We start from the raw sequence: 51,226 nt of genomic DNA, 5'->3' as shown, positions 1-51,226 counted from the left end.
GGCTCGGAGACAGCAGTCATAGCTCCAGGGTACGGGCCGCCCGGCACCCGCACCCCGCCCCCACCGGGCACCACCCACCCGATTCGTGTGCATCCCGTCACGTCGCCACGCCGCGCCGGTTGGGCTGAACCGCCAAGGTGCGGCACGCTGTACCCATGAAGCCACTCCCGCTTCCCCTCCGCGTCGCGGCGGGCCTGGCCGTGACCGCCGCCGAACGCGCCCGCGACCTGCCCAAAACCCTGCTCGGGCTGCCGGTCACGGTGATCTCCGGCGTGCTCCAGTTCTCCATGCGCATGCAGCAGCAGATCACCGAGCTGGCCATCCGCGGTGACGACGCCCTCGCCTCGCTGCGCCCCGTCGAGGACACCCCGAGCTGGGCCACCTTCGACGAGGACCTCCCCACCGACCAGCCGGCCGGCCAGTCCGCCGAGTCCGGCCAGCCGCGCACCGACCTCAACGGCCACCGCGCGGACGCGGTGCTCACCGACGTCGGCGACAGCCCCTGGGAACAGGAGGAACGCGCCCTGGGCGAAGAGCACGCCGAAGGCGAGTTCGACAGCCCGGCCGGCACCGCCGACGGCCCCCTCGGCCTGGCCAACTACGACGAGCTCACCCTGCCGCAGCTGCGCGCCCGCCTGCGCCGCTTCTCCCTCGCGGAGCTCGAGGAGCTGCTGGAGTACGAGCGCGCCCACGCCAACCGGGCGCAGTTCGTCGGCATGCTGGCCCGCCGCATCACCAACGTGCAGCGCGCCAACGCCGCCGGGGACGCCGAGGCGGAGTGAGCGCCGAACCCACCACCGCGGAGAACCCGTGGCCGGTGCGCACGGTCGCGCGCAAGATCGCCGAGTGGATCAACCGGCTCGGCTCGGTCTGGGTCGAGGGCCAGGTCACCCAGATCAACGCCCGCCCCGGCACGCAGACCGCGTTCCTCACCCTGCGCGACCCGGCCGCCGACGTCTCCATGACCGTCACCTGCCCGACCGGCCTGCTGCGTGGCATCGAACCGCCGCTGCGGGACGGCGCGAGCGTGGTCGTCCACGCCAAACCGACGTTCTACCTGGGCCGCGGCACCATCTCGCTGCGCGCCACCGAGATCCGCGCCGTCGGCATCGGTGAGCTGCTCGCCCGCATCGAACGGCTGCGCCGCCTGCTCGCCGCCGAGGGCCTGTTCGCCAAGGAACGCAAGCGCCGCCTGCCGTTCCTGCCCAAGGGCATCGGCCTGATCACCGGCCGCGCGTCCGCCGCCGAACGGGACGTGCTGGTCAACGCGCACAACCGATGGCCCGCCGCGCCGTTCCAGGTGGTCAACACCGCGGTGCAGGGCGTGCAGGCGGTGCCGCAGATCGTCAAGGCGCTGCAGATGCTCGACGCCGACCCGTCCGTCGAGGTCATCGTCATCGCGCGCGGCGGCGGCAGCGTCGAGGACCTGCTGCCGTTCTCCGACGAGACCCTGTGCCGCGCGGTCGCCGCCGCCCGGACGCCGGTGGTCAGCGCGATCGGGCACGAACCCGACACCCCGCTGCTGGACCACGTCGCCGACGTGCGCTGCTCGACCCCGACCGACGCCGGCAAGCGCGTCGTGCCGGACGTGAAGGAGGAGGCCGAGCGCGTCCGGCAGATGCGCGACCGGGCCCGCCGCGCGCTGCACGGCTGGGTGGACACCCAGTGCCGCCTGCTCGACCAGCTGCGCAGCCGCCCGGTGCTGGCCGACCCGCTGGGCCCGATCAACCGCCGCGCCGACGAGATCGAGCTGCACCGGGAACGCGGCCGGCGCGCGGTGCTCAACCTGGTCTCGCACGAGCAGGCCGCCATCGCGGGCGCGCGGGGCAAGCTGACCGCGCTCGGACCGGCGGCGACGCTCGAACGCGGGTACGCGGTCGTGCAATACCGCGACGACGCAGGCAACCTCCAGGTGCTCCGGCACATCTCTGAAGTAGCGGAGGGAACTCCGCTGCGCGTGCGCATCGTCGACGGAGCCGTGCACGCGGTCGCGCGATCCACCGAACCAGGAGAGTAGGAAGTGCTGCGTTCCGCTCGAGCGACGTTCCTCCCGCTCACCACCGACGCCGCGGCGCGGGCCGGCGCACAGGCCGTCCTCGACCGGGCCGGCGCCGCCGAGGCCGCGGCCGGCGCCTGCTGGGCGTCGCTGCTGGCCGGGTGCGCCGTGCCCGGCCGCTGGGACCTGGACACCCGCCTGCGGCAGCTGTCGGAAGCGACCTCGGCGTACGTCGGTGTGCGGTGGTGGTTCAACGAGGGCGCGCCGCACCGCAGGCGGGTCGCGCAGGCGCAGGGGTCCATCGAGCTGGCGATCACCGAGGGTGACGGCCAGGAGTTCGCCACCGCCTTCGCCGGTTACGACCACGCGATGGCGAGCGCGGTAGTGTGCGCTCGTCGACCCGCGAGGAGCACAACCCGGTGACCGAAGAACTCGGCTATGAACAGGCCCGCGACCAGCTCATCGAGGTCGTCCGCGAGCTGGAGGCGGGCGGCCTGTCCCTGGAACAGTCGCTCGCGCTGTGGGAGAAGGGCGAGCACCTCGCCAAGCTGTGCGAGCGTCACCTGGACGGGGCCCGCGAGCGCATCGAGGACGCGCTGAAGTCCGTCGAGGACGCAAACAGCGACGAAGGGTGACATTCGCCATCACGACGCTGCCCTGCGAGCCCGCGCGAGTCTGAGAGAATCGTTACCCGCGCCAGCACGACCCTGGAGGGCAGCAATGACCAGCGGCACCCCGTCCCCGAGCACGACGAGACGCAAGGAAGCGCCGGATCGCAACCTCGCGATGGAGCTGGTGCGCGTCACCGAGGCCGCCGCGATGGCGGCCGGCCGCTGGGTCGGCAAGGGCGACAAGAACGCCGGCGACGGTGCGGCCGTCGACGCGATGCGGCAGCTGATCTCGACCGTGTCGATGCGCGGTGTCGTCGTCATCGGCGAGGGCGAGAAGGACGAAGCCCCGATGCTCTACAACGGCGAAGAGGTGGGCAACGGGGACGGCCCGGCCTGCGACGTCGCGGTGGACCCGATCGACGGCACGACCCTGATGTCGAAGGGCATGCCGAACGCGCTGGCGGTCCTCGCGGTCGCCGAGCGCGGCGCGATGTTCGACCCGTCGGCGGTCTTCTACATGGAGAAGCTGGCCGTGGGCCCGGAGGCCGCGGGTGTGGTGGACCTGTCCGCACCGATCGCGGAGAACATCCGCCGGGTCGCGAAGGCCAAGCACACCGAGGTCTCGGACGTGACGGTCTGCATCCTGGACCGGCCGCGGCACGAGAAGCTGGTCAAGGAGGTCCGCGAGGCGGGCGCCCGGATCCGGTTCATCTCCGACGGTGACGTGGCGGGCGCGATCGCCGCGGCCCGCCCGACCACCGGTGTCGACATGCTGCTCGGCATCGGCGGCACGCCGGAGGGCATCATCACCGCCTGCGCGATGAAGTGCCTGGGCGGCGAGCTGCAGGGCCGGTTGTGGCCGAAGGACGACGCCGAGCGTGAGAAGGCCATCGGCGCCGGGCACGACCTCGACCGGGTGCTCACCACCGACGACCTGGTGCGCGGCGACAACGTGTTCTTCTGCGCGACCGGCGTGACCGACGGTGACCTGCTGCGTGGCGTGCACTACCGCTCCGGCGGCGCGACGACCCAGTCGATCGTGATGCGGTCCAAGTCCGGCACGGTGCGGCTGATCGACGGCTACCACCGCCTGACCAAGCTCCGCGCGTACTCCTCCGTCGACTTCGACGGCGTCCTGACCGAGGCCCCCGACGACGACGTGGTGCCACCGCTGCCGTGAAACGTCTCCTGCTGATGGCCGCCGCCTGCCTGCTCGCCCTCGGTGGGGTCGCGGGCTCGGCGGCGGCCCGGCCGGACCTGGTCGGCGGGGTGTCCGCCGACCAGCCCTACTCGTTCGTCGCGTCGCTGCAGACGACCGCGGGCCGGCACTTCTGCGGCGCGTCGCTGATCGCGCCGCAGTGGCTGCTGACCGCGGCGCACTGCGTCCAGGACCAGCCCGCGAACACCTTCACCGCCCGGATCGGCAGCAACGACCGGACGCAGGGCGGTGAGGTCGCGCAGCCGGACCGGGTGATCACGCACCCGAGCTTCAACCCGTACGGGCCGGGCGGCGACATCGCCCTGGTCCACCTGGCGAGCCCGGTGCAGGCCACGCCGGTCGGGCTCGGCACCTCGACGTCGGTCGGCACGTCGGTGCGGCTGCTGGGCTGGGGCCAGCTGTGCCCGACACCGGGTTGCGGCTCCGCGCCCGTCGACCTGCAGCAACTGGACACGACCCTGGTCGACGCGGCCCGCTGCGCCGCCATCGACCCGCTCACCGAGCTGTGCACCGACTCGCCCGGCGGCAAGGCGGGCGCCTGCTACGGCGACTCGGGCGGGCCGGAGCTGGTCCGCGCCGGTGACCGGTGGCTGCTGCTGGGCCTGACCAGCCGCTCCGGCAACAACGATCCGGCGTGCACGACGGCGCCGTCGATCTACACCTCGGCCGTGGCCCACGCGAAGTGGATCACCGAGCAGACCGCGCCACCACCGCCGCCCATCCCGGCACCGGCACCCACCCCGGCGCCGACCCCCACGCCGAGCCCGAGACCGACGCCCACGCCGGCACCCACACCGAGCCCGACGCCGACGCCACCGCCGCCCGCCTGACCTCACAGATTGCTGGAGTGCCCGGGGAACAGGTGCGCCTCGGGGTCCAGGGTGACGGCGATGTTGTTGATCGCGGTCGCGGCCTCGCCGAACCCGGTCGCGATGAGCTTCACCTTGCCCGGGTACGCGGCGACGTCCCCGGCCGCGAACACCCGCTCCACGCCGGTCGCCATCGTCGAGTCGACCCGGATGGCGCGCTGGTGGATGTCCAGTCCCCAGTTCTCGATCGGCCCGAGGTCGGCGGTGAACCCGAGCGCGGCCACCACCGCCTGGGCCGGCAGCCGGATCGGCTCCTCGTCCTTGACCCGCACCTCGACCTCGGCGAGCGCGCCGTCCGGCCCCTCCCGCAGGGCCGTGACCTCGGCGTCGGTGATGATCCGCACCCCCAGCTCACGGGCCTGCGTGACGATCGACTCGGCGGCGCGGAACTTGGCCCGCCGGTGCACCAGCGTCACGCTGGCGGCCAGCGGGTGCAGCGCCAGCACCCAGTCGAACGCCGAGTCCCCGCCGCCGACGACCACGACGTCCTGCCCCGCGTGCGCGTCCAGCGAGGGCACGAAGTGGACCATGCCGCGGCCGAGCCAGCCGTCCCCGGCGGGCAGCGGGCGCGGGGTGAACTCGCCGATCCCGGCGGTGATCAGCACCGCGCGGGCGTGCACGACCTCACCGCCGTCGAGCACCACGTCCAGCCCGTCGTTCCCGCGGCGCAGCTCCTCGGCCTTGCGCCCGAGCAGGTAGTGCGGCTGCCACGGCGCAGCCTGCTCGACCAGCCCCTTGACCAGGTCCCGGCCGCGCACCGCGGGGAACCCGCCGACGTCGTAGATCAGCTTCTCCGGGTACATCGCGGTGACCTGACCGCCGGCTTCGGGCAGCGAGTCGACGACCGCCATCGACAGCCCGCGGAACCCGGCGTAGTACGCGGCGAACAGACCGGTCGGGCCCGCCCCCACGATCAGCACGTCCACTGACAGATCCATGGATCGACCGCCCTTTCGCCGTGATCCACCTCACCTCCGATCTAACCATTCCGGGTGCGCAAACACACGGAGCGAGCGCCCGGCGGACGGGCCAGACTCGGGTTATGGCTGAACAGGAATACCGGATCGAACACGACACGATGGGCGAGGTGAAGGTGCCCGTCGACGCGCTGTACCGGGCCCAGACCCAGCGCGCCGTCGAGAACTTCCCGATCTCCGGCCGGGGCCTCGAGCGCGCCCAGATCCGTGCGCTCGGCCTGCTCAAGGCCGCCGCGGCGCGGGTCAACGCCCGGTTCGGCGTGCTGGAGGGCGACCTGGCGAACGCGATCGCCGCGGCCGCCGACGGGGTGGCCGAGGGCAGGCACGACGCGCACTTCCCCATCGACGTCTTCCAGACCGGGTCCGGCACGTCGTCGAACATGAACGCCAACGAGGTCATCGCGACACTGGCGAGCCGGGCCCTGGGCGGTGACGTGCACCCGAACGACCACGTCAACGCCTCGCAGTCGTCGAACGACACGTTCCCGACGACGATCCACATCGCCGCCACCGAGGCCGTGCTGACCGACGTGATCCCGGCGTTGCAGCACCTCGCCGAGACCATCGAGGGCCGCGCGCAGGAATGGCAGGACATCGTCAAGTCCGGCCGCACGCACCTGATGGACGCCGTGCCGATCACGCTGGGCCAGGAGGCCGGGGCGTGGGCGGCGCAGGTCCGCTTCGGCATCGAGCGGCTGGAGTCCGGGCTGGGACGACTGGGTGAGCTGCCGATCGGCGGCACCGCGGTCGGGTCCGGCCTGAACGCGCCGGAGGGCTTCGGCGCGGCGGTGGCCGAGGAGCTGGCGAAGGTCACCGGGCTGCCGCTGACCGAGGCCCGCAACCACTTCGAGGCGCAGGCCAGCCAGGACAGCGTGGTCGAGACCTCCGGCCACCTGCGCACGGTCGCGGTGTCGCTGGCCAAGATCGCCAACGACCTGCGGTGGCTGGGCTCGGGCCCGCGCACCGGGCTGGCCGAGCTCCAGCTGCCGGACCTGCAGCCGGGGTCGTCGATCATGCCGGGCAAGGTCAACCCGGTCATCCCGGAGGCGACGCTGCAGGTGGTCGCGCAGGTGATCGGCAACGACGCGGCGGTGGCCTACGCCGGTTCCCAGGGGAACTTCCAGCTCAACGTGAACCTGCCGGTCATCGCGCGCAACGTGCTGGAATCGGCGCGGCTGCTGGCCGCGGTGTCGCGCCTGCTGGCCGACAAGGTGATCGCCGGGATCACGGTCAACGAGGAGCGCACCAAGGCCTACGCCGAAGGCAGCCCGTCGATCGTGACGCCGCTCAACAAGTACATCGGTTACGAGGAGGCGGCCGCGGTCGCGAAGCAGGCGCTCAAGGAGCTGAAGACGATCCGCGAGGTCGTCATCGAGCGCGGCTACCTCGAGCAGGGCAAGCTCACCGAGGCCCAGCTCGACGAGGCCCTCGACGTGCTCCGGATGGCGCGCGGCGGCAAGTGAGCGGTGGCGGCCACCCGGGCGCCGGGTGGCCGCCACGGCCGGTCAGCGGCGGCGCAGGGACTTGTCCGCGAGCGCGGGCGGGGTGTAGTCGGGGTCGACCGCGTTGAGGTCGACGCCCGGCGGGACGATCTCGTCGATCCGGTCCAGCACGTCGTCGTCCAGCACCAGGTCCGCGCCGGCCAGCAGGTCGGCGAGCCGCTCCGGCGTGCGCGGGCCGATGATCGCCGAGGTGACCGCCGGGTGCGAGCGCACGAACGCGAGCGCCAGGTGCGTCAGCGGGCGGCCCAGGTCGGCGGCGACCTTCTTCAGCTCGTTGGTCGCCGCCAGCTTCGCCGCGTTGCCGGGCAGGGCCGGGTCGAACTTGTGGTTCTGCAACGCCACCCGGCCGGCCTGCAGGTCCACATCGGACGCGGTCGAGTACCGCCCGGACAGCCAGCCCGACGACAGCGGGCCCCAGGTCAGCACGCCCATGCCGTAGCGCTGCGCGGTCGGCAGGACGTGTGCCTCGATGCCCCGGTTGAGGATCGAGTACGGCGGCTGCTCGGTGCGGAACCGCACGTGCCCGCGCCGCTCGGCCACCCACTGCGCCTCGACGATCTGCTCGGCCGGGAAGACCGACGAGCCGATCGCGCGCACCTTGCCGGCCCGCACGAAGTCCGACAGGGCGGACAGGGTCTCGTCGATGTCGGTGGTGTGGTCGGGGCGGTGCACCTGGTAGAGGTCGACGTGGTCGACGCCCAGCCGCCGCAGGCTGGCGTCCAGCGCCTTGGTCAGCCAGCGCCGCGAGTTGCTGCCGGAGCCGCCGAGGCCGTAGAAGTGCCCCTTGGTCGCCAGCACGACGTCGTCGCGGCGCCCCTTGAGCGCCTTGCCGACGATCACCTCGCTCTCGCCGTCGGAGTAGATGTCGGCGGTGTCGACGAAGTTGATGCCCGCGTCGAGCGCGGTGTGGATCATCCGGACCGATTCGTCGTGGTCGCGGTTGCCCCACGCGCCGAACATCATCGCGCCCAGCGTGTACTCGCTGACCTCGATGCCGGTGCCGCCGAGAATCCGTCGTCGCATTTCGAGTTCCTCCCTCGTGGTGCCTGTGCCGACCACGTTCCCGCCGGTGGGAGGTCCGGACCAGGCAACGCTCGACCTGGGTCTGGCAGTACCAGGCAACGCGGTCGCCGCATCCGGATACTGGAGGCATGGACGGAGCTGAACTGGGGGCGTTCCTCAAGGCGCGCCGCGCGGCGCTGGACCCGCGCGACCTCGGCCTGCCGCAGGGTGTGACGCGGCGGCGCGTCGCCGGGCTGCGCCGGGAGGAACTGGCGCAGCTGGCCGGGATCAGCGTCGACTACCTGACCCGTCTGGAGCAGGGCCGCGCGCGGAACGTGTCGGAGGAGGTGCTCGATTCGCTCGCCCGGGCGTTGCGGCTCAACCCGGACGAGTGCACCTACCTGCACAACCTCGCGACGCAGCGGCGCAAGCGGAACGGACGATGCCCGGTGCAGCAGGTGCGCCCGGCCCTGCAGCAACTGCTGGACGCCATGTCGGTGCCCGCCTTCGTCTTCGGCCGCTACCTCGACGTGCTGGCCTGGAACCCGCTGGGCGGCGCGATCGCGTTCGACTTCGGGTCGTTGCCGCCGGAGGACCGCAACCTGCCGAAGCTGTTCTTCCTCAACGAGGCCGAAGCTCGCACCCTGCACCCCGAGTTCGACCAGGTCTGCGAGGAGGTGGTGGCGAACCTGCGGGCCGAGGCGGGCCGGTGCCCGGACGATCCCCGGCTGGCCCAGCTGATCGGTGAGCTGTCGCTGCGCAGCGACCCGTTCCGCCGCCTGTGGGCGAGCCACCACGTGCGGGACAAGGCCCACGGCCACAAGCGCATCCACAACCCGCTGGTCGGGGAACTGCACCTGCGGTACGAGACGCTGCGCCTGCCCGACGAACCGGACCAGGCGATCGTGACCTACACGGCGGAGCCCGGCTCGGAGTCGGAGCGGGCGCTGGGCCTGCTGGCCAGCTGGGTCGCCACGGACGACATCGATCAGGCGACGTTGCGCCGCGCCGCCGGCGGCTGATACTCGCGCGACCGGTCGGCGGGCTCGGCGAGTTCCCGGCCGGTTTCGTCGAGGCTGGTCCGGTCCACCGGCTCGGCGCCCGCCCGGTTGCCGGGCCACGGCCACCGGCCCTCGCGCCGCGCGACCAGCACCGCGCAGACCACGCCGAACAGCAGCGGCAGGTGGCTGGCCAGCCGTTCCCAGCCGACCCGGCCGCCGAGCACGTCGAACAGGGACAACCCGGCCAGCACGGCGGCGAAGCTGAGCAGGACCGGCAGCTGGCTGCGCGCCTGGCGCGGCTTGGCGGCCGCCCACAGCAGGGCGATCGCGATGGCGAAGTTGAACGCCGCGGCCTCGTGCTCGACGTGCGAACCGGGCTGGACGACCATCCCGTCGCCCATCCGCTGCGGCACGAACAGCAGCGACACCACAATGGACAGCTGGGCGACCGCGGTGATCACCAGCGCCCACCGCGGCCAGTCGTGCCGGGCCGGCCGGGCGGGCGCGTGGTCGAGCACGCGCCCGGCCACGTCCGGCGACGCCGCGGCCGGTTCCAGGCGCACCAGCCGCGTCACCGCCGCCGCCTCGTCCTGCCAGGCCAGGCAGGCCGCGCAGCGCGTCACGTGCTCGTCCAGCGCAGCCGGATCCACCCCCGGGTCCTCACCGTCGAGGGTGGCCGAGATCGCCTCGCGCGCGGTCGCACAGTCCATGTCTGCCAGGTCGTCCTGTCCCGCGGGATAGTTCCCGCACCCCTTCGACCGCGGGGACCGGTTGGCCATAAGGTCATCGGCCAGGGCCCGCACTGGGAGGAACGCGCAATGGACGACGACGAGATCACCCGGCACGCCTTCCTGGCGGCACGCGGGGATCGGGCGGCCGCCGAGCGTTTCGTGTCCGCGACCCAGCGCCAGCTGCACCGGCTGCTGACCTACCTGTCCGACCCCGGTGTGGCCGAGGACCTGGTGCAGGAGACCTATCTGCGGGCCTTCGCCGCGCTGCCGTCGTTCGCCGGCCGCTCGCCCGCCCGGATGTGGCTGCTGTCCATCGCCAAGCGCGTCGCGGCCGACCACCTGCGCACGACCCGCCGCCGCCCGCGGACCAGCCAGGTCGAGGACTGGGTGGCGACCGCCGAGCAGAGCGGGGCCCGGACGCCCGACCACGGCCGGCTCGTCGTGCTGCGCGAGCTGATCGCCGAGCTGGAGCCCGAGCGCCGGGAGGCGTTCGTGCTCACGCAGGTGATCGGGCTGTCCTACGCGGACGCGGCGGAGGTGTGCGACTGCGCGGTCGGCACCATCCGGTCCCGCGTGTTCCGCGCCCGCGAGGACCTGACCAGCGCACTCAACTCGAACGGGCGAGCGGCGTCACTCGGCTGAGCTCCAGCGGTGCTCGACGCGGGCGAGCCGCCAGTAGGCGATGGCGGCCACCCACACGACGACGAACAACCCGACGACGATGTAGCCGACGTTGTCCAGCTCGATGTCGGCGATCCAGTCGATCAGCGCGCCGGACCAGCCCAGGTCGTCCCTGGCCACGCCGACCAGTTCGATCGTGCCGATGACCAGCGCCACCGCGACGGACAGGCCGGTGATCGTGAGGTTGTAGTAGATCTTGCGGACCGGGTTGGCGAAGGCCCAGTCGTAGGCGAAGTTCATGAACGTGCCGTCGAGCGTGTCGAACAGGCTCATCCCGGCCGCGAACAGCAGCGGCAGGCACAGGATCGCGTACCAGGGCAGGCCGGCCGCGGCGCCGGACCCGGCGAGCGCCAGCAGGAGCACCTCGGTGGCGGTGTCGAACCCGACGCCGAACAGCAGCCCGACCAGGTACATCTGGCCGGGGCGGCGGATCGAGCGGGTGAGGCGGCCGAGGAAGCGGTTGACGAACCCGCGCGAGTCGAGCCGGGCCTCCAGCTCGGCCTCGTCGAAGCGGCCGCGACGCAGCTCGCGCCACACCTTCCAGATCCCGATCAGCGCGACCAGGTTGAGGATGCCGATCAGGTACAGGAACCCGCCGGACGCGCCGGTGGAGATGAGGCCGAGCACCCGGTGCGCGGACGAGCCGTCCTCGGTCCAGCTCAGGATGCCCTTCGCGCCGATCGCGACGAGCACCGCCAGCACGACGACCACGGTGGAATGCCCGAGGGCGAACCAGAACCCGACGGAGAGCGGGCGTTGGCCCTCGGCCATGAGCTTGCGGGTGGTGTTGTCGATCGCGGCGATGTGGTCGGCGTCGAACGCGTGCCGCATGCCGAGCGTGTAGGCCGTGAGCCCCAGCCCGAAGCCGAACACCTGCGTGCCGACGGCGTAGTGCCCGGGCACCACGAGCAACGCGAGGATCCCGAAGGCGACCGCGTGCAACACGACGATCGCCAGCAGCAACAGGCCCGTGCGATAGGTGTCCTGCCTGCGCCCGGACAGGGTGGGTGAAGTCCCCATGGAGACCGCCTTCCAGCACCTCGTGGATGGTCCAATCGGTGCCGTGGCCGGTCTCCTGGCTTCGGATCGACATCCGCGGCCCGCCTTCCCGGACTCGCGTCCAGTGGCTGTCCCGGGCCGGGACTTCCCGTTCACAGTGGCGAGGGCCGCGCCGGTTTCACACCGGACTTCCCGAGCACCACGGCTCGCCCACGGTACGGTTCGGCCGCGCGGCGGAGCAAGAGCCATCCCAGTGACCGGGGCCCTACCGCTGGGGACGGGGAATGTGCTGGGTGTCGGCGACCCTGCCCGGCTCTCCGGGCTGTCCGCTCAGCTCCCGGTCGCCTCCTCGATCAGCGACTTCGCGACCCGCTTCGCCGTCGCCACGGCCGTCGGCGTCACGTCGAGCGACGCGGCCACCGTCGCCCCCTCGACGAGGATCAGCAACGCCTCCGCCAGCCGCGCGGGGTTGCGCACCCCCGCCTCCGCCGCGATGTCCCGCAGGTAGCCCAGCAACCACCGTTTCGACGCCGCGATCACCTGGCGCCCCGGGTGGTCCGCCTCCGGCAGCTCGGCGTGCGCGTTGACGAACGCGCAGCCCCGCGTGTTCTCGGTCGCGAGCCAGTCCGCGAGCGCGTCGAACACCGCCAGCAGCCGGCGAGCAGGCGTCGACCGGCGGCCGGCGAACGAGTGGACCCGCTCGCGCCACCGCACGTCCCGGCGCCACAGGTAGAGCGCGACCAGCTCGGCCTTCGAACCGAACCGGTCGTACAGGGTCTTCTTGGTCACCCCGGCCTCGGCGGCGATCGTGTCCACGCCCACCGCGTGGATCCCGTTGTCGTAGAACAGCTTCCCGGCGACCGTGAGGATCCGTTCGGCGGCCGGGGTCAGCGGCTTGTCCGTCTCCACGACTTGACAGTACACCGACCGGTATAGCTACGGTAGCTATACCGACCTGTATACCGAAGGAGGCCGCATGCGGGGGAACGTCGTCGCCGGAACCGGTTTCGTCCTGTTCTGGAGCTCCGGTTTCGTGGGCGCGACGCTGGGCGCCCACTCCGGCGGCGCGGTGGCGCTCCTGGCCTGGCGGTTCCTCGCCGCGGGCCTGCTGCTGGGCGCGTGGTGGATCATCCGCCGCCGCTCGATGCGGCCCCGCGACGCCGCGATCCAGGCCGGTCTCGGCGTGCTCTCCCAGGGCGCCTACCTGTACGGCGTGTACGCGGCGGCGGATCTCGGCGTGGCTGCCGGGACGTCGGCGTTGATCGCCGCGCTGCAACCGATCGTCGCGGTGGTGCTCAGCCAGTTCGTGCTGGGCGAACGCGCCGGGGCGCTGCGGTGGGCCGGGTTGGTCGTCGGGCTGGCCGGGGTGCCGCTGGTGGTGAGCGACGACCTGTCCGGCCGCCCGGGCACCCCGCCGCTGGCCTACGCGCTGCCGTTCCTGTCGATGCTCGCCCTGGTCGCCGCCACCCTGATCGAACGCAAGACGGCGTCCGCCGTGCCGCTCTGGGACGGCCTCGTGGTGCAGTGCGTGACCAGTGCGGTCCTGTTCACCGGCATCGCGGCGCTCACCGGAGACCTGACTCCACCGGCGGATCCGGACTTCTGGGTCGCGGTCGGGTGGGTCGTCGTGTTCTCCACGTTCGGGGGATACGGCTGCTACTGGCTCGTCCTGCGTCGTAGCTCGGTGACGACGGTGTCGAGCCTGCTGTACCTCACACCACCTACGACGATGGTGCTCGCCTGGCTCATGTTCGGCGATTCGATCACCCTGCGTGGTCTGCTCGGGCTCGTCGTCTGCCTGGGCGCGGTCGCCGTGGTCCTGCGTCCCCGGAAATTGTCGGTGGGGCGAGAGATGATGTCCGCATGCTCCTCGCCGACGTCGTCACAGCCTCCGCCTCGCTAGCGGCCACCCGCTCGCGCAAGGCGAAGGTCGCGACGCTGGCAGACCTGCTCAACCGCGCGGACGAGCGGGAACTGCCCGCCGTCGTGGCCTTCCTGACCGGCCGGCCCACCCAGGGCCGGATCGGCACGGGCTGGCGCACGCTGGCCGAGCTGGGCGCGAGCCCGGCCGACGAACCGAATCTGACAGTGGCCGAGGTCGACGCCGCCCTCGGCGAAGTGGGTGCCGCTTCGGGCAGCGGGTCGGCCAGGCGCCGGTCCGGCCTGCTGACCGGGCTGTTCACCCGGGCCACCGAAGCCGAACAGCAGTTCCTCTTCCGCCTGCTCACCGGCGAGCTGCGGCAGGGAGCGCTGGAAGGCGTGATGCTCGACGCGATCGCGGCGGCGGCGAACGTGCCCGCCGAAGCGGTCCGGCGCGCGTTCATGCTGTCCGGGCGGCTGCCGGTCACCGCGCTGGCCGCGGTCACCGGCGGCGAGGCCGCGCTCGGCGGCTTCGGGCTCGAGCTGGGGCGTCCGCTTCGGCCGATGCTGGCGTCCCCGGCGGAATCGCTCGACGAGGCGGTGCGCGAGCACCCGTCCGCCATCGTCGAGTACAAAATGGACGGAGCGCGGATACAGGTGCACCGCGACGGCGACGAGGTGCACGTCTACACGCGAACGCTGCGCGAGATCACCCAGCACGTGGGCGAGCTGGTGTCTCTGGTGCGAGCACTGCCCTGCCGGTCGGTGGTGCTCGACGGCGAGACGCTCGCGCTGACCGACGACGGCAGGCCACGGCCGTTCCAGGAGACGATGAGCCGGTTCGGCAGCACGCGCGAGGAGCAGGTGCGCGCGTTGCTGCTGCGACCGTACTTCTTCGACTGCCTGCACCTGGACGGTACGGACCTGCTGGACAAGCCGTTGCGGGAGCGCAACGAGGCGCTGCGCCGGGTGGCCGGCGAGCACCTCATCCCGGGGCGGAGCGAACCGCCGGATCCGAGCGCGATCCTCGCGGCGGCCCTCGACGCCGGGCACGAGGGCGTCATGGTGAAAGCGCTCGACTCGCCGTACGCGGCGGGGCGGCGGGGGCGGGCGTGGCTGAAGGTGAAGCCGGTGCACACGCTCGACCTCGTCGTCCTCGCCGCGGAGTGGGGCCACGGCCGCCGCACGGGGTACCTGTCGAACCTGCACCTCGGCGCACGCGACCCGGACGGCGGCCCGCCGATCATGGTGGGCAAGACGTTCAAGGGGCTCACCGACGAGTTGCTCGCGTGGCAGACCAAGACGTTCCAGGAAATCGAGACGCACCGGGACAAGTGGACGGTCCACGTCCGGCCGGAACTGGTGGTCGAGATCGAACTGGACGGCGCCCAGGTCAGCACCCGCTACCCGGGCGGTGTGGCACTGCGTTTCGCGCGCGTGGTGCGCTACCGCCCGGACAAGGACCCAGCCGACGCGGACACCATCGACGCCGTCCGCGCCACCCTCCGGAGGTGACGCCAGGAATCACGCCGCGACCACGAGCAGCCCCGGCCCAGGGCGGCCTCGTCCTGACACGGAAGCTGCCCGTGCAACCCGGTCAGCGACTTCGACCGGCGAAGCCGTCACGGCGACCGGCGATCACACCCGGCCGAGGAAGATCGGGTTCGTCATCGCGGCCATGGCGCCGAAGTTGAGACCAGCCGACAGGGCGGGAGCACCCGCCGAACCATCAGCAAGGGGGTGACGCACCTCAGCACGCACATAAGCCGACACCGCGGGCGTGGTCAGCCACGTCACGCTGCCACTTCCCGAAGCGGGAAGACTCTGCTGGAACACCTGACCCTCGTCCGTGATCAGGCGCACGGTCCCGTTCGGCACGCCCGACACGTCCAGCCGCACGGCCACCTCGTCCCCGGCGGCCACGGCAAGACGGTCGCCGATGCCGGCGGCCTGCCCGCGCGGTCCGGTCGCGACGAGTGACAGGTCCACACCGGCCGACTCGGCGATCCAGCTCCGCCCGGCCTTGATCCCGTCGAGGATCGCGTCCCGGGTGAGCGCGTCGGCGAGGACGACGGTCTGCGGCAGGCCGATCGTCTGGCCGGGGTTGTGCGCGTCGCTGTTGCCCATCGCGGGCAGCCAGCTTCCCTTGCCGCGCACGGATTCCACCAGGGTGTTGTCCCATTCGGACACGGCGGCGTCGTCGTCCCACGTCCACGGGCCGTTCCACACCTCGACCGCGTCGAAGCCGGCGTAGCCGAACTTGAAGTTGCACCCGACCCACGGGCAGTACGGGTGCGCGGCGACGCAGAGGCCACCGGAACGGTGCACCTCACGCTGGTACTCGGGCAGCTCGCCGTCGCGGGACCGGTACCGCCAGTCGACGAACTGGCCGGGCCGCACGCCGAGCGCGAGCCAGTGTCCGTTGCGGGTGGTCACCTCCTCGCCGAGCATGATCAGCAGGTCGTCGCCGGCGAACTGGCCCCACGCGCCGTGCGACGACGACGTGTTGTGGTCGGTCGAGGTGATGAAGTCCAGCCCGGCCTCGCGCGCACCGGCGGCCACCTCGGACGGCAGGCGCCTGCCGTCGGAGTGGACCGTGTGCAGGTGGCAGTCGCCGCGGTACCACCGGCGGCCGCGCGTGCGGGTGCGCTCGGACGGGTAGTTCGGGCGGTACGGCGCGCCCGCGGGGCCGTAGACGAGGGTCACCTCGACGCGGTAGTTCAGGCCCTGCGGCGCGATCGTGTACGGGCCGAGCACGACGTGCCACGTGCCGGGCGTGATGTCGCCGGGCAGGTAGCCGGGGGTGGCTTCGGTGCGGCTGATCGAGAAGCGGTCGCGGAAGCCGCCGGACCAGCCGCGGAAGCCGTTGCCGCCGAGCGCGGCGCCGCGGTTGTCGAAGATGCCGATGTCGCACGAGTTGCCGGGCGTCCCGCTGGGCACGGCCGGTTTGTCGTAGCTGTAGACCACCGACAACTGGCTCACCCCGGCCGGGACCTCCACCGGCAGGTACACGAAGTCGGCCGTGCCCGGCTCGAACCGCCCGGTCAGCACCTTGGTCTCGGTCCGCCCCTCGGCCGCCTCCGCGAACGTCACCGGCGCGAGCGTCACCGCGCCGGCCACCGACGCCGCCTGCAGGAAACCGCGTCGGGAAACTCCGCAACCCATGCACATGCGGCCATGTCATCAGCGGCGGGTGACCGTCGCGAGCCGCGTGCCGGTACACCGCGTGTCCATAACCTGAACGAACGTCACACTTCCGAGCTTAGGTACGGCTAAGCTAAGTTGCAGAGCGTGAACGAGCTCATGTCACCAACAGTGACCAGGACGACGCCTCGCCGGCTGTTGCTCCTGGTGTTCCTGCTGGTGGCGCTGGTCGTCGCGGTCGCGTTGAGCCTGGTCCTGGGTAGCAACGACCTGGGGCTGGGCACCGCGGTCCGGGTGCTGCTGCACGACGACGGCAGCGAAGCGGCGACGATCGTCCGCGAGGTGCGTCTGCCCCGCACGGCACTCGGCGTGCTCGCCGGTCTGGCGCTGGGCGCCGCCGGGGTCCTCATGCAGGGGCACACGCGCAACCCGCTGGCCGATCCGGGCCTGCTCGGCATCAACGCGGGCGCCGCGCTCGCGGTGGCGCTGGCCGCGCAACTGTTCGGGGTCGTCGATCCCGGTGGCCAGGTGTGGTTCGGGTTCGCCGGGGCGCTCGGCGTGACCGCCGCGGTGTTCGCGATCGGCTCTAGCGGGCGGCAGCTGAGCCCGGTGCCGATGGCGCTGGCCGGTGCGGCCGTGATGGCGCTGCTGTCGACGTTCACGTCGCTGGTGATCCTCAGCGACAACCCGACGCTGGACGTCTACCGCCGGTGGGTGGTGGGTTCGATCAGCGGCCGCGACGCGAGCATCAGCCTGGGGATCCTGCCGTTCGTGGCGGCCGGGCTGGTGCTGGCGATGCTCAACACGCGGGCGCTGAACGCGGTGTCCCTCGGCGAGGACACGGCGCGCGGGCTGGGCCAGTCGGTCGCGGCGAGCCGGCTGGTGGGCCTGGCGGCGGTGACGCTGCTGGCCGGCGCCGCGACGGCCGCCGCCGGGCCGATCGCCGCGCTGGGGCTGATCGTCCCGCACGTGGTGCGCGCCGTGACCGGCCCCGACCACCGGTGGCTGGTCCCGTGCTCCGCCCTGGCGGGCGCGGTGCTGCTGCTGCTCGCCGACGTCGCGGGCCGCCTGATCGCGGGCCCGGCGGAGATCCCGGCGGGCATCATGCTGGCCATCCTCGGCGGCGGCGCGTTCGTGCTGATCGCCCGGCGCACCCGGCTGGTGAGGCTCTGATGGCAACCCTGGCTGCATCGCCTGGTGACACCACCCGCCGGGGCCGCACCGCTGCCTGGGCTCATGCAGCACCCGATTGCGCGGCCGCCGTCGTCCAGTTCTTGGTCGACCGGGCCCGCCCCGGGGTCGCCGGCGTCTCACGCGCGGTGAGGGCCTCGGGCTGTTCCCGCGAAGGCGGGCGCGCATGACCGCCACCCTCGGCGCGCGGTGGAACACCCGCGCGGCCACCGTCTGCCTCGTCGTGCTCGGTGCACTTCTGCTGGTCACCGCGGTGGGTGTGACGATCGGCGAGTACCCCATCGCGCTCGGGCAGCTTCCCGAGCTGCTCACCGGCGGCGGGCACCGGATCGACCGGCACATCCTGTTCGACCTGCGCGTGCCGCGGGCCGTCACCGGGTGCCTCGCCGGCGCGTGCCTCGCCATGGCCGGTGCCCTCACCCAGACCATCTCCCGCAATCCGCTCGCCACCCCGGACATCCTCGGCGTCACCGGCGGCGCCTCCGCCGCCGCGGTGGCGGTGATCGTCTTCGGGGGTGGCGTCTACAGCCTCGCCAGCGGCATCACCACGATCGGCGTGCCCGCGGCCGCGCTCGCCGGTGGTCTCGTCGCCGCCGCGGCGGTCTACGGGTTCTCCTGGCGCCACGGAGTCGACGGCTTCCGGCTCATCCTCGTCGGCATCGGGTGCGGCGCCGTCCTCACGGCACTGACCAGCTGGCTCCTCATCCTCGCCAGCATCAACAGCGCCGCCCAGGCCACGGTCTGGCTCGTCGGCTCGATCAGCGCCGTGAGCTGGGACCAGACCGTCCCGCTGATGATCCTCGCCGCGCTCCTCGTCCCCGCCGCGCTCACCCTGCCCCGCACGCTCGCCGTGACGCAGCTCGGCGACGACGCGGCCGCCGGGCTGGGCGTGCGGATCCAGGCGGTGCGCCTGGGCACCATCGGCGTGGCCGTCGGGCTGACCGCGGCCGCCGTCGCCGCCGCGGGGCCGGTCGGCTTCGTCGCCCTGGTGACCCCGCAGATCATGCTCCGGCTGACCGGCGGCTCGCGCCCGCCGCTAGTCGCGTCCGCGCTCGGCGGCGCCCTGCTCGTCCAGGCGTCCGACCTGCTCGGCCGCACCGCGTTCGGCTGGGAAGTCCCGGTCGGACTGGTCACGGCCGCGGTCGGCGCCCCCTACCTCATCTGGCTCCTCCTCCGACGACGTTGACCCCGAAGAAAGGTGACCCCATGACGACCACCCGCCGGACCTTCCTCACCGGCAGCCTGGCCGTGGCCGCGACCGGCCTCCTCGCCGCGTGCGGTTCGGGCGGCTCGGACCCGGCCGCGAGCGGCGGTGCCTGGTCGTTCACCGACGACCTGGGCACCAGGGTCGACCTCGACGCCCGGCCCACGCGCATCGCCGGCCTCAACGACGCCATCGCGTCCCTGTGGAACTACGGCATCACGCCCGTCGCGTCGTTCGGCTACACCGGCCTGGCCGACGACGTGAACTTCCGCGGCCGCGACCTCAGCCAGGTCAAGGAGGTCGGCCGCACCTACGGCGAGATCGACATCGAGGCGCTCGCCGCCGCCAAGCCGGACCTGATCCTCACCCACGCCTACCCGGTGGACAGCGCGGGCACGATCGACACCACCCAGCCGCTGTACGGGTTCAAGGACCTCACCCAGCAGAAGGCGGTCGCCGAGATCGCGCCGATCATCGCGCTGAAGATGGCCGGCTCGGCGACCAACGTGGTCGACCGGACGGTGGAACTGGTGAAGGCGCTGGGCACCGAGCCCGCCGCCGACGCCGAGCAGGCCTACGAGGCCGCGCGCACCCGGTTCCAGAACGCCACCGCCAAGGGCCTCACGGTGATGGCGATCGCCGCCTACCCGGGCGACGGCGTCTACATCTGCAAGGCCGCCGACGACCCGGCGCTGCGCAGCTACACCGAGCTGGGCCTGACCTACCCCGACCCGGGCGGCGCGAAGTACTACTGGGAGCAGGTGAGCTGGGAGAACATCGGCAAGCACCCGACGGACGTCGTGCTGTACTCGCTGCGCGCCATGGACAAGGACACGCTCCTGCAGCAGGCCACCTTCGCCCGGATGCCCGCGGCCGCGGCCGGGCAGGTGTTCCCGTGGGAGTTCTCGTCCATGGACTACGTGGCGCAGGCCCGCACGCTGAACAACCTGGCGGCGAACCTCGAGGCGGCGCGCAAGGTCGTCTAGATCCGGTCACCCCGGAAGGGATGGACCGGCCGTTGGAGACACACCCCTTCCGGGGCGGATTGACCGCTCCCCGCGCAGCGCGTCAGCTCAGCCGGGGGGTGCGCAACCCCTCCGGCGCCTCCGCGCCCGCCCGTGCCCACGCCACCAGCCCCGCCACGTCAATGCCGTACGGAGGTTCCGCCGCGTACGGCTCGATCGCCGCGGCGGCGCGGGTCAGCAGGGACGACGCGCCCTTCCGGTTGCCCCGCGCGGAGTGCGTCAGCCCGACCGCCAGCTGCGCCAGCCCCTTCCACAACGCACGATCCGGCCCGTCCGAGGACTTCCACGCGTCCTCGAACACCTCGTGCGCGTGGAAGGGCCGTCCGGCGTCCAGCAGGTTCTGCGCCTCCGCAAGCGTTTGCGCCGGGGTGCGCGCGATGCCTTCCGGCTGGCGTTCCACCCCCGGCGACCCGTACGGCAGCGGCCGCCCCAGCCCGTCGCGCGGGCGGGCGTTCCGCGGTTTGCCCTCGGCGTCCCGGTCCCGATCGGCCATGCGCCCGATTGTGCCGTAGTCTGGGGACTCGTGCGTTTTCTCGATGGCCACGGGCCCGCTCACGACCTCACTTACGACGACGTCTTCCTCGTGCCCAACCGCTCGGCCGTGGAATCGCGCTTCGACGTCGACCTGTCCACCGTCGACGGCACCGGCGCGACCATCCCGATCGTCGTCGCCAACATGACCGCCGTCGCGGGGCGGCGGATGGCCGAGACCGTCGCCCGGCGCGGCGGGCTCGTCGTCCTGCCGCAGGACGTCGACCCGGCGGCGGTCGCCGACATCGTCGCCTGGATCAAGAGCCGCCACACCACCTGGGACACCCCGCTGGTCCTCACCGGCGGTGACGCGGTCGCCGACGCCCTCAACCTGATCGGCAAGCGCGCGCACGGCGCCGTCGTCGTGGTCGACGAGCACGGCCGCCCGCACGGGATCGTCGACGAGGCCGCCTGCACGGGCGTCGACCGCTTCGCGCGCGTCACCGAGGTCGCCTACGAACCGCCCGTGACCTGCCCGCTGGACACCCCGTCCCGCGAGGTCTTCGAGCGCCTGCACGCCGCCGGCGCGCAGATCGCGCTGGGTGTCGACGCCGACGGCAAGCTCGCCGGCATCCTCACCCAGACCGCGGCGCTGCGCGCGGACATCTACACCCCGGCCGTGGACGCCCAGCGGCGGCTGCGGGTCGCCGCCGCCGTGGGCATCAACGGCGACGTCGCCGCGAAGGCCGAGTCGCTGCTCGCCGCGGGCATCGACACGCTCGTCGTCGACACCGCGCACGGCCACCAGGAGAAGATGATCGCCGCGCTGAAGGCCGTCCGCTCGGTCTCGCCCGCGGTGCCGGTCGTGGCGGGCAACGTCGTCACCGCCGAGGGCACGCGCGACCTCATCGACGCCGGTGCCGACGTGGTCAAGGTCGGCGTCGGCCCGGGCGCGATGTGCACGACGCGGATGATGACCGGCGTCGGCCGCCCGCAGTTCTCCGCCGTCCTGGAATGCGCGAAGGCCGCCCGCGAGCTGGGCAAGCACGTGTGGGCCGACGGCGGCGTGCGCCACCCCCGCGACGTGGCGCTGGCGCTGGCCGCGGGCGCGTCCGCGGCGATGGTCGGCTCGTGGTTCGCCGGCACCCACGAAAGCCCCGGCGACCTGCGCTACGACGAGCACGGGCGGCCGTACAAGGAGTCGTTCGGCATGGCGAGCAAGCGCGCCGTCGGCGCCCGCACGCGCACCGACAACGTCTTCGAGCGGGCACGCAAGGCCCTGTTCGAGGAGGGCATCTCGTCGTCGCGGATGCTGCTGGACCCGCAGCGCCCCGGCGTCGAGGACCTGATCGACGAGATCTGCTCGGGTGTGCGGTCCGCGTTCACCTACGCCGGCGCGCGGGACATCGAGGACTTCCACCGCCGCGCTGTGCTGGGCATCCAGTCGGCCGCCGGGTTCGCCGAAGGCCGGCCGCTGCCCGCGGGCTGGTGAGGAACGGGGCCGCCGCCCAGCGGAGGCGGCCCCGCCTCGGGAACTACCCGTGGTCCTCCAGCATCTCGGTGACCAGCGCGGCGATCGGCGACCGCTCCGAGCGGGTCAGCGTGACGTGCGCGAAGAGCGGGTGGCCCTTCAGCTTCTCGATCACCGCGGACACGCCGTCGTGGCGTCCGACGCGCAGGTTGTCCCGCTGCGCCACGTCGTGGGTGAGCACCACGCGGGACGCCGTGCCCAGCCGCGACAGCACGGTCAGCAGCACGTTGCGCTCCAGCGACTGCGCCTCGTCCACGATCACGAACGAGTCGTGCAGCGACCGGCCGCGGATGTGAGTCAGCGGCAGGACCTCCAGCATGCCGCGGTCGAACACCTCGTCCAGCACGTCCTGGCTGACCAGGGCGCCGAGCGTGTCGAACACCGCCTGCGCCCACGGCTGCATCTTCTCCGACTCCGACCCCGGCAGGTAGCCCAGGTCCTGGCCGCCGACGGCGTAGACCGGCCGGAACACGACCACCTTCCGGTGCTCGCGGCGCTCCATCACCGACTCCAGCCCGGCGCACAGCGCGAGCGCGGACTTGCCGGTGCCTGCCCGTCCGCCGAGCGAGACGATGCCGATGTCCGGGTCGAGCAGCAGGTCCAGCGCGATCCGCTGCTCCGCGGAGCGGCCGTGCAGGCCGAACGCCTCCTTGTCGCCGCGGACCAGCTTCACCTTCTTGGCCGGGGTCAGCCGGCCCAGCGCGCTGGAGCTGCCGGAACCGGCCACCAGCCGCAGACCGGTGTGGCACGGCGACTCGCCCACCTCGGGCAGCCCGTATTCAGCCAGGTCCACGAGACCGTCGCGGAACAACGCGTCGACCGCTTCCTGCGGGACCTCCACGTCGACCATGCCGGTCCAGCCGGACGGCGCCACCTCCAGCGCGCGGTACTCGTCGGCGGGCAGGCCGACGGCACCGGCCTTGACCCGCAGCGGGATGTCCTTCGTGACCAGGGTGACCGCGTCGCGCTCGACCTTGAGGTTCAGCGCGCAGGCCAGGATCCGGTGGTCGTTGGAGTCGGTGCGGAACCCGGGCGGCAGGACCGTCGGGTCCGAGTGGTTCAGCTCGACGTGCAGGGTGCCGCCGGAGTCGCCGATCGGGATCGGGGCGTCCAGGCGGCCGTGCTTGAGCCGCAGGTCGTCGAGCTGGCGCAGGGATTCCCGCGCGAACCAGCCCAGTTCGGGGTGATGCCGTTTCGCCTCCAGTTCACTGATCACGACCAACGGCAGGACCACGGCGTGCTCGGCGAATCTCGTGATGGCCCACGGGTCGGCCAGCAGAACCGAGGTGTCCAGGACGTAGGTGTGCTGCCCGGGAACGGGACTCGGGGGTTCTGCGGTGCCCTCCGCGGAATTCGATGAGCGGCCGGAGGCCTTACGGGGCGAACGCTGCGTAGTCACGACGGCATCTCCCTCGTGGACGTGGCACCACGCCCACACTCGCTGGGCCGGGCACCACCCTGGCTGGACCGCTCTTCGCTTCCGCTTACGCGTCAGCGCGCAGGGCCACGAGGGCCGGGTGCCGGCCCCCTCGTGGGTATCGCGAACGGCTCACGCGCCGTCTGCTCTACAACCGCCACTACCAGGGCCTCCCGTGATGGTCCGCAAGGTCACGAGCCATCACTTCGGAAGTTACCTGCGTTCGACGCTTCGTGCAGGCAGCCAGGCAGGTGATTCACCAGGTTGTCATCTCACCGTCGGTAGAGAACAAATCAGCGAATCGACACGGAACGTGTTGTCAAGTACCGAAACGGCGGTGCCGCCACGCGTAGTCACGGAGGGCGCGCAGGAAGTCGACCCGGCGGAAGGCGGGCCAGTAGGCCTCCGTGAACCAGAACTCGGAGTGCGCGGACTGCCACAGCAGGAAACCGGACAGCCGCTGCTCGCCGGAGGTGCGGATGATGAGGTCCGGGTCGGGCTGCCCCGAGGTGTAGAGGTGCTCGGAGATGTGGTCGACGTCGAGGATCTTCGCCAGCTCGCGGATCGACGTGCCCTCGTCGGCGTGCTGGAGCAGCAGCTTCTTGACCGCGTCCGCGATCTCCTGCCGCCCGCCGTAGCCGACGGCGACGTTGACCTCCATGCCGGTGCGCTTCTCGGTGCTCGCCGCGGCCGACTGCAGGCGCTTGGCGATCGGCCCGGGCAGCAGGTCCAGCGCGCCGACGACGCGGATGCGCCACGGGTTGCCCGCCTGCGCCAGCTCGTCGACGACGTCGGCGATGATCTCCAGCAGCGGTTCGAGCTCCTCGGTGGCGCGGCTGAGGTTGTCCGTGGACAGCAGCCACATCGTCACGACCTCGACGTCGGCCTCGCGGCACCAGGTGAGGAAGTCGGCGATCTTGCGCGCTCCCGCCCGGTGCCCGTCGGAGACGTCGGTGAAGCCGGCTTCCCGCGCCCACCTGCGGTTGCCGTCCAGCATGATCGCGATGTGCCGCGGATGCTTGCCTGCCGCCTGCTGGATCAGACGGCGGCTGTAAATGCCGTAGACAAGCTTGGACCCGAAGGAGCGAAGACTCACGTCCAACCAATGTACGCAGGGTCGGGAAGCGACGTGGGCCGGGCCACGGTGACTGGCGCGGAACCTACGTCGTCGTAACCTTGTTGGTGTGACCGTTGAGACCGAACCCTTCGTCGACACCCGTCCCCGGCTCCGCGGCCATATCCACTTCTGGACGTTTTTCAGCGCGCTCGCCTGCGTGGCGACGCTGATCGCGTTCGCCGGCGCCACGGTGTCCGGCCTGGCCGCGCTGGCCACGTCGGTGTACGGGCTGACCGTCCTCGGCGTGTTCGGCGTCAGCGCGCTGTACCACCGGCGGATCTGGAGCCCACGCGCCTACCAGTGGATGAAGCGCGCGGACCACTCGATGATCTTCCTGTTCATCGCGGGCACCTACACCCCGTTCACGCTGCTGGCGATGTCGAAGCCCACCGGGTACGTCGTGCTGGGCGTGGTCTGGGGCGGCGCGCTGGCCGGGGTGGCGCTGAAGATGCTGTGGCCGGGCGCGCCGCGCTGGCTCGGCGTGCCGATCTACGTGGCGCTCGGCTGGGTGGCGATCTTCGTGCTGCCCGAGCTGGCCACGCACGCCGGGGTGGCCGCGCTGGTGCTGCTCCTGGTGGGCGGCCTGTTCTACACGGTCGGCGCGGTGTTCTACGCGGTGAAGTGGCCGAACTACTGGCCGGACACCTTCGGCTACCACGAGTTCTTCCACGCGTGCACGGTGCTGGCCGCGGTCTCGCACTACATCGCCGTCTGGCTGGCCCTGTACGCCTGACGCCGCTCGTCGAACGCGGCGAGGAAGGTGCGCACCATCGGCCGGGCCGCCGCACGGCTGACGGCGAACGCCGCCGCGAGCGCGACCACCAGGATCACGCTGCCGAGCCAGACCATCGTGTCGACGGGCAGCGTGTAGGCGCCCACGACCCGCACCGCGGACTCGCCGAGCAGGGCCACGCCCCACACGACCGAGAAGAGCCGCTCCGCCCGCCGGAAGGCCGGCGAGGTCCCCGAAAGCCCTTCCCACACCGCGGTCCTGCCGGGGTCACCCTTGGTGAACAGCGGCCGCAGCACCTCGGTCATCAACGGCTTCCCGATCACCACCGACGCCAGGATCCCGACGCCGAGGATGCTGGTCACCCCGCCGTCCTTGGCCAGCATCAGCCGGGGATCACCGGTCAGCAGGCTCAACAGCAGCCCGGTGGTGTTGACGACCAGCATCAGCACCGCCAGGACGTTGACCCGCCGCTCGCGGGCCAGGCACCACACCGCCCGCACCGTGGGGATCGCGCTGCTCCACGCCAGCGCGGCGATGGTGCTCAGGCCGGCGGCCTGGCTGAGCAGGAAGTAGGCGGCGACGGGAAGCCCGGCGTCGATGATCAGCGGGGCCAGGGCCGAGGTCTTGTTCGTCATGACCCCAGCTTCGCCCCCGCCGGCATCCGGTGATCATGCCGAACATCCGGTCCCGGGCATGACATTTGTCAGCCCAGCAGCCGCCGGAGGTAGTAGTCCACCGTGGCGACCGCGTCGGCCGGGGCGGTCTGCCCCAGCGCCACCTCGACGCCCAGCCCGGCGGCCACCTGGAACAGGACGCGGGCCTCCTGACGCGGGTCGAGGCCGGGCCGCTCGCCGGCCGCCGCCTCGACCAGGCCGGCCAGGAGACCGTACAGTTCGGCGTCACCGGCGGCCATGCCCTCGGCGATCTTCTCGTCGGTGAGGGCGCGGTTGAGGTAGGCGACGCCGAGCAGGATGAACTGCCTGCTCTCCGCGGTGAGGCCGAGCATTTCGGTCAGCACCTCGCGCAGGATCCGCCCGGGATCGGCCAGCGCCGGCAGGCGCGCCCGGACCCGCGCGCTCGTTCGCCAGCTCCAGGGCGAACCCCAGCATGTCGTCCTTCGAGGCGAAGTAGTGCTGCACCCGCCCCATCGAGACGCCGGCTTCCGCGGCGACCTCGCGCAGGCTCACCGCCTCGATCCCGGGTCACGACGCAGCACAACTGGTCTGCCTCGTGGCCGGCATCCAGCTCGGCGCGGTTCCGTTGGTCCAGGCGATCCTCGGCGCGCGGCAGGGCGGGCTCTTCCACTGGCTCGACCTCACCGCCAAGAAGAAGCGGGCCTAACGCAGCATCGCGGGGCGGAGGAACGGTTCCGGCACCGCGAAGCCGTCCACCAGCAGCCGCGCGTGGGGGCGCAGCTCGGCGCACAGGTCGTTCACCGCGGCGACCACGGCCTTCGCCCGCGCCGAGGTCAGCCGGCCGTGCTCCAGGAACCACGCGCGGTCCTCTTCGACGTTCGACAGCACGTACAGGTCGCACACCCGCTCCAGCAGCGCCCGCGCCTCCGCGTCCGCGCACCGGTCGATGGCCGCGACGAACGCCTCCAGCACGATCCGCTCGACGTGCACCCGCGCCGCCCGCAGCACGTGGTCCTGCGCGTCGTTGAAGACCTCGAACGGGTCGGCCTCCGCGGCCCGGCGCAGCCGCCGCGCGCAGCCCTCCAGCACGTGCTGCTCGCGGTCCTCGAACAGCTTCACCTGCCAGCCGCGGTCGAACAGCACATCGTCGTCGTCCCGGCCGGGCGCGGCGTCCACCAGCCGCTCGATCACCTTGCGCGCCGCGGTCCGCTCGATCACCGCGCCGACGAACTGCTCGGCCACGAACCGGGCCGTCGCCAGCGGGCTCAGATCGGCGAAGTGGTCGCGGTAGCTGGTCAGCAGTCCCTTCGCGACCAGCTGCAGCAGCACCGTGTTGTCGCCCTCGAACGTGGTGAACACGTCGGTGTCGGCCTTCAGCGCCGGCAGCAGGTTCTCCGACAGGTATCCCGCGCCACCACAGGCTTCCCGCGCCATCTGGATGCTGCGGGTCGCGTGCCAGGTCGCGATCGCCTTGATCCCGGCGGCGCGCGACTCCAGCTCGCGCTGCGCCCGCTCCTCGGCGTCGGCGGTGCCCTGGATGTCGTGCAGCGCCCGGGTCAGCTCCTCGTGCGCGAAGTGCAGCGCGTAGGTGCGCGCGATCGCAGGCAGCAGTTTCCGTTGGTGCGCGCGGTAATCCAGCAGCAGGGTCTCCCCGGACTCACCGGGACGGCCGAACTGGCGGCGCTTGTCCGCGTACCGGGTCGCGATCGCCAGCGCCCGCTCGGTGGCGTGGATCGCGCCGCCCGCCACGCTGATCCGGCCGCGGATCAACGTGCCCAGCATCGTGAAGAACCGGCGGTTGTCGCTTTCGATCGGGCTCGTGTACGTGCCGTCCTCGGTGACGTCGCCGTAGCGGTTGAGCAGCGCGTCACGCGGCACCCGCACGGAGTGGAACGTCAGGCGCCCGTTGTCGACGCCGTTCAGCCCCGCCTTGCGGCCGTCGTCCCCGATCTCCACACCCGGCATCGGCGCGCCCGACTCGTCCCGGATCGGCACCACGAACGCGTGCACGCCGCGGCTTTCCCCGCCGGTGACGAGCTGCGCGAACACCACCGCCATCCGGCCGTGCCGCGCGGCGTTGCCGATGTAGTCCTTGCGCGCCTGCTCGTCCGGGGTGTCGATGACGAACTCGCGGGTGGCCGGGTCGTAGGTCGCCGTGGTGCGCAGGTTCTGCACGTCCGAGCCGTGCCCGGTCTCGGTCATCGCGAAGCAGCCGAGCAGGTCCAGGTCCATGATCCGGGCCAGGTACCGCTCGTGGTGCGGCGCCGTGCCGAGCAGCTGGATCGCGCCGCCGAACAGGCCCCACTGCACGCCGGACTTCACCATCAGCGACAGATCGCCGTAGCCGAGCATCTCGAACGACACGACCGAACCGCCGATGTCGCCCCCGCCGCCGTACTCGCGGGAGAAGCCGAGCCGGTGCCAGCCGCTCTTGGCCAGCTCGCGCAGGCGCTCCAGCACCCACGCCCGGTACTCCTCGGTGCTCAGGTCGTAGGGCTCGTCCAGGTCGTACCCGGCGAACTGCGCGCGAATCTCCCGGCGCAGCTGGGCCCACTGTCCATCCAGTACCGCGGTCAACGCATCGGGGTTCATGTTCCTACTCTGGCGTAACTTCCGCGGCCCCGCATGACGAGCTCAGCCGAGATCGGGCCCCTCGCGGCGCAGTTCGTCGACCTTCGACATGGCCTCGCGCAGCTCGCCGAGCCAGTCCTCGGCGTGCTGCCCGACGAGCCGGACAGCCCAGGCCAGGGCGTCCGAACGAGACCGCGCGACCCCCGCGTCGACGAGCGTGTCGAGAACCAGCCGCTCGGGCTGGCGCAGGCGGGTCATCACCGGCACCGACTGTGTGGTGAACAACTCTTCGGTGCCGCCCAGCCGGGCGCCCCAGGACACCTTGCGCTGGTACCGGTGCTCGGCCTGGCGCGCGATCTCGATGCGCTGCTCGCGGGTCTCCTCGCGGAACCGGCTGATGCGGCCGGATTCCGCGGCGGCGCGGGCGGCGTCGTCGGCGAACTCGTCGGTCAGCGCCGGGAGTTCGCCGACGACCAGGATCTCCTCGCGGTCGACCGTGATGTCCGGGGCGCCGGTGAACCAGCCGTCCGGCAGCCGTCCGGCGAACCAGCCCGCCGCGTCGTCGGCAGGCGGCACCTCGGCCTGCCCACGGCCCTTCCAGCCTCGTCCCCACTGTGCGTGTGTGCGCATGGTCCTCGCCTCCGCGATTACATGATTACGTTGCAACACACGCTACGCCGGAATCGACGCGTCAGACCCCGTGTTCACTCCCGGCGGACAAGACGGCGACCAGGTCGTCCGGGCTGGTCACGGGCCGGTCGCAGACGTAACCGCGGCAGACGTAGGCGGCCGCCTTGCCCGCCACCAGCGGCCGGTCCGCCGGCAGGCGCACGCCCTCCGCGTCCGGCTCGCCGGCCAGCACGACCGCGCCGCCGTGGGCGCGCCGGGCGGCCACCGAGCGCAACAGGTCGCGCTCGGTCGAGTCCGGCCCGGCGATCGCGACCTGGACCGGCCCGGCCAGCAGCGCCTCGGCCGCGGTGAGCCAGTGCCCGGCGAAACGGGGTGCCTTGGCGATGAGCTGCCCGGCCCGGCGGATCGCCTCCTCGGCGGCGGTCCGGTAGCGGGCCGCGCGGTCCGTCCCGACCAGCACCGAGGCGGTGACCAGCGCGTTCGCCAGCGCGGAGGCGCCGGACGGGCTCGCGTTGTCCGTCGGATCCGCGGGGCGGTGCACGAGGACCTCGGCGTCGTCGGCGGTGTCGTGGTAGGCGCCCGGGGTGTCCGCGACGGCGAAGTTGCCCAGCGCGATGTCCAGCAGGTTCGTCGCCTCGGTGAGCCGGCGCGGGTCCCCGGTCGCCTGGTGCAGGGCCAGCAGGCCCTCGGCCAGGCAGCCGTAGTCCTCCAGCACCCCGGCCGCGTCACCGGCGGTCCCGTCCCGGGAGCTGCGGCGCAGGCGGTTGTCGCGGAGGTGGATCCCGAGCACCGCGGACGCGGCCTGCTGCGCCGCGGACACCCAGTGCGGCTCGTCGAGGGCCACGCCCGCCTCGCACAGCGCGGTGATCGCGAGCCCGTTCCAGGCGGCGATCACCTTGTCGTCCCGGCCCGGCTGCGGCCGCTCGTCACGCGCGGCCAGCAGCGCGGCCCGGACCCGCTCGAAGCGCTCCCGATCGTCCGGATCGCGCAGCAGCCGCAGGACCGAGGTGCCGTGCTCGAATGTGCCCGATTCGGTCACGGAGAACAGTTCCGCGGCCCACGCGCCGTCGTCGTCGCCGAGCACCTCACGCAGCTGCGCGGGCGTCCAGACGTAGGTCAGGCCTTCCTCGCCGAGGGTGTCCGCGTCGAGCGAGGCGGCGAACCCGCCTTCGGCCGTGCGCAGCCGGCCGAGCAGGAATCCGCCGGTCATCCGCGCGACCTCCGCCGCGTACGCCGAACCGGTGCGCCGGGCCAGGTGCGCGTAGACGCGCAGCAGCAAGGCGTTGTCGTACAACATCTTCTCGAAGTGCGGGACGATCCAGGACGCGTCGACCGAGTAGCGGGCGAAGCCGCCGGCGAGCTGGTCGTGGATGCCACCGCGCGCCATCGGCCCGGCGCAGGACTCCACCAAGGACAGCGCGGCGGCGGATCCGGTGCGTTCGTGGTGGCGCAGCAGGAACTCCAGCACCATCGACGGCGGGAACTTCGGCGCGCCACCGAAACCGCCGCGCTCGCGGTCGGCCTCCCCGCTCAGCTTCAGCAAGGCGGCGTCGAGCACGCCCGCGTCGACCGGGGCGGGCGGCAGCGGCCCGAGCTGACCGGCGAGGTGCTCGACGATCTTCCCGGCGCCCTCGCGCAGCTCGTCCCGACGGTCCTGCCAGGCCTGCGCGACGGCGACGAGGAGGTGCTGGAACGACGGCATGCCCGGGCGCGGCTGCGGCGGGTAGTAGGTGCCGCAGTGGAACGGTTCGCCGTCCGGGGTGAGGAAGCAGGTCATCGGCCAGCCGCCCTGGCCGGTCATCGCCTGGGTCGCGGTCATGTAGACCGCGTCGAGGTCCGGACGCTCCTCGCGGTCGACCTTGATGTTGACGAAGTGCTCGTTCATCAGGCGCGCGGTCTCGGCGTCCTCGAAGGACTCGTGGGCCATGACGTGGCACCAGTGGCACGCGGCGTAGCCGATGGAGAGCAGGATCGGCACGTCCCGGCGCCTGGCCTCGGCGAGCGCCTCGGCGCTCCAGGGCCACCAGTCGACCGGGTTCTCGGCGTGCTGCAGCAGGTAGGGGCTGGTCGCGGTGGCGAGTCGGTTGGCCATGACCCCAGGGTGTCACGGTGTCCGCGGCACCACAGTTCCTAGCAGCGCTAGTTGTCTAGCATTGCTAGGATCACGTCATGTCCGCCATCAAGGAGCGCCGTGAACGTGAACGCGCCCAACGCCATCAGTTGATCATCACGGCCGCCCGGGAACTCGCGGAAACCGAAGGCTGGGAGGCGGTGACGACGCGGCGGCTCGCCGAGCGCGTCGAATACAGCCAGCCCGTGCTCTACAGCCACTTCAGCGGCAAGGACGCCATCGTGCGCGCCGTCGCGATCGACGGGTTCGCCGAACTGGCCGCCCACCTGCGCCGCGCCCGGCTGGCCAGCCCCGAGCCACCACAGGCCCTGCACGCGGTGAGCCGCGCCTACCTGGAGTTCGCCACCGAGCGGCCCGCTCTCTACCAGGCCATGTTCGTGATGCCGACGGATGTGAGGTTCGCGCACGCCGAGACGCCGCCCCAGCTGCGCGCCGGCTTCGACGAGTTCGTCCGCTGTTTCCGCCCGGACACCCCCCGGCGCGAACTGTCCGCCGAGGTCGTCTGGAGCGCGCTGCACGGCATCGCGGCGCTGTCGGACAGCGGCCGCATTCCCAGGGACTTCCAGGAGGAGCGGGTCGACCTCCTGGTCAGCCGGCTCGCCGACACTCCGGGCGGATCGGAGCCGGGCCGCTAACTGCTTTCGCTCTGCTGCGGCTGCTTGACCGGTTCGTCAGCCGTCTTCGTGGCCTTCTCCTCCGGCTCGGGGGCGTCGGCGCTCTCGGCCTTCTCCTCCGGGTCGAAGCTGGCCGGCACGCGCTTGAGGTGCTTGGTCATCGAGCGCACCAGCAGGGCGACGGCGATGAGGAACAGCAGGAGGATCAGGAAACCCAGCGGCGAGGACTTGCCGAAGTCCTCGCCCTGGCCGCCGTTGTCGCCGTTGCCCGGCTGCTGCGCGAGGACGAGGGCGGTCGTGGCGACCGGCGCCGTCACCGGCAACAAGAGACTCATGTGTTCACCTTCTCACGGACGCCCGCGAACAGGTCGTCCTCGGGCAGCGTGCTGTCCACCAGCGAGCGGACCAGCTCGTACTCCTCGGTCGGCCACACCCGGCGCTGCATCTCCAGCGGCACGAAGAACCAGCGGCTGTTCGGGTCGATCTGCGTGGCGTGCGCCTTCAGCGCCTCGTCGCGGACCTCGAAGTAGTCGGCGCACTCGATGCGCGTGGTGACCCGCTCCATCACGTCGGGGCGGTCCGGGTCCCACTTGCCCAGCCACTCCGCGTACGGCGACTCCAGGCCGGCCTCGACGAGGGCGTCGTGGAAGGCCTGCATGCGGGCGCGGGAGAAGCCGTGCATGTAGTACAGCTTCAGCGCCTGCCACGGCTCGCCCGCCTCGGGGAACCGGTCCGGCTCGGCCGCGGCGTCGAAGGCCGCCATGGAGACCTCGTGCGTGCGGATGTGGTCGGGGTGCGGGTAGCCGCCGTTCTCGTCGTAGGTCAGCACGACGTGCGGGCGGAACTCGCGCATGACCTTGACCAGCTCGCGCACCGGCTCCTCGAGCGGGGTGAGCGCGAAGCAGCCCTCCGGCAGCGGGGGCAGCGGGGCGCCCTCGGGCAGGCCGGAGTCCACGAAGCCCAGCCAGCGGTGCTGGATGCCGAGGATCTTGGCGGCCTTGGCCATCTCCTCGCGGCGGATGGCGGACATGTTGGCCAGCACCTCGGGGCTGTCCATCGCCGGGTTGAGGATGCTCCCGGCCTCGCCCCCGGTGCAGGTCACGACCATGACCTCGGCGCCCTCGGCGACGTACTTCGCCATCGTGGCCGCGCCCTTGCTCGACTCGTCGTCGGGATGGGCGTGCACCGCCATGAGACGCAGGCGCGATCCCGTTCCGGACATCAGCTCGTCAGAACCCACCATGCGTCCAACGACCCCTTCTGAATCCCTATTCCGCCCCGGAGAGATACTGCGGTTGCCTCCATTGTCCCCGGGGGTACGACAAGTTCGATCGGAGGCCCGGCTTGAGCACCGCCAGCGCCCCGCCGTCGCTGCCGGAAGGCCGCTACGGGCGGCCCCGCAGGCCGGCCCGCCGGTGGCGCGTGTGGGTCTTCACCGGGATCGCGCTGGTCGTGAGCTGCGCCGTCGCGTGGCTCGGGTACGTGAACCTGGGTGCCGCGCCCATCAGTGCGGAACGGGTCACGTTCGAGGAGCTGCCGGGGAACGCGATGACGATCTCACTCAACGTGACGCGCGACGAGCCGGACCGCCCGGGCGTGTGCATCGTGCGGACGCGGGACCTCAGCGGCGCGGAGAGCGGGCGGCGGGAGGTCTACATCCCGCCGGGCGACAGCCGGGTCGACGTGGTGGTCAAGAGCATCGACCGGCCGGTCACCGCCGACGTGTACGGCTGCTCTTACGATGTTCCGGAGTATTTGTCAAGGAGTTAGCGGCCAACGGGGTGAATGACGCGCCGAATGCCCGGTTTCCGCGGTGGGGACCGGCGCTGACCTGCCCTGCCGTGGTACCCTGATCTACCGGCACGGCCCGAACGGGCCGTGTTTTTCCTTTATCCAGCCGCACTCGGTCGAGTGCGGCTGCCGGCATGAACACCCATGTCCGGCAGGCACGACGAGGAGATGGTGGCCGTGAGCGACACCCAGGTGACCTGGCTGACCCAGGAAGCCTACGACAGGCTCAAGCACGAGCTCGACGAGCTGATCGAGAATCGTCCGGTCATCGCTGCGAAGATCAACGCCAGCCGCGAAGAAGGCGACCTCCGGGAGAACGGCGGCTACCACGCCGCCCGTGAGGAGCAGGGCCAGCAGGAAGCCCGCATCCGCCACCTGCAGGAACTCCTGCGGTCGGCGAAGGTCGGCGAGGCCCCCAAGAACGACGGGGTCGCCGAGCCGGGCAAGGTCCTCACCGTGCGTTACGAAGGTGACGACGACGAGGAGAAGTTCCTGCTCGCCACGCGCGAAGAGGGCGCCGAAGGCGAACTCGACGTGTACTCGCCCGAGTCGCCCCTGGGCAAGGCCCTGCTGGGCGCCAAGGAAGGCGAGTCGCGCGAGTACGAGCTGCCCAACGGCAGCACGCAGAAGGTGACGCTGATCAAGGCCGTGCCCTACACCGGCTGAGCCCCCCACACTTCTTTCGGAGCGGCTGCTCCGGGCGGGAGCATCGCCCGGAGCAGCCGCTCCGCTGTGTGGACAGCCGCATGCCACGAGCGCAGAACTCGCGACCGGGAAGGTGGAACTCGCGCCCGCGAACGCGGGACTCGCGAGCCCGAGTGTGGGACTCGCGGTCGCACCGGCGAGTTCCACGTTCAGTGCGGCGAGTTCCACGTTCAGTGCCGCGAGTTCCACGTTCAGTGGCGTGAGTTCTGCGTTCAGTCTCGCGAAGCGTGCGTTCGCGAGACGCAGCCCGGCGCCTCGGAAACCGCGTAGCGTCACAGAACATGAACCCCATCTGCGTGACCTGCGGCATGCAGTACGCCGCCCCGCGCCCGGACTGCCCCATCTGCGAGGACGAGCGCCAGTACGTTCCCCCGGCGGGCCAGCAGTGGACCGACTTCGCCACGCTCCGGAGCGAGCACGAAGCCCTCATCAGGCAAGAGGGCGAAGGCATCACCGGCATCGGCTGCACCCCGAAGTTCGGCATCGGCCAGCGGGCGCTGCTCGTGGAAACACCCGGCGGCAACTTCCTCTGGGACCTCTCCGCCTACCTCGACGACACGATCGCCGACCACATCGCCGCTCGGGGCGGCATCACCGGCATCGCGATCAGCCACCCGCACTACTACACCACCTGCGTCGAGTGGGCCCGCGCCTTCGACGTGCCGGTCTACCTGCACGAGGGCGACCGTGAGTGGATCGGCCGCCCCGACGACCGCATCGAACTGTGGAGCGGGCAGACCAAGCCGGTCGGCGACGGCCTGACCCTGGTCAACCTCGGCGTGCACTTCACCGGCGGCACGGTCCTGCACTGGTCCGGCGGCGAGCGGGGCCGGGGCGCGCTGCTGTCCGGCGACATCGTCCAGGTGATCCCGGACCGCAAGTTCGTCGCGTTCATGTACAGCTACCCGAACCTGATCCCGGAGCGGCCGCCGGTCGTGCGCCGCGCCGCGGAGATCCTCGCCGGGTACCGGTTCGAGGCCGTCTACGGCGCCTGGTGGGACGCCGTCGTGCGGCAGGACGGGTACGACGTCGTGCAGCGCTCGGCCAAGCGCTACCTCGAGTTCGTCTCGTAGGCGAGCCGTTCCAGCAGCGGGCGGACGCGCGGCGGCACCGGCGTCGACAGGGCCAGCGACGTCGAGGTCCGGCGCACGCCCGGCACGTTGACCACGGCGTCGATGACCCGCTGCAGGTCATCGTGGTCACGCGCCACCATCCGGACGAACAGGTCGCCCTGCCCGGTGGTGGCGTGCACCTCGCAGACCTCCTCGATCGCGTCCAGCGCCTCCGACACCGCGGCGCGCCTGCCCTGCGCGATCTCCAGCACCGCGAACGCGGTCAGCCCGTAGCCCATCGCCGCGAGGTTCAGCTCGGGCGGGAAACCGCCGAGGATCCCCTGTTCGGTGAGCCGGTCCAGGCGCGCCTGCACGGTGCCCCGCGCGACCCCGAGCCGGCGCGCGCACTCCAGCACGTTCAGCCGCGGCGAGTCGGTGAGCAGCAGCAACAGCCGGGCGTCGAGCGAGTCCACCGCGTCCTCCTGGTCACATTGCCCGATTTGGTAGATCATCCTGGGTCGACACTGGGCAGATTGTCCAGTGAAACTGGCGGCTGTTGCCCAGGATGCGACGAACTACGCATTCTGCCAGACATGACGAACGCTCTCGACGATGTCGACTACGACCAGTTGCGCCAGCTCGTCGGTTTGGTCGAGCACGATGAGACCGCCGACCCGTTCCCCGTGAAGTCCCTCGATGCCGTCGTGTTCATCGCCGGCAACGCCACCCAGACCGCGTGGTACTACCAGCACGCGTTCGGCATGCGGCTCGTCGCCTACGCCGGCCCGGAGACCGGGCAGCCGGACCACAAGGCGTTCGTGCTGAAGTCGGGCTCCGCGCGGTTCGTCATCACCGGCGGCGTGCGGCCCGATTCGCCGCTGCTGGACCACCACCGCCGCCACGGTGACGGCGTCGTGGACCTGGCCCTCGAAGTGTCCGATGTGGACAAGTGCGTCGCGCACGCGCGGGCCCAGGGCGCCACCATCCTGGAGGAGCCGCACGACGTCTCCGACGAGCACGGCACCGTGCGGCGGGCGGCGATCGCCACCTACGGCGAAACCCGGCACAGCCTCGTCGACCGCTCCCGCTACACCGGCCCGTACCTGCCCGGCTTCCAGGCGCGGGAGACGCCGCGGCGGAAGCGGCTGTTCCAGGCCGTCGACCACTGCGTCGGCAACGTCGAACTGGGCAGGATGGACTACTGGGTGGACTGGTACCACCGCGTCATGGGCTTCACGAACATGGCGGAGTTCGTCGGCGACGACATCGCCACCGAGTACTCGGCGCTGATGAGCAAGGTCGTCGCCAACGGCAACCACCGGGTGAAGTTCCCGCTCAACGAGCCGGCGATCGCGAAGAAGAAGTCGCAGATCGACGAGTACCTGGAGTTCTACGGCGGCGCCGGGTGCCAGCACATCGCGCTGGCCACCAACGACATCGTCGGCACCGTCACCGCGATGCGCGCGGCCGGCGTGGAGTTCCTGGACACCCCGGACTCCTACTACGACGACCCCGAGCTGCGGGCGCGGATCGGCGAGGTACGGGTGCCGATCGAGACGCTGAAGGAGCACCGGATCCTGGTGGACCGCGACGAGGACGGCTACCTGCTGCAGATCTTCACCAAGCCCGTCGGCGACCGGCCCACGGTGTTCTACGAGCTGATCGAGCGGCACGGCTCGCTCGGCTTCGGCAAGGGCAACTTCAAGGCCCTGTTCGAGGCCATCGAGCGCGAGCAGGAGCGCCGCGGCAACCTCTAACCGACGACGGTGAACCCGGCGCGCTGGAGTTCGGCGTGCACCTGCTCGCAGTGGTCGGGGCCGCGGGTCTCCAGGTTGAGCTCGATCTCGACCTCGCCGAGGGCCAGCGCGCCGGAGATCCGCGAGTGCTCGACGTCGATGACGTTCGCGCCCAGGTCCCGCACCCGCGTGAGCACCGACGCCAGCGAGCCGGGCCGGTCCGGCACGCGCAGCCGCAGCGCGAGGTAGCGGCCGCCGGCCGTCATGCCGTGCTGGATGATCTGCAGCAGCAGCAACGGATCCACGTTGCCGCCGGACACCACGGCCACCACCGGCGCCGCGAACTCGCCCGGGTACTGCAGCAGCGCCGCGACCGCCGCCGCGCCCGCCGGCTCCACCACGAGCTTGCGCCGCTCCAGGCACAGCAGCACCGCGCGGGACAGCGACTCCTCCGACACCGTGAGTACGTCGTCGACCTTCGCGGCCACGTGCGCGTAACTCACCGGGCCGGGCTGGCCGACCGCGATCCCGTCGGCCATCGTCTGCATCTCCCGCAGCCGCACCGGTCCCCCGGCCGCGAGCGACGGCGGGAAGGCCGCCGCGTCCTCGGCCTGCACCGCGACGACCCGGATATCCGGCCGGGACGCCTTCACCGCGCACGCCACCCCCGCGACGAGCCCGCCGCCGCCGGTGGGCACCAGCACCGTGGCCGCCTCGGGCACCTGCTCCAGGATTTCCAGCCCGACGGTGCCCTGCCCGGCGATGATGTCCGCGTGGTCGAAGGGGTGGATGAACACCGCCCCGGTCCGCTCCGCGAACGCGATCGCCTCCGCGAGGGACTCCTCCAGGACGTCACCGTGCAGGTGCACGTCCGCGCCGTAGCCGCGAGTCGCGGCCAGCTTGGGCAGCGGCGCGCGGGTGGGCATGAAGACGGTCGACGAGATGCCCAGCAGCGACGCCGCGAGCGCGACACCCTGTGCGTGGTTGCCCGCGCTGGCCGCCACGACGCCGCGGGCGCGTTCCTCCGCCGTCAGGCCGTGCAGGCGCGTGTAGGCGCCACGGATTTTGAACGAGCCGGTGCGCTGCAGGTTCTCGCACTTGAGGTGGACCGCGCCGCCGTGCGCCTTCTCCAGGTCACGCGCGTGCTCCATCGGCGTCACGCGGATGATGCCCTCGAGGAGCTTGCGCGCCTCGCGGATGCGTTCGACGTCCACCAGATCCATATCCCGGATCATGCCACTCCCACCTCACGGGTTTCGGTACCCTGGGAGCCGGTCAGTACGGCGAATCGGGAGTAGCCATGCCAGCGCGCAGCGAAACGGGCGGACGGGTCCGTCGTGCCACGCGTGCGGCCGGTCTGCTGCCGTTGGTCGCGGGCGTCACCTCCGCCCTGGCCCTCACCGGCGCGGCGGTCTACACCGTCGACCGGGCCGGCTGCGGTGATCCGGCCCAGTACATCCGGCACGACAACTACGTCGAGCTGGTCGGCGGGTGCGTGGACGGCTCCGACCTGCCGGGGATCCGCGCCGGCAGCACACCGGCCGACGCCAAGACGGCCGAGCTGAACAACTACCGGCCCTGAGTGGCGGGGAAGCGCCGGAGCGCTCCCCCGCCGCCTCGTCAGCCCAGCGCCGCGCGCAGGTCGTCGCTGAGGTCGCGGACGTCCTCGATGCCCACGGACAGCCGCAGCAGGTCGTCGGGCACCTGGAGCATCGAACCGGCCACGCTCGCGTGGGTCATCTGGCCCGGGTGCTCGATCAGCGACTCGATGCCGCCCAGCGACTCGGCCAGGATGAACAGCTGCGTGCGCGCCGCGGTGTCCAGCGCGGCCTGCCTGCCGCCGGTGTGGCGGAAGGAGATCATGCCGCCGAAGCGGCGCATCTGCTTGGCCGCGATGTCGTGCCCGGCGTGATCGGGCAGGCCCGGGTAGTAGACCTCGGCGACCTTCGGGTGCGCCGACAGCATCTCGGCGATCTGCTCCGCGTTGTCGCAGTGCCGGTCCATGCGCACGGCGAGGGTCTTGAGGCCGCGCAGGGTCAGCCACGCGTCGAACGGGCCGGGCACCGCGCCCGCCGCGTTGCGCAGGAAGAACAGCTGTTCGCGCAGCTCGTCCTCGTTGGTCAGCACCGCGCCGCCGACGACGTCCGAGTGCCCGCCCAGGTACTTGGTGGTCGAGTGCACGACGATGTCGGCGCCGAGGGCCAGCGGCGTCTGCAGGTACGGCGTGGCGAAGGTGTTGTCCACGACGAGGCGGGCGCCGGCCCCGTGGGCGATCTCGGCCAGCACCGCGAGGTCGGCGATGCCGAGCAGCGGGTTGGACGGCGTCTCGCACCAGATCAGCTTGGTTTCCGGGCGGACCGCGGCGCGCACTTCGTCCACGTTCGACAGGTCCGCGACGCCGTATTCGACGCCCCACACCTTCAGCACCTTGTCGATCAGCCGGAAGGTGCCGCCGTAGGCGTCGTTGCCCAGGACCAGGTGGTCGCCCGGCCGCAGCACGGTGCGCAGCACCGCGTCGGTGGCGGCCATGCCGGAGGCGAACGCCAGGCCGTGCCGCGCGCCCTCGAGCGAGGCCAGGGCCTGCTCCAGCGCGGTGCGCGTCGGGTTCGCGGTGCGGGAGTACTCGTAGTCACCCTCGCGGGTGCCCCCGACGCCGTCCTGGGCGTAGGTGGAGGTCTGGTAGATGGGCACGATGACCGCACCTGTCCGCGGGTCAGGCTCCTGACCTGCGTGGATGGCGCGCGTCTCGAAGCCGGAGCGGGAAAGGTCGTGCGTCATTTCCCCAGCCTACGACCAGCCCTGCCGCACCCATCGCGCGGTGGGCGGCAGGCACGCCAGCACCAGGGTGCCGATCGCCGGCACGCACAGCACGCCGAGGTAGACGAGCGGGACGTCGCCGTCGAGGAGGCCGAGGAAGTACACCCCGAACGCGCCGAGCACGAGCACCAGCAGGTACACGACGAGGGCCGCGGCCGCGCCGATGATCGTCGCGACGCGGCCGAACTCCTTGGCCAGCACGAGCCCGACCCCGCCGGTGATGAGGGCGACGGCGAGCAGCAGGTGCGTGGCGAACGTCAGCAGGCTGCGCCCGAGGTCGCCGTCGCCGGCGAGCAGCACCGCGCCACCGGCCACGCCGACCAGGTGGAACAGGCCGCCGAGCAGGGCCAGGACGGCCGCGGTGATGCCGGTGCCGCCGCCGCGGGAGGACGTGGTGGCTTCGGATTGGGACGGAAAGGTCACCACTACCAACTACCAGCCGGGCGGTGCCGCAGGTACCGGAAGGTCCACGGAAGCACCGCGAGCACGAACACGAGCGGCCCGCCGACCACCGCGCCGACCCGCACGAACGCGTCGTCGGACGCGAAGCGGAACATGACCGCGAAGAAGTCCCCGAAGTAGCCGGGGTAGAGCAGGATCGGCTCGCAGATCACCGCGGCGACCGCGAGCAGCCCGCCGGCCAGCAGCAACACCGCGCCGGCGACCGCGCGGAAGAACGTGGTCAGCGCGCCGGCCAGCAGGACCAGCGCGGCCGCCGAGTAGACGGCGAGGACGCCGCGCACCTTGCCGTCCATGCCCGCGAAGCCGTGGTCGACGAAGAACTTCAGCGGCAGGTAGCCCAGCAGGCCGGCCAGCACCAGCCCGACCACGCCGGCGAGGATCGCGGTGGTCCCGTTGGGGCGCGGCTCGTGGCCGTTTCGACTCGTCACAGCGCTCCCGGGGAAATCGGACGTTTTCGGCGCTCACCCTAGCGGCGTTCCCAGCACACGGAAATCAACTGGGAAAAAGACGATGCCCCCGGCGCGGGGCCGGGGGCATCGCCTGCTGAGTTCAGCCGGTCACCACTGCTGCGGCGGTTGACCGGGCTGGCCGTACTGGCCGGGCTGCTGCGGCGGCTGGCCGTACGGACCCGGCTGCTGCTGCCCGTACTGACCGGGCTGGCCGTAGCCGGGCTGCTGCCCGTACTGGCCGGGCTGCCCGTAACCGGGCTGCTGGCCGGGCTGGCCGTACTGGCCGGGCTGCGGGAAGCCACCGCTCTGCGGGTTCGGCCCACCGGGCTGCCCGTACTGCGGCTGACCGGGGTGCTGGCCGAACTGACCGGGCTGCTGCCCCGGCTGCGGGAAACCGCCGCTCTGGGGGCCACCGAAGCCACCGGGACCGCCGAAGCCGCCCGGGCCGCCCTGCTGGCCGGCACCGTCGCCGAGACCGACGAACTGCTTCGCCGCCGGGACCAGGCCGGCGACACCGATCGCCAGCGCCACGATGCCGAAGATCAGTTGCGCGACCGGGATGCCCGGGAGGTCCGAGGCACCCTCCGGCATCGCCGCGAGGATCAGGATGCCGAACAGCAGCATCAGGAAACCGCCGACCGCCGTCAGGATCGGGGCGATCTTCTTCAGCGCCGGGCTGAGCTTGTTCGCCAGCGCGATCAGGACGCCACCGGCCAGCGCCGCGAGGCCACCGACCACCAGCATGATCATGTAGAACCAGAGCAGGCCCGGGCTGGGCAGCCCGAACTCGTCCGCCTGGTCCTTGATCGAGTCGTAGGCGTCGGAGTAGTCGGAGACATCACCGAAGTCGATCAGCGCGAAGATCAGGCCGAGCAGGCCGAGGAGCGCGGCGAGACCACCGGCGATCCAGCCGAAGAGCTGGTTGTTGCCACCGGCGCCACCGCCCTGCTGGGGGTAGCCCGGCGCGCCGAAGCCCTGCGGCTGGCCGAAGCCACCCGACGGCGGGCCGTAGCCCTGCGGCGGCTGGCCGTACGGGCCCGGCTGCTGCTGCCCGAACCCGGGCTGCTGCTGCTGGCCGAAGCCCTGCTGCCCGTAGCCCTGCTGGGGGTTCACGGCGCCGGGGTTGTCGGCGGCGCTCGGCGGCGGCGAGTACGGGATGGCCGGCGGCTGGGAGCCCGGGGGCACCAGCTGCGTGGACTCCGCGCCCGGCTGATCACCCGGGCCGACCTTCTGCGTGGCGTTGGGGTCGCCACCCGGCTGGACCACCTGGGTCGGCTCCGCCGTCTCGCCGAACGAACCGCCGCCCTCGGACGGCTGCTGCGACTGGCCGGGCTGCACGACCTGGGTGGGCTCCGAAGAGCCGAACGGGTTGTCTGGCTGTTGCTGGGGACCGCTCGGCGGGCCCTGAGGCGGCTGACCGCCACCCCACGGCTGGTTCGGCGGCTGCGGAGCGCTCATGTGGGTCTTGAACCCCCTCGAGAGGACTGACAGTGCGTATTCACGTTGATCTGGGTGGGCCACACGCTATCGGATACCGGTCATAGACGCTCGTAACGCCCCGACGGTTCCGCGCGATGAAACCCGGATCACCGTCCGGCGAGGTAGCTCAGCAGGTCGTGCCTGGTCAGCACGCCCGCCGGCTTGCCGTCGACCAGGACGAGCGCGCCGTCGGCGTTGGACAGCGCCTTCATGGCCGCCCCGACGCCCTCGCTCGCGCCGATGGTCGGCAGCGGCGGCGACATGTGCTTGTCCAGGCGGTCGGCGAGCTGGGCCTTCCCGGTGAACAGGGCCTCCAGCAGCTCCCGCTCGTTGACGGCGCCGACGACCTCGGCGGCCATCACCGGCGGCTCGGCGCTGACCACCGGCATCTGGCTGACGTCGAACTCGGACAGGATCGCGACGGCCTCGGCGACCGTCTCGTTCGGGTGGGTGTGGACCAGGTCGGGCAGCGATCCGGTCTTCGCGCGCAGCACGTCGCCGACGGTGGCGCCGGAGGAGTCCGGCGGCAGGAAGCCGTAGCCGGCCATCCACTGGTCGTTGAAGACCTTGCCCAGGTAGCCGCGGCCGCCGTCGGGCAGCAGCACCACGATCACGTCGTCCGGGCCGAGCCGCTCGGCGAGCTTGAGCGCGGCCGCGACCGCCATGCCGCACGAGCCGCCGACCAGCAGGCCCTCCTCGAGCGCGAGGCGGCGCGTGATCGCGAAGGATTCGGCGTCGGAGATGGCGATGATCTCGTCGGCGATGGCGCGGTCGTAGGTGCCCGGCCAGAAGTCCTCGCCGACGCCTTCGACCAGGTAGGGGCGTCCGGTGCCGCCGGAGTAGACCGAGCCCTCCGGGTCGGCGCCGACGACCTTGACCTTGCCCTGGGACGCTTCCTTGAGGTAGCGGCCGGTGCCGGAGATCGTGCCGCCGGTGCCGACGCCCGCGACGAAGTGGGTGATCCGGCCGTCGGTCTGCCGCCAGATCTCCGGGCCGGTCGAGTGGTAGTGGCTGGCCGGGTTCTCCTTGTTGGCGTACTGGTTGGGCTTCCAGGCGCCCTCGATCTCGGAGACCAGCCGGTCGGAGACGGAGTAGTAGGAGTCCGGGTGCTCGGGCGGGACGGCGGTCGGGCACACCACGACGCGGGCGCCGTAGGCCTTGAGCACGTTGCGCTTGTCCTCGCTCACCTTGTCCGGGCAGACGAAGACGCACTTGTAGCCCTTGCGCTGGGCGACCATCGCGAGGCCGACGCCGGTGTTGCCGGAGGTCGGCTCGACGATCGTGCCGCCGGGCCGGAGTTCGCCCGACGCCTCGGCGGCCTCGACCATCCGCAGCGCGATGCGGTCCTTCACGCTGCCGCCGGGGTTGAAGTACTCCACCTTCGCCAGCACGAGCGGCGCCAGGCCCTCGGTCAGGGAGTTCAGCTTGACCAGCGGGGTGTCGCCCACGAGGTCGACGATGTGCTCGACGTAGTCCACACCGACCAGGCTAGCTGCGCGGGTGTGACCTACGTCGAGGGTGGCGGGCTAGCCCCGCGGTCGGGTGAGGGCGGGACGGCGTCGAGGCCACCGGGCGGGGTGGCCGGGCTGTAGTGCCGCGCGGCGGCGGTGCTGTCCTCGACGGCCGGGCGCGCAGGTGCTCCGGCAACTTCCACCTTCCCCGGGTCATCGGGACCCGGGTGAAGCGGGCGCGCCATCGTGGCCGTCGTCGCGTAGGGGTTTGACCGCGCGCGCGAAAGGGGCAGGATGTAGGTAAGCACGCGCTTAGCCCGACCCGAAGGAGTGTCCCGCCATGCCTGAAGCCGTCATCGTCTCCGCCGCGCGTTCCCCGATCGGCCGCGCCGGGAAGGGCTCGCTGGTGAGCATGCGGCCGGACGACCTGGCCGTCCAGATGGTCCGCGCCGCCCTGGACAAGGTGCCGCAGCTGGACCCGAAGGACATCGACGACCTCATGCTCGGCTGCGGCCTGCCCGGCGGCGAGTCGGGCTTCAACATGGGCCGCGCCGTCGCGGTCCAGCTCGGCTACGACCACCTGCCCGGCTGCACCATCACCCGCTACTGCTCCTCCAGCCTGCAGACCACCCGGATGGCGCTGCACGCGATCAAGGCGGGCGAGGGTGACGTCTTCATCTCCGCCGGGGTGGAGACGGTGTCGCGGTTCGCCAAGGGCAGCTCGGACTCCTGGCCCGACACGCACAACCCGATCTTCGCCGACGCCGAGGCCCGCACCGCGAAGACCGCGGCCGAGGGCAGCGAAACCTGGACCGACCCGCGGGAGAACGGCGAGCTGCCCGACGTCTACATCGCGATGGGCCAGACCGCGGAGAACCTCGCCCGCCTGAAGAACGTCTCCCGCGAGGAGATGGACGAGTTCGGCGTGCGGTCGCAGAACCTGGCCGAGAAGGCCATCGCCGACGGGTTCTGGGCCAAGGACATCACGCCGGTCACCCTGCCCGACGGCACCGTCGTGTCGAAGGACGACGGCCCGCGCGCCGGCGTGACGATCGAGGGCGTGTCCGGCCTGAAGCCGGTGTTCCGCCCGGACGGCCGGGTCACCGCGGGCAACTGCTGCCCGCTCAACGACGGCGCCGCCGCGCTGGTGATCATGTCCGACACCAAGGCGAAGCAGCTCGGCATCACGCCGCTGGCGCGGGTCGTGTCGACCGGCGTGTCGGGCCTGTCGCCGGAGATCATGGGCTACGGCCCGGTCGAGGCGTCGCAGCGCGCGCTGGCCCGCGCCGGGATGTCGATCGGCGACATCGACCTGGTGGAGATCAACGAGGCGTTCGCCGCGCAGGTCATCCCGTCCTACAAGGACCTGGGCATCGACATCGAGCGCCTGAACGTCAACGGCGGCGCGATCGCCGTGGGCCACCCGTTCGGCATGACCGGCGCCCGCATCACCTCGACGCTCATCAACTCGCTCCAGCACCACGACAAGCAGTTCGGCCTGGAGACGATGTGCGTCGGCGGCGGCCAGGGCATGGCGATGGTCATCGAGCGGCTCAGCTGACCCCAGCCACGAGAAAGGGCCCGGTCGCAGGTGCGGCCGGGCCCTTTTCGCGCGTGGATCAGGCGCTGGCGCCGTTCTTGGCCACCAGGCAGAACGTGGTGGCGGGCTCGGGGTAGGTCAGCGCGCCGTCGACCTCGAGGCCCTCGCACACGGCCTCGTCGGCCTGGCCGGTGACGACCTTGACGAACTCGACCTCCGCCGTCGGGTCGGTGCACGGGACCCGCTTGTAGCCGTCACTGCCGGACATCACGTTGGCGAAGCAGTCACCGTCGTGGGCGTTGATCATCAGGCAGAGCTTGTACGAACCGCGGCCGGTGACGCTGTACTCGTCGTAGTCGGTGGTCGGGCAGCTCGCGGACGGGCTGTCGAGCTTGGCCGCGATCTTGACGTTGGCGCTGTCGTCCGAGCAGTCGATGCGGTCCGGGCTCTCACCGCGCTCGAACTTCTCGATGTGCAGGCAGTCGCCGACCTCGGCGCCGGCCGCGCCGAACTGACGCGACACGACCCAGCTACCGACCGCCAGCACGATCACCACCGCCGGGATCACGAAGCGGAGCCAGGTCAGCTTCTTCTTGGCGGGCTGGCCGGGCGGCGGGCCGAACGGCTGCCCCGGGGGCGGCCCGAACGCGCCGGGCTGTCCGGGCTGTCCCGGCGGCGGGAAGGCCGGCGGGGCGCCCGCGGGCTGCCCGGGCGGCGGCCCGAACTGGCCGGGCTGGCCGAACTGACCGGACTGGCCCGGCTGGCCCGGCTCGCTGGTCGGCGTGCCGAACGCGCCGGGAGCGCCCTGGTTGCCGGCGGGCGGCTGGTTGCCGAACGGCGCCGGCTGCCCTCCAGGCGCAGCCGGCGGTGGGGGGACGCTCACACGAACCTCACAGATGTAAACGAGACAGTAGTGCCCGTATCCAACACTGCGTAGTCAACACAACGATCACCGGCCCACCGAAAGGGTGACGACACAACAAAAGGACACCCGGTTGGTCACCGGGTGTCCTTCTGCGGGCCGAACTACTAGTCGTTCTGCAGGTACGACAGCAAGCGCAGGATCTCCAGGTAGAGCCAGACCAGGGTGGTCATCAGGCCGAACGCGGCGAACCACGCCCACTTGGCCGGCATGCCCGCCCGAATCATCTGGTCGGCCGCGTCGAAGTCGAGCAGCAGGCAGAACGCCGCGACGCCGATGACCACGAGGCTGAAGATGATGGCGAGCGCGCCACCGTCCCGCAGGCCCATGTTCACGCCGAAGAGGCCGAGCACGAGGTTGGCGAGCATCAGGATCATGACGCCGACGAGGGCGCCGATGATCCACTTGGTGAGCTTCGGCGTCACCTTGACCGCGCCGGTCTTGTAGACGACCAGCATGCCGATGAACACACCGGCGGTGCCCAGGATCGCCTGCAGGGCGATGCCGGGGTAGAGCATCTCGAAGAGCCCGGTGATCGCACCGAGGAACACACCCTCGGCCGCCGAGTACAGCAGCGTCATCGGGCCGCTCGGCTTCTGCCGGAAGATCATGATCAGCGACAGCACCAGGCCGACGATCATGCCGCCGAGCATCAGCCCGAGGACCGGGCCGAGCGCGTTCGCGTCGGCCTGGCTCTGGGCCCAGATCGCCGCGAGGACACCGGTGATCAGGGCGACACCGAGGCTCATCCCGGTCTTGATGACGACGTCATCGACGGTCATGGGGCGTTCGGTCGCCGGCGCCTGCTGCGCGCCGTGGCCCGACGGCATCCCGTAACCGGGCATGCCCTGGGGCTGGTTGAAGCCTACGTTCGGCCCGTAGGAGCCGTATCCCGCGCCGCCGGTGGGCAAGTTGCGGAACGCTGGGTTGCTTGTGGATCGCACCTGATCCTCCTGGATCTACTGGCACCTGCATCAGGTTCAACGTCGGCAGCGCCCTGCCGGTTCCCGTCAAGTAAAGGCGACTTTACTCGCGCCCGCTGATCGTTTCGGGGACCCCGTGCACTATGACTGTGGTCACGGCGGCCAGCCCGGCGCACAATGCAGCCGGGCGACGACGCGGAGGGCAGGCACATGACCGGGTATCTCGTGACGGGTGCGACCGGGTTGATCGGACGTCAGTTCACCCCGCTGCTGCTCGCCAGGGAGGACGTGGACCGGGTGTTCCTCCTGGTCCGCGAGAAGTCGCGGGAGCGGCTGACCGACCTGGTCAACGGCTGGCCGCACCCGGAGAAGGTCACGCTGGTCGAGGGCGACCTCGGGCGCGAGTGCCTGGGCGTCGGCGAGGACGTGCGCGCCGAGCTGCGCGGGCGGGTCGCCGGTCTGGTCCACCTGGCCGCGCTCTACGACCTCACCGCCGACGACGCGACGAGCGTCAAGGCCAACGTCGACGGCACCCGCCACGTGCTCGACCTGGCCGCCGAAATCGACGCGGGCTGCCTGCACCACGTGTCGTCGGTGGCCGTGGCCGGCGACCACGAGGGCGTGTTCACCGAGGACATGTTCGACACCGGCCAGCGCCTGCCCACGCCCTACCACCGGACGAAGTTCGAGGCCGAGCGGCTGGTGCGGCAGCAGTCCGAGGTGCCGTGGCGGGTGTACCGGCCCGCCGTGGTGGTGGGCCACTCGCAGACCGGCGAGATGGACAAGATCGACGGCCCCTACTACCTGTTCCCCGCGATCAGCAGGCTCGCCGCGCTGCCGAACGTGCCGCTCGTCGGCCCGGACCTGGGTGACACGAACATCGTGCCGGTCGACTACGTCGCCAGGGCGCTGCTGGAGCTGGTGGTCCGGCCCGGGCTGGACGGGCGCGCGTTCCACCTGGTCAGCCCGGAACCGCAGTCGGTGGTGTGCGTCTACAACGCCTTCGCCCGCGCGGCCGGTGCGCCGACGATCAACGTCGAGCTGGACCGGCGGCTGTCCCGCGGCCTGCTGAAGCTGGCGCGGCTGGGCGAGCACGTGCCCGGGTTCACGATCACCCGCGATGCGTTCCTGGAGCGCCTGGGCATCCCGGCCGTCCTGCTGGACACGCTGTCGTTCCCGTCGGTGTTCGCCTCCGCCGCGACCCGCAAGGAGCTGGCGGCCAGCGGAGTCGACGTGCCGCGCATCGAGGACTACGCGCCCGCGCTGTGGCGGTACTGGCGCGAGCACCTCGACCCGTTCCGCGCCCGCAAGCACGGGCCGCGCGGTGAGCTGGACGGCCGTCGCGTGATCATCACCGGCGCGTCGTCGGGCATCGGGCGGGCGACCGCGCTGAAGGTGGCGGCCGAGGGCGGTGTCCCGCTGCTGGTCGCGCGGCGCGAGCCGGAGCTGGCGGAGGTCCGGGACGAGATCATCGCCGCGGGTGGATCCGCCTCGATCTACCCGGCCGACCTGACCGACGAAGAGGCCGTGCGCAAGATCGTCGACCAGATGCTGAGCGAGCACGGCCGCATCGACATGCTGGTCAACAACGCCGGCCGGTCGATCCGCCGCTCGATCAAGCTGTCCTACGACCGCTTCCACGACTACGAGCGGGCGATGGCGATCAACTACTTCGGCGCGGTCCGGCTGATCCTCGCGGTGCTGCCGCACATGGCCGAGCGGAAGTTCGGGCACGTCGTCAACGTGTCCTCGATCGGCGTGCAGGGCATCGCGCCGCGGTTCTCCGCCTATGTGGCGTCAAAAGCCGCGCTGGACTACTTCAGCAAGATCGCGGCGACCGAGACCCACGGCGACGGCATCACGTTCACGACCATCCACATGCCGCTGGTGCGCACGCCGATGATCCGGCCGACGAAGATCTACGACGCGTTCCCGACGAAGTCGCCGGACCAGGCCGCGAACATGGTGGTGCGGGCGCTGAAGAACCGGCCCAAGCACATCGGCACCCCCGAGGGGTACCTGATCCAGGCGGCGTACACGCTGCTGCCGGGGCTGGTCGACGCGGTGGCCTACGAGGGTTACCGCGTCTTCCCGGACTCCACGGCGGCCGGCGGCAGTGGTGAGCTACGCATCGGGAAGGGCGAGCGGCACCTGTCCCGCGCGGCGAACGCGCTCGTCAAGCTGACCAGGGGTTTCCACTGGTGAGTGACACACCGGGCGTGGCCTGACCGTGTTAACACGCTGTGCGCGGGTACGGTTTTCGCATGGTCTCTGAGCGCGACAGCCTGCTCCCGTTGCGGCGTGAGTACAACCAGGTGTGGCACGGCTTCGACCGCGGGCAGGTGCTGCAGTACCTGGATCACGTCGAGGCGAATCTGCGCCGGGTGATGGCCGATCGCGACAACGCGATGAGCCAGGTGGGCAACCTGTCGCGCGAGCTGGAGGGCGCGCGCGGGGAGATCGCGCGGCTGCGGAACCGGGTCGAGGAGCTGAAGCGGCCGCCGGAGCGGATCGAGGACCTCGACGAGCGCATGCAGCGCACGGTGGAGCTGGCGGAGATGCGGGCCGAGGAGATCACTTCGCGGGCGCAGGTCGCGGCGGAGGAGCACTGGAGCGCGACGACCGAGCTGTCCGGGAGGTTGCGTGAGCGGTACCAGAGCCTGCTGGCGGAGCTGGACACCCACGGGCAGGCGCTGCAGGCCGAGCACAAGCGCGCGCTGGAGGCGACGAAGGCCGAGGTCGAGCGGCTGACGGCGGAGGCAGCGCGGCGGCGGACGCAGCTGGACATCGAGGCCGAGCGCAAGCGGCGGACGGTGCAGCACGATTTCGAGCAGTCGATGGCCTCGCAGCGGGCCGCGCTGGAGAAGCACATCGCCGACCAGCAGACGGCGAGCAAGCAGCAGGCCGAGCGACGCATCGCGGAGGCGACGGCCGAGGCGAAGCGCCTGGTCGACGAGGCCACCACGAGGGCCCGCCGCCTGGTCGAGGAAGCGACCGCGCGGGCGGAGAAGCGCGAACGCGAGGCGCGCCAGCTGGTCGAACACCTGACGCGGATCAGCACGGAGGTCGCCGGACGGCTCCGCAAGACCGACGAGGTGCTGGCCCGCAGCCAGTCGGCGCTGGAGCCGCTGCGCGAGGAGTCCGTGGTGGACCTGAGCCGCCCGGCGGAGACCCCCAGCGGCGACGGAATGCAGACGATGCCCGCGGTGAAGCCCGCCCCGGGACCGGGGCCGGCGCCGGCTCCGTCGGGCGACGGCGCGGCAGCAAGGCCCGCGGCGGCGGGTAACGCGGCAGCAGGTAGCGCGGCGGCGGCGAAGCCCGCTGCCGGGAGCGGTGTGGCCGGCACGGCCGGCGGCGCGGCAGCGAGGCCCACCCCGGCCGCGAAGCCCGCTGCGGGTGGCGCGGCTGGTCGCCCCGCTTCCGGGCCGCAGGTGGCACCGGGTGCGGATGGCCAGGGCGGTCCGGCCGCTGGTGGACAGGACGGCCGGGGCAGCAGCCCGAGTTCGAGCGGGCAGGGCGGCGGCTCCGCCACGAGCGGCCAGGGCAGCCCTGCCACGGGCAGCGGTCAAGGCGGTCCGGCGGCAGCTGGCCAGGGTGGCTCGGCCGGCCGGGGCCGGGGCAGCAGCCCGAGTTCGAGCGGGCAGGGCGGCGGCTCCGCCACGAGCGGCCAGGGCAGCCCTGCCACGGGCAGCGGCAAGACCGGCCCGGCGGCCGGAAAGCCCGCCCCCGCGAAGCCGGCCCCTACAGCCAAGCCCGGCGGAGGCGCCCGTCCCGTGACGGGCAAGCCGCCTGCGGCGCTGGCCGGTCCCGCGGCGCAGCCGGAAGGGCAGCAGCCGCCCAAGCCGCTCACGAAGCGGCCCCAGTCGAGCAAGAAGTAGCTGCCGCCCAGGGCGCTCCGCGCCAGCGGAGCGCCCTGGGACCGCCGCCGCGATCCGGCGGCGGGCACGGCAACGTACGTGCCCGTGCGGCCGCGCCGGCCCGGCCCTGCAACCGCACCCGCCCAGCCCCTGCGGCCACGGCAACAGACCGGCCCCCGC

At 71.9% G+C, this 51,226-nt stretch carries 51 protein-coding genes and 1 riboswitch; of the genes, 25 read left to right on the top strand and 26 right to left on the bottom strand.

Features of this window, described 5'->3' with window-relative positions:
• Nucleotides 1-155 precede the first annotated feature (155 nt).
• From D0D15_RS18870 to D0D15_RS18845, 6 genes are all read left to right on the top strand, one after another.
• Nucleotides 156-782, top strand: a complete 627-nt coding sequence (locus D0D15_RS18870; RefSeq protein ID WP_094004713.1) for a lipid droplet-associated protein — start codon at nucleotides 156-158, stop codon at nucleotides 780-782.
• Nucleotides 779-2,017 carry an exodeoxyribonuclease VII large subunit gene (xseA, locus tag D0D15_RS18865; protein ID WP_094004712.1) on the top strand — a complete coding sequence of 413 codons (1,239 nt, stop codon included), beginning with the start codon at nucleotides 779-781 and terminating at the stop codon, nucleotides 2,015-2,017. Before D0D15_RS18870 ends, xseA begins: the two co-directional genes overlap by 4 nt.
• A 3-nt stretch (nucleotides 2,018-2,020) precedes the next feature.
• The gene (locus tag D0D15_RS18860) at nucleotides 2,021-2,419 is read left to right on the top strand and encodes a hypothetical protein (RefSeq protein WP_094004711.1); all 399 of its coding nucleotides are present in this window, start codon (nucleotides 2,021-2,023) and stop codon (nucleotides 2,417-2,419) included.
• Complete coding sequence (locus D0D15_RS18855; RefSeq protein WP_094004710.1) at nucleotides 2,416-2,631, top strand: exodeoxyribonuclease VII small subunit; 216 nt, start codon at nucleotides 2,416-2,418, stop codon at nucleotides 2,629-2,631. The genes D0D15_RS18860 and D0D15_RS18855 overlap by 4 nt, the downstream gene beginning before the upstream one ends.
• Nucleotides 2,632-2,716: 85 nt before the next feature.
• Nucleotides 2,717-3,787, top strand: coding sequence for a class II fructose-bisphosphatase (gene glpX / locus D0D15_RS18850; RefSeq protein ID WP_094004709.1), 1,071 nt, complete (start codon nucleotides 2,717-2,719; stop codon nucleotides 3,785-3,787).
• Nucleotides 3,784-4,656 (top strand): S1 family peptidase, encoded by an 873-nt coding sequence (locus D0D15_RS18845; protein WP_094004708.1) that lies wholly within the window; start codon nucleotides 3,784-3,786, stop codon nucleotides 4,654-4,656. The genes glpX and D0D15_RS18845 overlap by 4 nt, the downstream gene beginning before the upstream one ends.
• A gap of 2 nt (nucleotides 4,657-4,658) precedes the next feature.
• Here D0D15_RS18845 and D0D15_RS18840 read toward each other — a convergent pair whose 3' ends face one another.
• Entirely contained in the window at nucleotides 4,659-5,633 is a 975-nt protein-coding gene (locus D0D15_RS18840; protein WP_162830607.1) for an NAD(P)/FAD-dependent oxidoreductase, read from the bottom strand.
• Between the two features lie 104 nt (nucleotides 5,634-5,737).
• On the opposite strand from D0D15_RS18840, the gene D0D15_RS18835 reads away from it, so the two are divergent.
• Nucleotides 5,738-7,135 carry a class II fumarate hydratase gene (locus D0D15_RS18835; RefSeq protein ID WP_115944619.1) on the top strand — a complete coding sequence of 466 codons (1,398 nt, stop codon included), beginning with the start codon at nucleotides 5,738-5,740 and terminating at the stop codon, nucleotides 7,133-7,135.
• Between the two features lie 42 nt (nucleotides 7,136-7,177).
• Here D0D15_RS18835 and D0D15_RS18830 read toward each other — a convergent pair whose 3' ends face one another.
• Nucleotides 7,178-8,197, bottom strand: coding sequence for an aldo/keto reductase (locus D0D15_RS18830; RefSeq protein WP_115944618.1), 1,020 nt, complete (start codon nucleotides 8,195-8,197; stop codon nucleotides 7,178-7,180).
• 128 nt (nucleotides 8,198-8,325) lie between these two features.
• Here D0D15_RS18830 and D0D15_RS18825 point away from each other — a divergent pair, with 128 nt between their 5' ends.
• Nucleotides 8,326-9,198: a helix-turn-helix domain-containing protein gene (locus D0D15_RS18825; protein WP_094004705.1), complete on the top strand. Its 873-nt coding sequence runs from the start codon at nucleotides 8,326-8,328 to the stop codon at nucleotides 9,196-9,198.
• Here the strand turns inward: D0D15_RS18825 and D0D15_RS18820 are convergent.
• Nucleotides 9,165-9,887 (bottom strand): zf-HC2 domain-containing protein, encoded by a 723-nt coding sequence (locus D0D15_RS18820; protein WP_094004704.1) that lies wholly within the window; start codon nucleotides 9,885-9,887, stop codon nucleotides 9,165-9,167. The genes D0D15_RS18825 and D0D15_RS18820 overlap by 34 nt on opposite strands.
• Before the next feature lie 108 nt (nucleotides 9,888-9,995).
• Here D0D15_RS18820 and D0D15_RS18815 point away from each other — a divergent pair, with 108 nt between their 5' ends.
• On the top strand, nucleotides 9,996-10,550 hold the full coding sequence (locus D0D15_RS18815) for a sigma-70 family RNA polymerase sigma factor (RefSeq protein ID WP_094004703.1): 555 nt from the start codon (nucleotides 9,996-9,998) through the stop codon (nucleotides 10,548-10,550).
• On the opposite strand, the gene nicT is transcribed toward D0D15_RS18815, so the two are convergent.
• Entirely contained in the window at nucleotides 10,539-11,591 is a 1,053-nt protein-coding gene (gene nicT / locus D0D15_RS18810) for a Nickel transporter NicT (RefSeq protein WP_094004767.1), read from the bottom strand. The two genes, D0D15_RS18815 and nicT, sit on opposite strands and share 12 nt — an antisense overlap.
• 46 nt (nucleotides 11,592-11,637) lie before the next feature.
• Nucleotides 11,638-11,807: riboswitch (cobalamin riboswitch) on the bottom strand.
• 111 nt (nucleotides 11,808-11,918) lie between these two features.
• Nucleotides 11,919-12,497: a TetR/AcrR family transcriptional regulator gene (locus D0D15_RS18805; RefSeq protein WP_094004702.1), complete on the bottom strand. Its 579-nt coding sequence runs from the start codon at nucleotides 12,495-12,497 to the stop codon at nucleotides 11,919-11,921.
• Nucleotides 12,498-12,564: 67 nt separating this feature from the next.
• On the opposite strand from D0D15_RS18805, the gene D0D15_RS18800 reads away from it, so the two are divergent.
• On the top strand, nucleotides 12,565-13,491 hold the full coding sequence (locus tag D0D15_RS18800) for a DMT family transporter (protein ID WP_115944617.1): 927 nt from the start codon (nucleotides 12,565-12,567) through the stop codon (nucleotides 13,489-13,491).
• Nucleotides 13,452-14,963, top strand: a complete 1,512-nt coding sequence (locus D0D15_RS18795) for an ATP-dependent DNA ligase (protein WP_094004700.1) — start codon at nucleotides 13,452-13,454, stop codon at nucleotides 14,961-14,963. The genes D0D15_RS18800 and D0D15_RS18795 overlap by 40 nt, the downstream gene beginning before the upstream one ends.
• A 123-nt stretch (nucleotides 14,964-15,086) precedes the next feature.
• Here the strand turns inward: D0D15_RS18795 and D0D15_RS18790 are convergent, their stop codons facing one another.
• Nucleotides 15,087-16,619, bottom strand: coding sequence for a CehA/McbA family metallohydrolase (locus tag D0D15_RS18790; protein ID WP_233157171.1), 1,533 nt, complete (start codon nucleotides 16,617-16,619; stop codon nucleotides 15,087-15,089).
• A gap of 120 nt (nucleotides 16,620-16,739) precedes the next feature.
• On the opposite strand from D0D15_RS18790, the gene D0D15_RS18785 reads away from it, so the two are divergent.
• From D0D15_RS18785 to D0D15_RS18775, 3 genes are all read left to right on the top strand, one after another.
• The gene (locus tag D0D15_RS18785) at nucleotides 16,740-17,765 is read left to right on the top strand and encodes a FecCD family ABC transporter permease (RefSeq protein WP_115944616.1); all 1,026 of its coding nucleotides are present in this window, start codon (nucleotides 16,740-16,742) and stop codon (nucleotides 17,763-17,765) included.
• 184 nt (nucleotides 17,766-17,949) lie between these two features.
• The gene (locus D0D15_RS18780) at nucleotides 17,950-18,969 is read left to right on the top strand and encodes a FecCD family ABC transporter permease (RefSeq protein ID WP_094004698.1); all 1,020 of its coding nucleotides are present in this window, start codon (nucleotides 17,950-17,952) and stop codon (nucleotides 18,967-18,969) included.
• A gap of 20 nt (nucleotides 18,970-18,989) precedes the next feature.
• Nucleotides 18,990-19,973 carry an ABC transporter substrate-binding protein gene (locus D0D15_RS18775; protein WP_094004697.1) on the top strand — a complete coding sequence of 328 codons (984 nt, stop codon included), beginning with the start codon at nucleotides 18,990-18,992 and terminating at the stop codon, nucleotides 19,971-19,973.
• An 82-nt stretch (nucleotides 19,974-20,055) separates the two neighbouring features.
• Here the strand turns inward: D0D15_RS18775 and D0D15_RS18770 are convergent, their stop codons facing one another.
• Nucleotides 20,056-20,505 carry a DUF309 domain-containing protein gene (locus D0D15_RS18770; RefSeq protein ID WP_094004696.1) on the bottom strand — a complete coding sequence of 150 codons (450 nt, stop codon included), beginning with the start codon at nucleotides 20,503-20,505 and terminating at the stop codon, nucleotides 20,056-20,058.
• 30 nt (nucleotides 20,506-20,535) lie between these two features.
• On the opposite strand from D0D15_RS18770, the gene guaB1 reads away from it, so the two are divergent.
• Nucleotides 20,536-21,975, top strand: coding sequence for a GMP reductase (gene guaB1 / locus D0D15_RS18765; RefSeq protein WP_094004695.1), 1,440 nt, complete (start codon nucleotides 20,536-20,538; stop codon nucleotides 21,973-21,975).
• A 43-nt stretch (nucleotides 21,976-22,018) separates the two neighbouring features.
• On the opposite strand, the gene phoH2 is transcribed toward guaB1, so the two are convergent.
• Together phoH2 and D0D15_RS18755 are read right to left on the bottom strand one after the other, a co-directional pair.
• Nucleotides 22,019-23,413 carry an RNA 5'-3' helicase PhoH2 gene (gene phoH2, locus D0D15_RS18760; protein ID WP_162830606.1) on the bottom strand — a complete coding sequence of 465 codons (1,395 nt, stop codon included), beginning with the start codon at nucleotides 23,411-23,413 and terminating at the stop codon, nucleotides 22,019-22,021.
• Between the two features lie 337 nt (nucleotides 23,414-23,750).
• Nucleotides 23,751-24,527 carry an isoprenyl transferase gene (locus D0D15_RS18755; protein WP_094004694.1) on the bottom strand — a complete coding sequence of 259 codons (777 nt, stop codon included), beginning with the start codon at nucleotides 24,525-24,527 and terminating at the stop codon, nucleotides 23,751-23,753.
• A gap of 88 nt (nucleotides 24,528-24,615) precedes the next feature.
• On the opposite strand from D0D15_RS18755, the gene trhA reads away from it, so the two are divergent.
• On the top strand, nucleotides 24,616-25,281 hold the full coding sequence (trhA, locus tag D0D15_RS18750; RefSeq protein ID WP_094004693.1) for a PAQR family membrane homeostasis protein TrhA: 666 nt from the start codon (nucleotides 24,616-24,618) through the stop codon (nucleotides 25,279-25,281).
• On the opposite strand, the gene D0D15_RS18745 is transcribed toward trhA, so the two are convergent.
• From D0D15_RS18745 to D0D15_RS18720, 6 genes are all read right to left on the bottom strand, one after another.
• On the bottom strand, nucleotides 25,248-25,916 hold the full coding sequence (locus D0D15_RS18745; RefSeq protein WP_094004692.1) for a VC0807 family protein: 669 nt from the start codon (nucleotides 25,914-25,916) through the stop codon (nucleotides 25,248-25,250). The two genes, trhA and D0D15_RS18745, sit on opposite strands and share 34 nt — an antisense overlap.
• A gap of 68 nt (nucleotides 25,917-25,984) precedes the next feature.
• A complete protein-coding gene (locus D0D15_RS18740) occupies nucleotides 25,985-26,299 on the bottom strand; it encodes a TetR family transcriptional regulator C-terminal domain-containing protein (RefSeq protein WP_143266164.1) in 315 nt (104 codons plus the stop codon).
• A complete protein-coding gene (locus tag D0D15_RS37070) occupies nucleotides 26,181-26,468 on the bottom strand; it encodes a TetR family transcriptional regulator (protein ID WP_233157170.1) in 288 nt (95 codons plus the stop codon). Before D0D15_RS37070 ends, D0D15_RS18740 begins: the two co-directional genes overlap by 119 nt.
• A 150-nt stretch (nucleotides 26,469-26,618) precedes the next feature.
• Nucleotides 26,619-28,508: an acyl-CoA dehydrogenase family protein gene (locus tag D0D15_RS18730; RefSeq protein WP_094004690.1), complete on the bottom strand. Its 1,890-nt coding sequence runs from the start codon at nucleotides 28,506-28,508 to the stop codon at nucleotides 26,619-26,621.
• A 42-nt stretch (nucleotides 28,509-28,550) separates the two neighbouring features.
• On the bottom strand, nucleotides 28,551-29,117 hold the full coding sequence (locus tag D0D15_RS18725; RefSeq protein ID WP_094004689.1) for a hypothetical protein: 567 nt from the start codon (nucleotides 29,115-29,117) through the stop codon (nucleotides 28,551-28,553).
• A gap of 61 nt (nucleotides 29,118-29,178) precedes the next feature.
• A complete protein-coding gene (locus tag D0D15_RS18720) occupies nucleotides 29,179-31,209 on the bottom strand; it encodes a thioredoxin domain-containing protein (RefSeq protein ID WP_115944615.1) in 2,031 nt (676 codons plus the stop codon).
• A 77-nt stretch (nucleotides 31,210-31,286) separates the two neighbouring features.
• Here D0D15_RS18720 and D0D15_RS18715 point away from each other — a divergent pair, with 77 nt between their 5' ends.
• Nucleotides 31,287-31,883 (top strand): TetR/AcrR family transcriptional regulator, encoded by a 597-nt coding sequence (locus D0D15_RS18715; protein WP_094004687.1) that lies wholly within the window; start codon nucleotides 31,287-31,289, stop codon nucleotides 31,881-31,883.
• Here D0D15_RS18715 and D0D15_RS18710 read toward each other — a convergent pair.
• Together D0D15_RS18710 and mca are read right to left on the bottom strand one after the other, a co-directional pair.
• On the bottom strand, nucleotides 31,880-32,197 hold the full coding sequence (locus tag D0D15_RS18710; RefSeq protein ID WP_094004686.1) for a hypothetical protein: 318 nt from the start codon (nucleotides 32,195-32,197) through the stop codon (nucleotides 31,880-31,882). The genes D0D15_RS18715 and D0D15_RS18710 overlap by 4 nt on opposite strands.
• The gene (gene mca, locus D0D15_RS18705) at nucleotides 32,194-33,105 is read right to left on the bottom strand and encodes a mycothiol conjugate amidase Mca (RefSeq protein ID WP_094004685.1); all 912 of its coding nucleotides are present in this window, start codon (nucleotides 33,103-33,105) and stop codon (nucleotides 32,194-32,196) included. Before mca ends, D0D15_RS18710 begins: the two co-directional genes overlap by 4 nt.
• 101 nt (nucleotides 33,106-33,206) lie before the next feature.
• Between mca and D0D15_RS18700 the strand changes: the two genes are divergently transcribed.
• The 3 genes from D0D15_RS18700 (at nucleotide 33,207) to D0D15_RS18690 (ending at nucleotide 35,431) form a co-directional block, all read left to right on the top strand.
• Nucleotides 33,207-33,632 carry a DUF4307 domain-containing protein gene (locus D0D15_RS18700; protein ID WP_094004684.1) on the top strand — a complete coding sequence of 142 codons (426 nt, stop codon included), beginning with the start codon at nucleotides 33,207-33,209 and terminating at the stop codon, nucleotides 33,630-33,632.
• Between the two features lie 189 nt (nucleotides 33,633-33,821).
• Nucleotides 33,822-34,319, top strand: a complete 498-nt coding sequence (gene greA / locus D0D15_RS18695) for a transcription elongation factor GreA (RefSeq protein WP_094004764.1) — start codon at nucleotides 33,822-33,824, stop codon at nucleotides 34,317-34,319.
• Between the two features lie 320 nt (nucleotides 34,320-34,639).
• Nucleotides 34,640-35,431, top strand: coding sequence for an MBL fold metallo-hydrolase (locus D0D15_RS18690; protein ID WP_094004683.1), 792 nt, complete (start codon nucleotides 34,640-34,642; stop codon nucleotides 35,429-35,431).
• Here the strand turns inward: D0D15_RS18690 and D0D15_RS18685 are convergent.
• Complete coding sequence (locus D0D15_RS18685) at nucleotides 35,410-35,922, bottom strand: Lrp/AsnC family transcriptional regulator (protein ID WP_094004682.1); 513 nt, start codon at nucleotides 35,920-35,922, stop codon at nucleotides 35,410-35,412. The genes D0D15_RS18690 and D0D15_RS18685 overlap by 22 nt on opposite strands.
• An 81-nt stretch (nucleotides 35,923-36,003) precedes the next feature.
• Between D0D15_RS18685 and hppD the strand changes: the two genes are divergently transcribed.
• A complete protein-coding gene (gene hppD / locus D0D15_RS18680; RefSeq protein ID WP_094004681.1) occupies nucleotides 36,004-37,167 on the top strand; it encodes a 4-hydroxyphenylpyruvate dioxygenase in 1,164 nt (387 codons plus the stop codon).
• Here the strand turns inward: hppD and ilvA are convergent.
• The gene (ilvA, locus tag D0D15_RS18675; RefSeq protein ID WP_094004680.1) at nucleotides 37,164-38,369 is read right to left on the bottom strand and encodes a threonine ammonia-lyase; all 1,206 of its coding nucleotides are present in this window, start codon (nucleotides 38,367-38,369) and stop codon (nucleotides 37,164-37,166) included. The genes hppD and ilvA overlap by 4 nt on opposite strands.
• 77 nt (nucleotides 38,370-38,446) lie before the next feature.
• Between ilvA and D0D15_RS18670 the strand changes: the two genes are divergently transcribed.
• Entirely contained in the window at nucleotides 38,447-38,728 is a 282-nt protein-coding gene (locus D0D15_RS18670; RefSeq protein WP_094004679.1) for a hypothetical protein, read from the top strand.
• A 38-nt stretch (nucleotides 38,729-38,766) separates the two neighbouring features.
• On the opposite strand, the gene D0D15_RS18665 is transcribed toward D0D15_RS18670, so the two are convergent.
• From D0D15_RS18665 to D0D15_RS18645, 5 genes are all read right to left on the bottom strand, one after another.
• On the bottom strand, nucleotides 38,767-39,924 hold the full coding sequence (locus D0D15_RS18665; protein WP_094004678.1) for a cystathionine gamma-synthase: 1,158 nt from the start codon (nucleotides 39,922-39,924) through the stop codon (nucleotides 38,767-38,769).
• Nucleotides 39,925-39,933: 9 nt separating this feature from the next.
• Nucleotides 39,934-40,386 (bottom strand): hypothetical protein, encoded by a 453-nt coding sequence (locus tag D0D15_RS18660; RefSeq protein WP_233157169.1) that lies wholly within the window; start codon nucleotides 40,384-40,386, stop codon nucleotides 39,934-39,936.
• Between the two features lie 2 nt (nucleotides 40,387-40,388).
• Nucleotides 40,389-40,853, bottom strand: a complete 465-nt coding sequence (locus D0D15_RS18655; RefSeq protein WP_094004676.1) for a hypothetical protein — start codon at nucleotides 40,851-40,853, stop codon at nucleotides 40,389-40,391.
• Between the two features lie 129 nt (nucleotides 40,854-40,982).
• Nucleotides 40,983-42,332 carry a hypothetical protein gene (locus D0D15_RS18650; RefSeq protein ID WP_233157168.1) on the bottom strand — a complete coding sequence of 450 codons (1,350 nt, stop codon included), beginning with the start codon at nucleotides 42,330-42,332 and terminating at the stop codon, nucleotides 40,983-40,985.
• Between the two features lie 128 nt (nucleotides 42,333-42,460).
• Nucleotides 42,461-43,831 (bottom strand): cystathionine beta-synthase, encoded by a 1,371-nt coding sequence (locus D0D15_RS18645; protein ID WP_094004674.1) that lies wholly within the window; start codon nucleotides 43,829-43,831, stop codon nucleotides 42,461-42,463.
• 313 nt (nucleotides 43,832-44,144) lie between these two features.
• On the opposite strand from D0D15_RS18645, the gene D0D15_RS18640 reads away from it, so the two are divergent.
• Nucleotides 44,145-45,365 carry an acetyl-CoA C-acetyltransferase gene (locus tag D0D15_RS18640; protein WP_094004673.1) on the top strand — a complete coding sequence of 407 codons (1,221 nt, stop codon included), beginning with the start codon at nucleotides 44,145-44,147 and terminating at the stop codon, nucleotides 45,363-45,365.
• A gap of 58 nt (nucleotides 45,366-45,423) precedes the next feature.
• Here D0D15_RS18640 and D0D15_RS18635 read toward each other — a convergent pair whose 3' ends face one another.
• Nucleotides 45,424-46,227, bottom strand: coding sequence for an LppU/SCO3897 family protein (locus D0D15_RS18635; protein WP_115944614.1), 804 nt, complete (start codon nucleotides 46,225-46,227; stop codon nucleotides 45,424-45,426).
• Nucleotides 46,228-46,373: 146 nt separating this feature from the next.
• On the bottom strand, nucleotides 46,374-47,210 hold the full coding sequence (locus D0D15_RS18630; protein ID WP_094004671.1) for a Bax inhibitor-1/YccA family protein: 837 nt from the start codon (nucleotides 47,208-47,210) through the stop codon (nucleotides 46,374-46,376).
• A 189-nt stretch (nucleotides 47,211-47,399) separates the two neighbouring features.
• On the opposite strand from D0D15_RS18630, the gene D0D15_RS18625 reads away from it, so the two are divergent.
• Both D0D15_RS18625 and D0D15_RS18620 read left to right on the top strand, forming a co-directional pair.
• Nucleotides 47,400-49,394 (top strand): SDR family oxidoreductase, encoded by a 1,995-nt coding sequence (locus D0D15_RS18625; RefSeq protein ID WP_094004763.1) that lies wholly within the window; start codon nucleotides 47,400-47,402, stop codon nucleotides 49,392-49,394.
• Nucleotides 49,395-49,453: 59 nt separating this feature from the next.
• Nucleotides 49,454-51,067 carry a coiled-coil domain-containing protein gene (locus D0D15_RS18620; RefSeq protein WP_094004670.1) on the top strand — a complete coding sequence of 538 codons (1,614 nt, stop codon included), beginning with the start codon at nucleotides 49,454-49,456 and terminating at the stop codon, nucleotides 51,065-51,067.
• The last annotated feature ends 159 nt before the right edge of the window (nucleotides 51,068-51,226 follow it).

Origin of the sequence: Amycolatopsis thermalba, from assembly GCF_003385215.1 — a bacterium.
In the GTDB taxonomy this organism is placed as follows: Bacteria; Actinomycetota; Actinomycetes; order Mycobacteriales; family Pseudonocardiaceae; genus Amycolatopsis_E; species Amycolatopsis_E thermalba.
This window is presented reverse-complemented; position numbering and strand designations above follow the sequence as displayed.

Excerpts from the sequence above, each read along its gene's own strand:
- D0D15_RS18830 (WP_115944618.1), bottom strand. The coding sequence starts at position 8,197 with ATGCGACGACGGATTCTCGGCGGCACCGGCATCGAGGTCAGCGAGTAC.
- D0D15_RS18710 (WP_094004686.1), bottom strand. The coding sequence starts at position 32,197 with ATGAGTCTCTTGTTGCCGGTGACGGCGCCGGTCGCCACGACCGCCCTC.
- ilvA (WP_094004680.1), bottom strand. The coding sequence starts at position 38,369 with ATGGATCTGGTGGACGTCGAACGCATCCGCGAGGCGCGCAAGCTCCTC.
- D0D15_RS18770 (WP_094004696.1), bottom strand. The coding sequence starts at position 20,505 with ATGGCCGATCGGGACCGGGACGCCGAGGGCAAACCGCGGAACGCCCGC.
- D0D15_RS18800 (WP_115944617.1), top strand. The coding sequence starts at position 12,565 with ATGCGGGGGAACGTCGTCGCCGGAACCGGTTTCGTCCTGTTCTGGAGC.
- mca (WP_094004685.1), bottom strand. The coding sequence starts at position 33,105 with ATGGTGGGTTCTGACGAGCTGATGTCCGGAACGGGATCGCGCCTGCGT.
- D0D15_RS18725 (WP_094004689.1), bottom strand. The coding sequence starts at position 29,117 with ATGCGCACACACGCACAGTGGGGACGAGGCTGGAAGGGCCGTGGGCAG.
- D0D15_RS18625 (WP_094004763.1), top strand. The coding sequence starts at position 47,400 with ATGACCGGGTATCTCGTGACGGGTGCGACCGGGTTGATCGGACGTCAG.
- D0D15_RS18825 (WP_094004705.1), top strand. The coding sequence starts at position 8,326 with ATGGACGGAGCTGAACTGGGGGCGTTCCTCAAGGCGCGCCGCGCGGCG.
- D0D15_RS18730 (WP_094004690.1), bottom strand. The coding sequence starts at position 28,508 with ATGAACCCCGATGCGTTGACCGCGGTACTGGATGGACAGTGGGCCCAG.
- D0D15_RS18640 (WP_094004673.1), top strand. The coding sequence starts at position 44,145 with ATGCCTGAAGCCGTCATCGTCTCCGCCGCGCGTTCCCCGATCGGCCGC.
- D0D15_RS18665 (WP_094004678.1), bottom strand. The coding sequence starts at position 39,924 with ATGACGCACGACCTTTCCCGCTCCGGCTTCGAGACGCGCGCCATCCAC.
- D0D15_RS18870 (WP_094004713.1), top strand. The coding sequence starts at position 156 with ATGAAGCCACTCCCGCTTCCCCTCCGCGTCGCGGCGGGCCTGGCCGTG.
- D0D15_RS18650 (WP_233157168.1), bottom strand. The coding sequence starts at position 42,332 with ATGAGCGCTCCGCAGCCGCCGAACCAGCCGTGGGGTGGCGGTCAGCCG.
- greA (WP_094004764.1), top strand. The coding sequence starts at position 33,822 with ATGGTGGCCGTGAGCGACACCCAGGTGACCTGGCTGACCCAGGAAGCC.
- D0D15_RS18775 (WP_094004697.1), top strand. The coding sequence starts at position 18,990 with ATGACGACCACCCGCCGGACCTTCCTCACCGGCAGCCTGGCCGTGGCC.
- D0D15_RS18835 (WP_115944619.1), top strand. The coding sequence starts at position 5,738 with ATGGCTGAACAGGAATACCGGATCGAACACGACACGATGGGCGAGGTG.
- D0D15_RS18840 (WP_162830607.1), bottom strand. The coding sequence starts at position 5,633 with ATGGATCTGTCAGTGGACGTGCTGATCGTGGGGGCGGGCCCGACCGGT.
- D0D15_RS18670 (WP_094004679.1), top strand. The coding sequence starts at position 38,447 with ATGCCAGCGCGCAGCGAAACGGGCGGACGGGTCCGTCGTGCCACGCGT.
- D0D15_RS18820 (WP_094004704.1), bottom strand. The coding sequence starts at position 9,887 with ATGGACTGTGCGACCGCGCGCGAGGCGATCTCGGCCACCCTCGACGGT.
- D0D15_RS18815 (WP_094004703.1), top strand. The coding sequence starts at position 9,996 with ATGGACGACGACGAGATCACCCGGCACGCCTTCCTGGCGGCACGCGGG.
- D0D15_RS18715 (WP_094004687.1), top strand. The coding sequence starts at position 31,287 with ATGTCCGCCATCAAGGAGCGCCGTGAACGTGAACGCGCCCAACGCCAT.
- D0D15_RS18620 (WP_094004670.1), top strand. The coding sequence starts at position 49,454 with ATGGTCTCTGAGCGCGACAGCCTGCTCCCGTTGCGGCGTGAGTACAAC.
- D0D15_RS18720 (WP_115944615.1), bottom strand. The coding sequence starts at position 31,209 with ATGGCCAACCGACTCGCCACCGCGACCAGCCCCTACCTGCTGCAGCAC.
- D0D15_RS18780 (WP_094004698.1), top strand. The coding sequence starts at position 17,950 with ATGACCGCCACCCTCGGCGCGCGGTGGAACACCCGCGCGGCCACCGTC.
- glpX (WP_094004709.1), top strand. The coding sequence starts at position 2,717 with ATGACCAGCGGCACCCCGTCCCCGAGCACGACGAGACGCAAGGAAGCG.
- D0D15_RS18745 (WP_094004692.1), bottom strand. The coding sequence starts at position 25,916 with ATGACGAACAAGACCTCGGCCCTGGCCCCGCTGATCATCGACGCCGGG.
- D0D15_RS18690 (WP_094004683.1), top strand. The coding sequence starts at position 34,640 with ATGAACCCCATCTGCGTGACCTGCGGCATGCAGTACGCCGCCCCGCGC.
- D0D15_RS18795 (WP_094004700.1), top strand. The coding sequence starts at position 13,452 with ATGCTCCTCGCCGACGTCGTCACAGCCTCCGCCTCGCTAGCGGCCACC.
- D0D15_RS18790 (WP_233157171.1), bottom strand. The coding sequence starts at position 16,619 with ATGTGCATGGGTTGCGGAGTTTCCCGACGCGGTTTCCTGCAGGCGGCG.
- hppD (WP_094004681.1), top strand. The coding sequence starts at position 36,004 with ATGACGAACGCTCTCGACGATGTCGACTACGACCAGTTGCGCCAGCTC.
- D0D15_RS18685 (WP_094004682.1), bottom strand. The coding sequence starts at position 35,922 with ATGATCTACCAAATCGGGCAATGTGACCAGGAGGACGCGGTGGACTCG.